Raw genomic sequence first — 57,671 nt, forward strand, 5'->3', positions numbered from 1 at the left:
TGCGATCGACGAGGCGCTGCCGATGGGGGCTGCACGCGTGACCGTGTTGCGCGCCAACCAGTCTCATGAGCGAACGGTCCTCGAGCCGTTGGGGAGCGCGGGTAACCCGATGACTGACCTCGACCTCGAAAACAAGCTCCGGACGCAGTGGGCAAACGCCGGGATCAAAGGCTCGCCGGACAGGCTCATCGACGCGCTCTGGAGCCTCGATACACGCGACGACGCGGCGGAGCTGACCCGGCTGATCGGGTAGCATCAGGAGGTCGGGGAGAGAAAGTCCGTCAAGGCCGCAATGATCGCATCGGGCGTCTGCATCGGCATGAAATGCCCGGATTCGATCTCCATGTATCGCGCACCGGGCACGGCGTCAGCAATCGGCTTCACGACCTGCGGCGGGCGATCGCCGTCGTGGATGCCGGCCATCACCAGCATCGGGTGCCGCAGTTCGGGAAGCCGTCGGGTCATGTCGAGGCGTGCCAGCATACGTAACAGGCCAGCGATCCCATACGGGTTCGCCGCCAGGCGTTGACGCCGGATGCGATCGAACCGCGCGCGGTCCCCTCTGAGCGCCTCGGGGTAAGACGATGCCATGCGTGCATCCTGGGTGGGGCGTAGCCCTTCGCCCTCGAACGCGTCAGCGCGCGCCAGCACGGCAGCCTTTTTCTCGGGGGGAACCTGAAGCGCCGGCGACATCGCCACCACTTTATGCACGCGCGCGGGATGATCGAGCGCCAGGCCGATGGCCACTGCCGCGCCAGCGGCGCAACCCGCCACCGACACCCGGCGCAGGTCATAGGCGTCGAGGATGCCCAGAAGGTCATTCACCAACAGCGGGAGCGTGATGGGCGCGACGTTGAATTCCGAGAGTCCACAGCCGCGCATGTCGTAGCGCACCACCCTATGGGTTCGGGCAAGAGCGGGCACAACAGCATCGTAGGATTCCAGCGTGCCGCCGATCTCGTGCACGAGAACAAGTGGGGGGCCCTCGCCTTCCACGGCCACGCGCAGAATAGTACCGTTGGTTTCGATCCAATCTGCCATCGTCAAGCCGCCGGTTGAACAGGGACGGGATGGAAGGTGAAGCGTCCGTCGGAGCGGCCGATGCGTGCTGCGTGCGGAAACGCGAAGTGGCAGGGCATCACGAGAGCGCCCGAGCCGGCGACGGCCTCAAGAAAGCGCTGCCGCGTCTCCCGCGCATCTTCGGGCCGCATGCAGAACATCGTGTTGAGCGTCGGTTGATGGATCTGGATCGGGCTGTGGAAGATATCAGCGCAGAAGATCCCGGTCTCGCCGTCTGAGCTGAGAGTGAGCCGATACATGCCCGGCGTGTGGCCTGGGGCGGGAATCATGGTCAGGCCGGCGATTTCGCCATCGCCTCCAACCATTGTCACCCGGCCCGCATCGACCACGGGCAAGACACTGTCGCCGAATGCGCCAGCGCCCACGCTCGTGTCGCCGCCGTCATAGATGGCACGGAAGTGATCGTAGTCGGCCTGTGGCATGAAATATCGCGCCTTGCGGAATGTCGGCACGTTGGCACCATCCTCGACTATCGTGTTCCAGCCCACATGGTCGCCGTGCAGATGCGTGTTGATGACGTGCGTTACTTGATCGCGACCCGCGCCGGCCGCCTCAAGCCACTCCATTACCCGGTTGTTGAGGTTGTCCATCCGCGGCGCAGCCGGCCGCGACTTGAAGTTGCCGCAGCCGGTATCGATGACGATCACATTACCCCGCCATCGCACCACCCATATCTGGATGGCGATGACGAAACGATTGAGCGCGGGCACATACTGGTAGGGCCACTGTGAGGCCGCGGACGTCCAATCACCCTCCAGGTCGGGAAACACCCGCGCAGGATCGTGCGTCGGCCCCACATATTCGACGATGTTGAAGATGTCGGCCGAGCCGATCCGGCGATGATACATCATCGTTGGTGTCTTCCTTACTTCTTGGGAAGATCGAGGATCGTCCGCGCGTCTGCGATCGATATCGGCTTGATGTCGAACTCGCCGAGAATGCGTACGATCTTCTGGACCTGTTCGGCGTTTGATTTGAACAAGACGCCCTCGCGCTCGAGAAGGTTGTCTTCCTGGCCGATGCGGATATTGGTGCCCATGAGCGCCCCATAGGTGGCCGCGCGCATGTTCTGAGGGCCTGTTCCGTGGATGAACAGGATCATATCCTTGCCGAACAGACGCTCCGCCGTCTGCTTCATGTGCAGCAGATGCTCGACGCCCGAAGGGATACCACCCAGGATGCCGGTGAGGAACTGGACGATAATCGGGCGCTTCAGGTTCGGTTTGCGATTGAGATGGTAATCAAGAATATAGATGTGTCCGATGTCGTAGCACTCGAATTCGATCGCGATGTCGGCATCGGTGAAGATGTCGATCATCCTGTCAATTTTCGCATAAGTGTTGGCAGTCACGAGATTGTAGCTGTCGGGGCCGAACTTCTCGCGCTCCCAATCATATTTGAAATTTTCGACGCCCTGATCGATCGCCTTCTTGAACGAACCGTAGTTCATCGAGCCGACGACGATGGTGGCAACATCCGGCCGCATCGCCAAGGACGCTTCAGTGCGATTCTCGGCCGTCGACCCCATCGACGCCGACATGTTGATGATCGCGTCCGTCTTCTCCCTGATGGGATCGATGATGTCCTTCCAGACGGCGATGTCGTTGGTCGGGCGACCGTCCCGGGGATCGCGCGCATGCAGATGGATGATCGCGGCGCCCGCCTCGGCGGCCTCTATCGACTCGCGAGCGATGTCCTCCGGCTTGTAGGGCAGATAGGGCGACATCGACGGCGTGAGGCCCGACCCGGTGGTCGCGCATGTGATCATGACAGATTTGATAGGGGCGTTCATGTTCTGCCTTCCCAGTTGGAATTGTCCGGCCTCGCGTCCGTTGTGAGACCGTCCGTGCGTGGATGGAGTTTCAGCGGCCGACGACGACGCGCCAGCCGGCCTTGAGGAACATCATGCGAGACGCCTTGATCCTGTTGCTGTTCGTTTATGGACGTCCGGGTCCGTAAAGACGGATCCATCGGCGGGCGCTGCGGCCTTGCAAGCGACCCGGCGTGGAGGGAACGGAGGTTCAATAGACATCTTCATAGGCGGTCGCGACCATTGACGGGCGGAAGCGGATGGTTTCGTACCAGGCGGTCAGCCCCGGCCGGCCGGTCCGCCATTCGTCCGCGCCGAAGCGAAAATCACAGTGGGCAAGCGCACAGGCGAGCGCGATATGGCCGATATGGATAGGGCCATCCTCCTGCGCGATCCGTGCGTCCGCATGATCGCAGACGGCGGCGATCTTCGTTCGCGCAGCGCCATGCACCGCGTCCCACTGCTTGCCCTCGGGCCGGATATTCTCGAAAAGACGGAGGGTGAGAAGCTCCATCATGCCATCAGCCAGCGCCTGCATTCTCAGCGATTGCCAACGGTTTTTATCGAGCGGAAAAAGCCTGGGCTCATCCGCGATGGAGTCGAGATAGGCGCAGATCACGCGTGAATCGAAGAGCGCCTCTCCCTCCCGCGTGACCAAGGTGGGGATCTTGTTCAGCGGATTGGCGGCCATCAGGTCGTCGTCCAGACGAACGATGCCAACGGCCACGCGCTGCGTCGCAATCTGGCTCGTCAGGCCAAGTTCGTGGGCTGTCACCATCACCTTGCGTACGAAGGGTGATCGCGACGACCAGAAAAGCCGCATCGTAGGCTTTTCTTCCGCGTCTCCCTGCTGCTGAGCCATATTCACATCCTCTCAACGCAAACCCCGACCGTTTGATCTGTGCTCGCGCTAGAAAACCAGCGCGTCCTCCGCGGCGAAGCTGAGCGAGACGGTCATTCCTTCGGCGAATTGCTGATCGCGGTGCTCGAAGACCAGGCATCGCCACGCGGCTGCCTCGATGACGTAGCGGGTCATCGAACCGAGGAACCCGACCGATTGAATTTTGCCGGCCAGCCGGTTGCCGTTACCGTTGATAGCGGCCCCGTCGCCGTGCACCGTGATCGCTTCGGGCCGCACCGCGATCCTCACGGTCCCGCTGTCCGCGATCGGCCTGTCCGTGCGGCAGGCGATTGTGACGCCGTCGCCAACGCGCACCAGGAGATCGCGCCCTTCGCGGCCCGCGACTTGACCCTCGAACCAGTTGGTGGACCCGACGAAATCGGCAACGAACATGGTCGCAGGCGCACGGTAGATCTCGCGCGGTGAAGCGCATTGGACGACCCGGCCCGCCTCCATCACCGCGATTTTGTCAGACATCTCCAGCGCTTCGGTCTGATCGTGCGTCACGTAAATCGTGGTGATCCCGGTCTCGCGTTGCAGTCGCCGCAGTTCCGTGCACATCTCGTCGCGCAGCGACGCGTCGAGATTGGACAAGGGCTCGTCAAGCAGCAGGAGTTTGGGCTGACGCACAATCGCGCGCGCCAGTGCCACACGCTGCTGCTGGCCGCCCGACAATTGGGTCGCGGGGCGCGAGCCATATCCGGAAAGACTGACGGTATTCAGTGCCCGCTCGACCATCTCCTTGACTTCAGTGCTCGAAAACTTGCGATCCTTGGCGACGCGCAGCGGAAATGCAACGTTCTCGAATACGCTCATATGTGGCCAGATGGCGTAGGACTGGAACACCATGCCGAAATTGCGATGGTTGGCCGGCACGAACGTATGGCTCGCGTCGTCGAACAGGATTCGACCGTCCACGGAGATACGCCCGGCGTCAGGCATCTCAAGGCCCGCAAGACACCGCAACGTCGTCGTCTTCCCGCATCCCGAAGGACCAAGCAGGGTAAAGAAGGTCCCGGCCGGGAGATCGACGTCGATGTCGTTCACGCCGCCCTTCGGCCCCGTTCCCGCGGAGGCGTAAATCTTCGTCAGGCCTTCGATCTTCAGGGACGGTTTCATGATTACTTTCCGAATGTGGCGGCCGAGGCTTGCCGTGTGAGGGCATAGAAGCTGGCTGAGAGAACCGTCATGGCGGCTGCCCAAATGAGGCCCAGCGCGGCAACCTCGCCGCTTTGACCACTCGTCCAGAGCTCGAACATGGCCACCGGGATCGTTTGCGACTGGGCACCCGCCAGAAGAAGCGGCATGGACATTTCCTTCGTCGCGATCAGGAAGACGAAGATCCATCCCGAAGCGAGCGCTGGCACGAGGAGGGGTGCGACGACCTTGAAGAGCATCTCCCGCGTGTTTGCGCCCGACACGGCCGCCGCCTGTTCCAATTCTGTGTGGATCTGCAACACACCGGAGAACGAATACCGCATGCCGTAGGGTACATATCGGATGATGAAGCCCAGAATGATGATCCAGAGCGTGCCGTAGATCGGCACCGGCGCGCGTAGCGCGAGCTGGAGCATCGCTATGCCGAGCACCAGACCCGGAAAAACGAGAGGAACCGTGACAAGCTGGTCGATAATCCGCGCGCCGCGCTTGCGGCGGGCGACGACCCAGCCGGTGAGGAAGGTCAACGCAACCACAAGGGTGGCAACCGTTCCCGCGACAATGAGAGTATTGCCTGCCAGGCCCCAATAATAGCTATCGGTGAGGACCCTCTGATAGTTCTCCCAGGTGATGGCACGGAAGGCGGACGGGCGTATCGGCTGGACAAACGGAAGCACCGACATCCAGAAGATCGCCCCGAGGGGCAGCACCAATACGATGAAGAAGTTGAAGAGGATAATCCCGCCGCCGAGCCAGCGCAGGCGGCCAAGGCGGAAAGGACGCGGCCGGAACCCTTTGCCGGTGATCGAGGCAAACCGCTCCGCACGGTCCGACAGCTTGCCATAGTAGTGAAGCAGGATTGCGATCACCGCGACCATCACCATCGCATAGGCGCTGACAAAGCCGATATCGGGCGGCATGTGCTTCATCCCGCGGTAGATTTCGGTGGTCAGGACGCTGACGTTGCCGGGAATGCCCACGAGCGCCGGCACTTCAAAGGCCTCGAGATTGCGGATGAACACGAACAGCGCGAGCGCCACGATCGCAGGCCGCGCCAGCTGGAACGAAACCCGCAGGATCGTGTCGGCCACGGATGCACCCGACATCCGTGCCGCTTCCTCCATCTCGGCATTGGCCGCGCGAAACGTCGCCGACAAGAGCAGGAAGACGAGGGGCGACCAGAGAAAGCCCTCGACCAGGACCATGCCGGCCAGCGAGTTGACCTCGAAAAGGTTGGCCGGCGAGCCCGTGAGTTCAAACCAGGTGCGATTGAGTGGTCCGGCTTTACCGAGCAGGAACAGCCAGCCGGTGACGTAGAGGATATAGGGCGTTCCCATCGACACGACGGAGGTGAGGAACGCCAACGGCTTAAATCGGACATCGGTACGTTCCACCAACCACGCGAGGATGCCGCCGAAGATGAGCGAAATGACCGTTGACAGGGCTGCGAATAACACCGAGTTCACGGTGCTTCTGAACAGGGTGTTGCTCTGGATGAGCCCCACGTAATGCTGGAATGTAAATCCGCCTTCGCGAAAGCCCGCGTGGAATTCCGTAAAGCTTATCCGCAACAGAACCAGTAGCGGCGGCAGCACGAGGAGCGCCAGGACGACGACGAGGACGAAGGCCAAGACGTTGCCCTGGCCCAGCGGCTGCCCCAGCCACAGGCGGGGCCATGCGGAAACGCTCGCGTTACGGGTTTGGATATGGGTCATCATTCATCCGGTTGTGAGGTTCGACAGGCACACGCGGCGCCCCTTCCGGACTTCGTCCTACTCAAACAGTTCCCGGTAGATTTTGACCCAGCGCGGTCCCTCGACCATCATGCGGTCAGGCGCGATCCCCGAAAATGTGTAGTTCCCCTCAGGCTTTAGCGAAGGATTCTCGGCCGGGACGGCGGGGTGGGCGGGAATATAGCCGGCTCGCGCCTGAATGGTCTCGCCCTCCTCCGACATGATGAAGTCGAGGAGCAGCCTGGCGGCGTTGGGATGCGGGGCGTTTTTGATGAGCGAGAACGTACCCAGGTGCCCGCTCAACGGCTCGATCTTGATCCACTTGATCGGCGCGCCTTTGGCTTGGCTGATCGGAATGTGGTAGTTATAGACCGACAGGACAAGCGGCACTTCGCCCGCGACGGCCTTGTCGAGCACGACGCGCTGGTTGGAGGGCACGTTGATGATGTCCTGCTTCGCGAGCTTGCGCAGGTACTCCATACCCTTCTCTTCGCCCATGTGATCCAGGATCATGCCGATGAAACCCGGAGGACCGCCCGCGCTGGTGCTCGTGGTCCATGCCATGCGGCCTTTCCATTTTGGATCGAGCAAATCTTCGTAGGTCTTCGGGTAGTCCTTCTCCTGCACGAGGTCTGTATTCACCGCGATACCCGTCGGCTGCAGCGAGTGAGCGGTCCACAAGCCCTTGGGATCCTTGTAGGCGGCGGGATAGTCTGCGGCGGACGGAATCAGATAGGGCTCGACGAAGCCTGCGGCGTAGACTTGTTCGAACGCCGGAGGACCATCAAAAATGTCGCCCTGGACCTTCCCCGTCTTGCCTTCATTGATCATGCGGAGAGCCTGCTCCTGCCAGAGCGCGGACACGAACTCCACCTTGATGCCGTATTTGGCCTGGAACGCTTCCGCGAGGGGCCGCACGACCTGATTGACTACAAGGGCCGTATACCAGACGACTTTACCTTCCTTTTTTGCCGCGTCGATCAGTTCCTGCGAAGCAGCCTGTGCTGTTCCGTTGCAAGTGACGGCGATCATCCCCGTAATAGCCGTGGCCGCGAGCAGCGTCTTTATTTTGCTAATCATTTCGTTCCTCCCATCTGCACCGCTTTCTGGTCTGCCGTCCTTCTCAGGACCGCCACCGGGGCGCTTTGCTATGATCTTATTGAAACGCGGCTATCTTTCGCGCGGGTCATCGGCGAGGCCTTCGCGCTGTTCGGTTTCGCTGCCGCCGTCGTTCGAAGGCTGTGTGTCCGCCGTCACGGCACCCATTTCGATCAGTACGGCGTTAGCGGTCTTGAATGCGTCGAGACCGGCGGGAATTCCGCAGTATATCGTCGCATGGATCAAGACCTCACGTATTTCCTCAGCCGTCACACCGTTGTTGATGGCGCCGCGCACGTGAAGACGAATTTCGGCCGAACGGTTGAGAGCCGTGAGCATCGCGATATTCAGCATGCTCCGCGTCTTCAGATCGAGGGTGTTGCGCCCCCATGCATAGCCCCAGCACCATTCGGTCGTTATGCGCTGAAAAGCCATCATAAAATCATTTGCGGAGGCAAGCGAGCCGTCAACGTATTCCTTACCGAGCACTTGGCGTCTGAGAGAAAGGCCGCGACTGAAAAGGCTATCGAGGCTTTCTGATGTTGGGCTCATGGCTTGTTCTTTCAACTGATTACGCAATCCTGAAGTCCTTCAGAAAGCAGCGCTGCCGGTGATTTTACCTTCCCCGCGCGCGGCCTGTCGAAGCGCGATGGTGAGGCCGAAAGGCAGGGCCCATGACCTGTATGGCGTCATCACGTTGCCCCTTGCCTGTACCGAATCGGCATGTCCGCGGGCCGCTTGCCAGTCTCCCGTTCCGCGTCGCCCCTGGGTCAGGCGCTCCACAGGCATGCGAGATCCCGAGTCAGATCAGACTTACAGATTGTATGATCGTCCGTCAATCCGATAATCGTTCATTCATGGAGCGGTGCGACGTCGATCCTAACGATGTCTCGGCAGGCTGGCGTCAAAGCCGGCCATCTGCGGAGCACATCTGGGTCGTGACCGGGTATGAGGAGACTTTCATCGAACCCGGCGAGTTGCTCGCACATCCGATGCCCCTCGAGCATGTCGCCAATGTGGAGCACGATCGGGAACGGCTCGCGTCGCAGCCTGTTTTGCGAGAAATGGAATGCATCGGACGCGAGGACGAGCGGCCCGCGCAGTGTCTCGACCCGCACGACCTGCAGTCCATCAGAGTGGCCGCCAATCCGGTGCAAGGTGATGCCTGGAAGCAGCGTCGCGTCCCCGTTGTGAAACCGCATGCGGCCGCCGTAGACAAGCCGCACAGCGGCGGTCACGTCGTCGACATCAAATGGGGCGCGGATATGCGCATGGCACACATATTTCCCCGTCGCGAATGACATCTCCCGCTCCTGAAGATGAAACGTGGCGGAAGGAAATGCGTCGAGACGGCCGGCGTGATCGTAATGCATATGGGTCAGCACGACGTCCTGAACCGTCTCCGCCTCGATCCCGGCAATACGAAGGAGGTCGACCGGATCGTGCAGAAGCTGTCGACCTCTCCGGGCAGCAGCTTCAACACCAAACCCTGTGTCAACAACGACGGTTCGGCCGGCGCCGCGGATTGCCCAGATATAGTAGTCCAATGGCATCGACATGTCGTGGAGATCAGCAGGCGGAGCGATGAAATTCTCGGCGCCGCGCCGTTGCGGGCCGGTGGTTGCGTAACGGAACGCGAAAACCTCGTAGTGAAGGGTCTCGGCCATCGAATCCATGCTCGCCCCTGCTTTGATCAACCACGTCCATATCACCGGCAGGAAGAGCCGGAAGATTGTCTGACTATCGTGTTGTATGTTAAAAAATAGCTTGCTACTAGTCGCATGTGCTTGTGCGAAGGGCTCGATCGAATCTTCCTGCGACATGACCCGCGTCGAACAAGCGCCTTCACCGTAAAGCTCATTTCGGGGCAACGACATGCAGGGTGCCAGGCGGCGACCGGCGCTTGAGAACGAGGATAAGAATTTGTCTGAGCAGACCCTCAAACCAACTGTCGGGTTTATTGGGCTTGGCGCTATGGGCTCCGCGATGGTGAAACGCATCGCAGAGGGCGGCTACAGGCTCAAAGTGCTGGATGTGGATACCGAGCGCGCAGGTCGTCTCGCGCGGGAGCTCGGCGCCTCTCTCGCGGCCACCCCCGCCGATCTGGCGCAGGATTGCGCCGTGGTCATCACCATGCTGCCGACAAGCGCGATCGTGGAAGACGTGCTGTTCGGAACAAACGGCGCAGGCGATGCCCTGCAGCCAGGCGCAATATTCATCGAAATGTCGAGCGGCGCACCCGCTCAGACTGTCGAGATGGCCACGCGCATCACCAAACGGGGCGCGACCTTGGCGGATGCGCCCGTATCTGGCGGCGTCGCGCGTGCGCGGGTCGGCGATCTCGCGATCATGTTCGGCGGCAGTGATGAAGCTTACGCCCAAGCTGAGCCCGTTCTCAGAACCATGGGGAGTTCGATCGTGCGGACCGGAGCTATCGGCTCGGCGCATGCTATGAAAGCTCTCAATAATCTGGTGAGCGCAGGGGGATTCTTGATTGGCGCCGAGGCCTTGCTCATCGGCACGCGGTTCGGTCTCGATGCGGAAACGATGGTCGACGTCTTGAATGCTTCCACGGGAATGAACAATTCAACCCAGAAGAAGTTCAAGCAATTCGTGCTTTCGCGAAAGTTCGATGCCGGTTTCGGACTCGACCTCATGGTCAAGGACATCGGAATTGCACTCGGAATTGCAGACAAGACGGAGACCGGCGCTCCTTTTGCAGCGTTGTGCCGTCAGTTGTGGAGCGGAGCCCAGAAGCACCTTGGCCCCGGTCATGATCACACGGAGATGGTGAAGTTCTCGGAGCTGCTTGCCGGCAGTCCAATAACCCCTGCGGCCGGAGGCAAATGAGACAGAAATACTGCTCGTTGTGAGCCACCCAGCTCGGTTTGCCCTGAAGGGTGCAAAGCTTTACGCAAGGCCTCGCCCCCCGCTCGCTTTGGTCTCCCATTCGACCGTTGCAACAAAACCTCAGGCGCCGATCGAACAGTCCTGAGAGATGATCTTGGCCCAGTCGACGAGGGTGTCGAGGTCGAGCGTTCCCGGCAATTCGATCCGACCACCTGTGACGGTGAGCGGGACAGCGAGCACCTGTTCCGTCATCATCATGTAGAAACTCTGTTCGGCTGGTGTCAGCGTGCGGGCGAGCCTGGTCGCGAAATGCAGGCTGATGAGCGATCCGAGCGCGCTCTCCGCATACATTCCCACGCAGACCTCGACATTGGCGGCCTGGGCCATCTCCGCGATCGCGATGGCCTCGGCGAACCCGATCCGGCCCGGCTTGATGCTGATGGCCGTCGCACCCCGGTTGATGAAAGCGGCGGCGTCCCGCGCCGTCACACAGGAGGAATCGACGAGGAGCGGCAGCGCACTATCCGCGACGAGCCGGGAAAAGGTCTCGTCGGGACGGAAAGGTATCGGGTCTTCTGCGATCGCCACTCCTTCGTCCGCGAGCAAGCTGAGATATTCGCGAACGTCATCCACCCCATAGGCGCCATTGGCGTCGACCGTCAGGGTCACCTCGTCGCCGACAGCGCGGCGCACGGCCCGCAGAACCGCGCGGTCGGTTTCGAAGCCCTGTCCGCCCTTCACCTTTAAGGTCGAGAAGCCGTGTCGCGCGGTCATCGCAGCCGCTTCTTCGGCCATGGCTGCGGGCGGCTGGCGGGTCACGCACCAGCTCACCTCGACGCCAGTCACTCCGCTTCCGGCCGGTTGCCACGGCCATTCTTCCCGACTTGCGGCGGCAAGAACCGCACAGGCGTTGACGACGAGCATCTTCGCCAGCTGGTTGTCGGGATAGATGGCGAGCGCTTCACGGACGGCGCCGAGATCGGAGACATCGACCGCGGCGAGCGAAGGAAGCAGGAGGTCTTCCACCAGGGCGATCAACGCACGCGATGAGAGACCGCCCCAGGTTGCCTTCACCGGCGCCTCGGCAACGCCGCGAGCTCCGCTCTCCCCAGTGATGCGAAGAAGGACGAATTCGCCCTCATCTTCGACGGAGTTGAACCACCTGACCGGACGCAGGTAAGGCAAGCGGTAGCGATGGAGTTCGTGAGCAACGATGCGCATGTGCGCCCCTCCTGGAGCAATTCCAGCGGAAGTGTGTAGCGGTTCCGCGTCCGGAATTGCGTAAAATCAAGGAGATAAAGCATTTTCAAGCGAAGTGGACACCGGTTCGCGTGAAGAAAATGCGTAGAAATAACGACCTGGAGCACATCTGGTGAACCGAAGTTCACCGAATATGCGCTAAGTCGTGGCGCGACGCCGAAGCCGCCCGCGCAGGTGCAGCAAGGCCGGGGCGGCAACTACGGCTATGCTGACGAACAACAGCGTCAGGCTGATCGGGCGATCGACAAAGGCCGTGAAATCGCCGCCAGAGAAGATCAGCGTGCGACGAAACTGAACTTCCATCATCGGCCCAAGGACATAGCCGAGTATAAGCGGCGCTGCCGGCAGCCCGAGGAGGCGCATGCAGTAGCCCAGAACTGCGAAGCCGGCCACTGTCCAGAGGTCGAAGACGGCATTGTTCACCGAGAATGCGCCGATGCAGACGAAGAACAGAATCGAGGGATAAAGCAGGCGATAGGGAATGGACAGCACCCGCACCCAAACCCCGATCAGCGGGATGTTGAGGATGAGCAAAAGGATATTGCCCACCCAGAAACTCATGACCAGTCCCCAGAACATGTCCGGGCGCTCGCTGAGCATGGTCGGACCGGGATTGACGCCGTGGATCAAAAGGATCCCCAGGATCAGGGCAAGCGCCGGGCTACCTGGAATCCCCAGCGTGAGCGTGGGGATGAAGGCGGTCTGATCCGCCGCGTTATTCGCCGCCTCGGGGGCGATGACGCCTTCCAGGGCGCCCTTGCCAAACCGTTCCGGCTCACGCGAGACGCGCCGCTCCACCGCGTAGGACATGAAGGAGGCGATCATGCTGCCCGTGCCGGGCAAGGCGCCGATGAAAGAGCCGATGCCGGCGCCACGCAGCGATGGCATCCAGAGCCTTGCGACATCGTCGCGCGTCGGCATCATCGTCTTCAAGGTGATCGACCGGCTGTCCACCGGTTCAGGCCGCGCGCCGCGTATGGTGGCAACGATCTCGGTCACCCCGAACACGCCCATGGCGATGCCGAGCAGTCCCAATCCGTCCCGCAGTTCGACGATGCCGAAGACGTAGCGGAGTTGCCCGGAATTCAGGTCAGTACCGACGAGGCCGAGCGCGATGCCGAAGAAAACCATCGCGACGCCCTTAAGCGGCGATCCGCCGGACACGGTCGAGGCCGCAAGCAGACCGAGCAGGATCAGCATGAAGTATTCGGCTGGTCCAAAATCCAGCGCGTGCTCTGCGATCACCGGGGCAAAGAACATCATGATGATGATGCCGACGCTCGCCCCGATGAAGCTCGACACTGCAGTCATCGACAGGGCCACCCCGGCCCGCCCCTGCTGGGCCATCGGATGGCCGTCGAGGCACGCGACCGCGTTGGCCGGGGTGCCAGGGACGTTGAGAAGGATTGACGAAATGGAGCCGCCATACGCGGTTCCGTAGTAAATTCCCCCCAGCATGATGATCGCCGCTGTCGCCGGTAGATGGAAGGTCACCGGAAACAGCATCGACATGGCGATGAGAACGCCGATACCCGGAAGCGCGCCGAGGAATGTGCCCAGCGTGACCCCGAGCGCACAGTAAGCAAGGTTCTCGAGGGTCAACGCCGTCGCGAGGCCGACGGCGAGATTGGACGAGAGTTCGCTGAAGAAGCTCGCGGGTTCCATCAGAGCGGCCACGCGAGAAGCTTGATGGGCAGGCCGAGCATCACGATAAAGATCGCCCATCCCATCACGGCGAGCCCGGCTGCCAGAGCGAGCATCTTCGGCAGCGGGAGTTCCCGGGAGGCGAAGGACGATACGAGGACGAGGCCCACGACGGCGGGAGCCATCCCGAACCGCCGCACCAAGAGCGCGAAGACGGCAATCGACAGGACGACGATCACAAGGGTTCGCCAATCCGCTCTTTCGGGCTCTGGGCCTTCGGAGGCGGCCGAACGCTGCCAGGTGCGAAGGACCGTCGTCAGGAGAAGGGCCGTGCCGAGGGCGACGACCGTCGCGCCGACAACCAGGGGGAACATGCCCGGCCCCATCTGCGCGAAGGACCCCAACTTGAAATTAGTCGCCGCGTAGCCGGCGAAGGACGCCCCGAAAACGACGAGGGCCCCGCCTGCGACGAGATCTCGTCCGTGTTGGGTTTGCATGCAAAGTCTCCAGCTGACAAATCGCGCAGTGGATCCGCACCGTCGCCCGGCACGGACAACGGATCGCAGCCAATCCGCCCGCAAGGTCGAAGAAATGACAATCGATAGTCAGTGCCGGCTTGGCCCGCGTCACTTTCCAAGGCGTGCTTTCCAAACGGCAGCCTGCTCCATGACATCCTTGGTCGATCCCTCAGGACCGAGGTTCCTGGCCGTCACGAAGATGCTTTCGCCGTATTTCCGCACGGCGTCGGAGTTCACGGCATTGTCGATGGCCTTGGCCAGCGTCGCCTTGACGTCGGCGGGCAGCCCTTTCGGCGCGTTGAAGAGAAAATAGTTCCGCAGCGGCAGGACGGCGCCCTGCTCGTCGACGGTCTTCGCGTTGGCCGCGTAACTGCCCCGCTCATCCATGAAATGCGCCAGCACTTTCATCCGGCCGTCGAGCACGAAGGGAACGTGGACCCCCCCGGAGATCGTGAAGTCCGCGTGCCGTCCGGCGACGAGCTGGAGCGATTCGCCGGAGCCGGACGTCTGAGCCGCGACGAACTTGATTCCGATCTCCTTGGCGAGTTGCTCCATGGCCAGCGTCAACTGAGCCGAGGTCGATGAAAACTTCGCGGGACCCTTTGCCTTGGAGTATTCGGCCAGTCCTTTCAAGTCGTCGAACGGTGCCTTGCTTCCCGCTACGATCGCATAGGGAATGACGCTCAGCGTGCCCATGAAATCGACACTGTCCGGCTGCAACTCGCCCGAAGCGTCCGGCATGAATGGCTCGACTGCAAACATCGAGGTTGACGAGAGGCCGAGCGTCTGCCCGTCGGGCTTGGCGTTGGCGACCGCGATCTGCCCGATAAGGCCGCCGGCACCCGGCCGGTTTTCCACCAGGACAGTCCATCCGGTCTGCTTCTGCATCTCCGTCGCGAAGACGCGCCCGAAGATATCCGTCGAGCCGCCGGCCCCGAAGGGTACGATGATGGTGATCGGGCCGGAAGGCTGCCAATCCGCCCTCGACGCCCCGGACAGTGTTGCCGCCATCGTTACGGCAGCCGCGAACAGCATCGCCCTGAAGGTCATGGTCATTCCTCCCCTGTTGTTTTGAATTATCAGTCGGCCCGGTCCCCGACCGGGCTCCTGGATCGAACGAAACTAACACAGATATGAACCGGTTCAATAATGCAAGGAGGAAAAATTTCGCCTCTCGAACATGCGGCGGCTAACCGGTGAAGCCGGCCACCGAGCTTCGGAAATTTATCTTCCCTTCGCAGCGGATCACCACCGGCTCTTCCCTGGAGCCTTCGATGCGGGCCATGAGGCGATCCCAGGCGATGCGCCCAATCTCGCGCGTCGGCTGCTCGACGGCGGAGATCTGCGGATTCGTCAGGAGCGCCCATTCCGGCTCTTCAAGGATCATCACGGACAGGTCGTCGGGACACCGCATGCCGAGCCGGTGCATGGCCATCACGATCCAGCGGCCGATGGTGCTGTTCGATGCGATCATCACGCTCGGCGCGTCGCGGCGGCGCACATGACCGGCGAAGATATCGATGAAGCGCTCCTGATCGTGCCCGGTCTCCAGCATGCTCCAACTCGCGCTGCCGCCTGCGTCGGCCGCGGCTCTGGCCAGTGCGTCTGCACGCTGGCGGGTGACCGACAAGGTCGGGTATTGGATAGCGAGCGAAATTCTCTTGTGCCCCCAAGCATAGAGTTGGCGACTCGCATTATAGATCGACTTCTGGTGATCGATCGTAACCTGGTCGAAGCGCTTCTCGTCCGGCACCTGGCGGTTGATGATGACGGTCGGCAGCTTGGCCGCATGCAGATGATCGAGTACCCGCTTCGGATCGAGCGCGGGGACGATGATGATGCCCGCGACGCGATAGGCGATCAGTCGCTTGATGCGCGCCAGTTCCCGGGCCTCATCGTATCGGCTCAGCGCCTGGACGAGTTCGTAGTCCGCCGCTACAGCCCTTTCATCAAGCGTGTCGGCAAGCGCTGCCAAATTGGCAAAGGTCGTGTGGGGCACGCACAGGCCGACGAGCGGATTGCTTTGCGCCCTCATGCCCTTGGCGAGAATGCTGCCGCTGAAGCCGAGCGTCTCGATCGCTTTCAAAACCCGCTCGCGCCGGGCTGCTGATACCGTAAAACGTTGGTTGATGACGTTGGAGACCGTCCCCACCGAAACTCCGGCCATTTCCGCGACGTCATTGATCGTCGGCGGCTTGGCCCGGCCGTCAATTCTTGGCTTTGGCGCGGAGTCGTTGTCTCGCAAGGGTCTCGATCTCTCGGCGTCCGCAAACTCGGACCTTCGGTCTGTAGTGCTATGAACCCTTTCATGTCAATAACTGCGCGGTGTTGGGGCGGTTGGCCGAGGCGAATGCAGCCAGCGCACCCGCGCAACCGAACCGGAATTAACCGTCCGGTCGACGGCCGTCGCTTTGGTATTCCCACGCGCGCGAACAGCAAGAAAAAATTATGAACCGCTTCATTGACACCGTGCGGCGATCGAATATGGTTCTGCCCCATCGAAGGAACGTCGCCTCGATTGCATGACGCCCCAACGGGTGGAATTCCAATCATTGGAGTGACGACTGGATGTGCACGATTACCGGGCCCACTCCTCTGGTCGGGTCGTGAACGCCATCATCAAGACTGACCGCCCAAAAATTCAGTTGAAACTTGCAACAATAATGAACCGGTTCATAAAGAGAGGAACGCAATCGTGAGAATGGGGCTTTTCAGCAAGGCCGTCATGCTGTTGACGGCCCTCGCAAGCGCGCCATCGGCATTCGCGCAGCCCAAGGAACTGCTCATCGGCGCGCTGCTGCCTTTGACGGGGCCAGCGGCGCCGATCGGCATCGAGGAACGAAACGGCGTTCAGTTCGCGGTCGACGAGGTGAATGCGGCGGGTGGCGCGGCGGGCGTTCCCGTGCGGGTGATTTTCGACGACAGCCAGGGCAAACCCGACCAGGCGGTCCTGTCGTTCAATCGCATGCTGGACCTGCATAGTGTCCCGGTTATCATCACGGCCTATTCATCAATTTCTCTCGCGATCGCGCCGCTCGCCACCCGCCGCGAGGTCCTGGTGGTGAACCCCGCCGCCCAGACCAACAAGCTCGAAAAGGCCTCCCCGTTCCTCATCAACACCATACCTCTGGTCAACGCCGAAGCCCGCGTTCTCGCGCGATACGCGGTCGATAAGATCGGCAAGAAGGCCGCGATCATCTATGAGAACGCTGCGGCGGGCATCGATGGGGCGACAGATTTCCGCAAGTATTTCGAGGCCGTCGGCGGGCAAATCATCGCCGAAGAGCCTGTCGAGTTCGGCCAGACGAACTATCGCGCCACACTCCTCAAGATCGCCGCAGCCAAGCCCGATTTCGTCTATATCGCGATAACGCAGAGCCAGGCGGCGATGGCTGACCAGATCGGCCAGGTTGCGAATTTTCCTGTGGGCATCGGCAATACGTTTTCGAGCCCTTTCTTCGGGTTCAAGTCAACGGAGGGATGGTACCAGACGGGCATCCAGTCGGGTCAGCTCGAACCGGCCAAGGTCTCTTCCTTCAAGGAGAAGCTCAAGGTCGAGGAGATGGGCTTTTTCGCCCGTGAATATTATAACGCGACGAAGATCATTCTGAAGGCCGCCGAGGCGCTGATCGCATCAGGCCGCCCGGTTACCGGCGCCGCACTGCGCGACAAGATCCAGGAGATCAAGACGTTCAGTTCCCCTGTCGCGACGATCACGTTCGAGGACAACAACGCGTCCCGTCCCGTCGAAATTCTCCAGTATCGGGGCGACAAGCGCGTTTTGCTTGAAGCCGTGAACCCTACGCGATAGTCGGCGCTGGATCCTACGATGCTCTACCTTCAGCTTTTCGTCGACGGCGTCGTCAGTGGCTGCGCCATTGGGCTCGTATCCATCAGTTTTTCTTACTTCTACAGTGTCACCGGCACATTTCACGTCGCGCATGCCGGTATCTATACGTTATGTGGCTACGTGGCGTGGGCCCTCGTCGCCGCTGGCGCTCCCTTCATCGCCGCCCTGATGTTGGCAGTGCTGGCGGGAGCGTTGTCCGGTTACGCCACGCAGCACGTCCTTTACCAAAGGCTGGCGGACCGGCAGGCGTCCCCCCTGGTGATGATGATCGCCTCGATCGGACTGCTGACGGTCCTGCAGAACATCGTGGCGATCGTTTTTTCACCGAACATCGTCCAGTTCGACATGCCATGGCGGGTCGGACATCTGGACATCGCTGGGGTGACGTTGAGCCATCCACAAGCCCTGATCGCCTTGGTGAGCATCGTGATCTTCGTTGGTCTCACGGTATTTTCCGCCAGAACGGATCTCGGCAAGCGTATCCGCGCCATCGCTTCCAATGCAGAACTCGCCGAGATCACGCGGCTCGATCCGAAGCGGGTCTTCGCCTACGTGCTCGCTATCAGCTCGGCGATCGTGGCGGTCCCTGCTGTGCTGGTGGGCGTCGACCAGGCTATGCAGCCCTATACGTCGCTCATCGTGCTATTGACCGCGGTCGTCGCGATGATAGCAGGCGGCATCGGCAGCCTCCCCGGCGCGTTCGGGATGTCAATCGTGCTTGCCGTCATTCAGTCCCTGTCGGTGGCCCTTATTCCCGGACGCTGGAGCATTGCCGCCGTCTTCGGCATCTTCATTTTGTTTATCCTGCTCAAGCCGGAAGGTCTCTTCCGGCGACGGTTCAGCCGGGCGCTGTGAGGGGGATGGTATGAACTTCTTCCTCAGCTTCGTCATTCTCGCCGAGATATTCTCCATCGCGGCGCTGTCCACCAACCTGCTGATGGGAATCATCGGCATCTTCTCGGTCGCCCAGGCCGCTATCATGGGCATCGGTGCCTATACTGTCGCCTTGCTCATGATGAGCGGCGTGCCGTTCTTCGTCGCGTTGCTTGCGGCGATCGTGCTCTGCGCCGCGGTCAACGTCATCTCGTCGCTGCCGTCGCTCCGTCTCGCGGGTGATTATTTCATCATCACATCCTTCGGAACGCAGCTCGTCGCGACAGCGGTCTTCATCAACTGGCAGGGGCTCACCGGCGGCGCGTCCGGCCTGTTCGACATTCCCCTCGCCACAATCGGGGGCTGGACTTTTGCCACCGCACGACAGTTCGTGCTGCTGTCGACGCTGTGTCTGGTAGCTGTGGCCGGCAGTTTCTGGCTCCTCATGCGCTCGCCCTACGGGCGATTGCTGCATGCCATCCGGCAGGACGAGATCGCGGCGGTCGCAGCAGGACGTCGGGTTCTGCGTGCCAAAGTGGGCGTGGCCGCGGTGTCGGGCGCCTATGCGGGTATCGCGGGGGGGCTCTACGCAACCTACATCAGCTTCATCGACCCCACATCCTTCGATATCCACGTCTCCGTTCTGGTCGTCACCATGCTCGTCGTTGGTGGCGCCCGGACCTTATCCGGCTCGATCATCGGGCCATTCCTGCTGATCGCGGTGCCCCAGCTGCTCGCCATGATCGACCTGCCCTCGACGCTGCTCGGCCCTATGCGCCAGCTCGTCTACGGCCTGATCCTGATCGCCTTCATGGTGTGGCGCCCCCAGGGCATTGCAGGAAGGCGGCTTTGATGACCTATCTTGCTGTTTCGCATGTCACCAAGACGTTTGGCGGCCTGGTGGCGCTCGACGATTGCAGTTTCGTCATCGCGCCCGGGCGGATCAGCTGCGTGGTCGGCCCGAACGGCGCCGGCAAGACATCGATCTTCAACGTCGTGACCGGCTTCATCAAGGCCGACACCGGGACCGTCGTGTTCAAAGACAAGGATGTCACGAGCCTGTCACGGCATGACCGGGTACGCCTTGGCATCGCCCGCACATTCCAGAACCTGCGCCTGTTCGAGGAACTCTCGGCCCTCGACAACGTGCTTGTCTGCCTCGCCGATGAAGCGGGAAACGGCCCGCTGGCGGCGATGTTCCGGCCGTTTCACACCGAGGCGGTCTTGAAGCGCAAGAAGGCGGAGGCCGCCGCGCTGCTCGATGAGGTCGGGCTCGGCCATAAGATCGAGGTCCCCGCCGCGAGCCTCAGCTACGGGCAGAAAAAACTGCTTTGCATCGCCCGGGTGCTGGCGACGCGCGCCGAGTTGATCCTGTTGGACGAACCCACCTCGGGCCTCGCGGCCGGAGCCCTCGACGCCATGGTCACGATGATCCACACGTTGAAGGCGCGAGGCCGAACATTGCTCGTGGTGGAGCATAACACGCGCATCGTGCAGCGCATCGCCGATGACGTCCTGTTTTTCCATCGCGGCCGGTTGCTTGCGCAGGGATCGCCGGACGAGATCACCTCGAACGAGGAACTGGGGCGCATCTATTTCGGCAGAGGAGACGAGCATTGACCCTGGAGGCACGCAAACTCGTCGCGGGCTATGGCGACAAATCGATTCTCGAGGAGGTGTCGTTCACCTTGGAGGACGGCGAAATCCTCGCCTTCTTCGGCCATAACGGAGCCGGCAAATCAACGACGCTGAAGGCGGTGATCGGCCTCATCGAGACGCGGGGCGGCGAGATACTGCTCGATGGAGAGCGGATCGACCAGTTGCCGATCGGGCAACGGCTGGAACGCGGGTTGCGGCTCCTGCCGGAGAGGCGCGGCGTGTTTCCAGACCTGTCGGTGGAGGAGAGCATCGATGTCGTGGCCCAGCGCAACTGCTCCAGGGACGGCTGCAAGATCACCCGCAGCGACGTCTATGATCTTCTGCCCGTGCTCAGGGAACGACGCAAGGTGATCGCCGGCGAAATGAGCGGGGGTCAACAGCAGATGCTCGCCTTTGCGCTGGCGCTTCTTGGCTCGCCACGGTGCATCCTGCTGGAAGAGCCATCAGTGGGCCTCCAGCCCGATCTGGTCGAGGAACTCTTCGCGAAAATACGCGAAATATGCGGCAGGCTATCCATTTCTGCCATCCTGATCGAGCACAAGATCGCGTCAGCTATGAAGATCGCCAATCATGTCATCATCATCAACAGTGGCCGCCTGGTATTTAGCGGGCCGAAAACCGAGGCGGAAAAGATCAATCTCTGGAATTACTTCTGACACGTAACGGGAACGTCCAAGATGTCCCGGCGGCAGGATAAGGAAGCCATGAAAAAGCTGATAAACGATCCGCGGCATGTCGTGCGGGAGATGCTCGAGGGCTACGTTGCCGCGAACCCTGCGCTGGCGATGATGGATGAATTCCACGTCGTGCTGCGCTCCGACTTGCCGGAGGAACCCGCTCAGCGGCCAGTCGCGGTCATCTCGGGCGGTGGCAGCGGCCACGAGCCGGCCCATGCCGGCTATGTCGGCGAAGGCATGCTGAGCGCCGCTGTGGTCGGCGATGTCTTCACCTCGCCGAGCGTGGACGCGGTCCTCGCCGCGATCCTTGCAACGGCCGGTCCCGCCGGTGCCGTCCTCATCGTGAAGAACTACACGGGCGATCGTCTCAACTTCGGGCTCACGGCCGAGCTGGCGTCGCAACAGGGTATTCCGACGGCCATCATCGTGGTCGCCGACGACGTCGCATTGCGCGATACGGTCGCCCGCGACAGGCGACGCGGTATAGCCGGCACGGTGCTCGTGCATAAGATGGCCGGGGCCGCCGCCGCACGGGGCGACCCGCTGGATCGCGTCGCGGAGATCGCCCGGAGCGCGGCTTCGCATGTCGTCACCATGGGCGTCGGGCTGGGCTCCTGCACCGTGCCGGCGGCGGGTCGGGCCGGCTTCGAACTGGGACCCGATGAAATCGAGCTCGGCCTCGGCATTCATGGCGAGAAAGGCGTCGCGCGCGGGCGGCTGCCGCCGGTCGACGAACTCGTGGACAGGATGCTGGAGCCGCTCCTGTCCGAGCTGGCTGTCTCGAGCCGGCAACCCGTTGCGCTGCTCGTCAACGGGCTTGGCGCGACGACGGCGATGGAGCTTGCCATCGTCACGCGGCGCGCCTTGGCGACCCTGACGGAGCGGGGTGTGACGGTCGAGCGCGTGTGGACCGGCAATTTCATGACGGCCCTGGAAATGCCGGGCTGTTCCCTGTCGCTTTTGCCGCTCGATGAAGAGCGGCAGGAGCTGCTCGACCATGCCACCACCGCACCCGCCTGGCCGGGCAACGGCAGGACCGGACAGGTCAAGCATGTCGTCGCGCCGCAACTGACGCCCACGGCGGCAGACGCCGCCGCCGAAGGGCCGTTGTCTCCGACGATGCGCGGGGTCGTTTCCCGGATCGCCGCCGCCCTCGATGCGGCCGAGCCGCGCCTGACCGCCCTGGACAGCCATGCCGGCGACGGAGATCTCGGCGCCAGCATGATGCGAGGTGCCGAGGCACTCCGGGCGTTGGCGGACGGAAGCTACGAGACGCCGCAACGGCTGCTGCGGGATATCGGCGAGAGCCTGCGTCGCTCGATTGCCGGAAGTTCGGGTCCGCTCTACGCGGCTGCGCTGCTGCGGGCGTCTCACATTCTCACCGGCATCGAGCGGCCGACGGATGCGCAATGGCTCGATGCTTTCGAGGGCGCGATCGCGGCCCTGCAGGATATCGGGGGCGCACGGCCCGGCGACCGCACCATGCTCGACGCCCTCGTGCCGGCATCCCTGGCATGGCGCCAGAACGGCTGGCTAGCCGGCGCCAGCGCGGCAGAGACTGCGGCCGCAGCCACTGCCTCGATGCGGCCGCGCATGGGGCGCGCCGCCTATCTGGGGGACCGCGCCATGGGCCAGCCCGACGGAGGCGCGGTCGCGGTCGCGATCTGGCTGAAGGCAATCGAGGAGGCGCTCGCATGACGACGAAGCCCATGACTCTGTTCTGGTCCTCTCGCTCTCCCTTCGTCCGCAAGGTGATGATCGTGGCGCACGAGGTCAACGTGGCCGACCGGATCGAGGCGATACGCGTCGCGGTCCATCCGGCCAATCCGAATGCTGAGGTGATGGCCTCCCACCCGCTCGGCAAGATCCCGACACTTGTCCTCGAGGACGGCACCGCGGTGTTCGATTCGCAGGTCATTTGCCAGTACCTCGACGAACGCTTCGGCAACGGCAGACTGATCCCTTCGACGGCGGAGAAATGGGCGGTCCGGAGCCGTCACGCCATGATCGACGCACTTCTCGAAACCGCGCTGGTCTGGCGGCTCGAGGCGGCGAGGCCCGAGGACCACCGACAGCCGAACGTCATGACCGCCAGCCGGCTCCGGATTCAGTCAGGCCTTAAGGCGCTTGAGGCGGATCGGAGTTTCGGCGTTTCGGCCGATTTCACGCTCGACCAGGTGGCCGCGGTCGCCGCTCTCGCCTATCTCGATTTCCGGCTCGGCGAAGTGGCGTGGCGCGAACACGCACCGCGACTATCGGAATGGTTCGATAGCGCTTCAAGACGACCTTCGGTCGTCGCCACGACCTATGTCGATGCTTCCTGAGCGCAATCATTCAACGCGGGCGGGTGAGACGTTGACGCCATCACGATCCGCAGATATCAAAATGAACCGGTTCAATAATGGGGATGGAAATGACGAACGCAGCGCGTTGGGCTGACGTGAACGGGGCAGCCCTGCGCTATCGTATCGATGGAGCGTCGGGTCCCTGGCTGGTGCTGATCCATGAAATGGGCGGCGTCATCGAGTCCTGGGACTTGGTCGTTCCGCAACTCGACAGGGAGTTCCGCATCCTGCGCTTCGACACGCGGGGCGCCGGAATGTCCGAGAAGATCCTCGGCGACACGATCAGCCTCGACGATTTGGAGGATGATCTCGCGGCGCTCCTAGACCATCTCCGGATCGATGAACCTGTCACCGTGGCGGGATGCGCGGTCGGCGCAGGGATAGCGCTGAACTTCGCCGCACGGCACGCGCGGCGCACCGCGGCCGCCATCATCATGAACCCTGCTATCGGCATCACCGACGCGAACAGGGGCGGACTTTTGGACCGTGCCGACGTCCTGGGACGGCTTGGGACGCGAGGTGTTGTCGAGCAGTCGCTGTCACTCGGTTACCCGGAAGCTTTCCGGACGGCCGACCCCGACCACTTCGCACTGTTCAAGGCGCGCTGGCTCGCGAACGATCCCGTAAGTCTTCGCGCGCTGTTCCGGATGCTCGCGCGGATGGACCTGTCCCCCCTGCTGCCTTCCATTCTTTGCCCGGTTCTCGGCATCAGCGGCCGGCATGACCCGCTCCGGCCAACGACCTATGTCCGCGATGTCCTGTCGAAAATGCGCGACGCGCGCCTCGTCGTGATCGAAGCCGGCCATCACATGGCCGACCAGGCGCCCCTGCCGGTGGCGCAGGCGATCCGGGATTTCATGGTTGAAATCAAGGTCTCGGGAGCCGTCGCATGATCCGTGAGCAGAAGATCGGCGATGTCCGCGTCGTCGCCATCACAGAATATGTCGGGCCTACGCACCAGCCCGAAGCAACCTTTCCCGAATTCGACCGCGCACTATTTGCGCGCCGGGAGGCCGAACTGCCGCCGGGCTTCTGGTATCCCCACATGGACCGCTTCGTCATCGGCATCCACATCTGGGTGGTCTTCGCGGGACCGAGCGTCATCTTGATCGATGCCGGCGTCGGCAATGGCAAACCGCGCCCGGCCGCGCGCGCCAACATGCTGAACACGCTGTTTCCGGCGTGGATGGAGGCCGCCGGCACCACGCCCGACCGTGTCACCCACGTGGTGATGACGCATCTGCATTCCGACCACATCGGCTGGAACACGCGGCTCGACCAGGGACGGTGGGTGCCGACTTTCCCCAATGCGCGCCATCTCATCCCGCGCCGGGATTTCGAGTTCTTTCGAGATCTCAGCGAAACCGGAAAGGCTGGAGATTCGTCGTTCCAGGATAGTCTTCTGCCGGTGGTCGAGGCTGATCTGGTCGATTTCGTCGAAGGCCCCGGCGAGGTAGCCGATTGCCTGCAGGCGGTGGAGGCCTTCGGCCATACGCCGGGGCAAATGAACTATTGGCTGCGCTCGCGGGGCGAGGTCGGCGTGTTCTGCGCCGACATCTTCCATCACCCGGTGCAGATCCTGAACCCGGGCCTCAACACCGCCTTCTGCATTCTGCCCGCCGAGGCCAAGGCGACACGCGCGAAGTTCCTCCTCGAGGCAAGCGCGGAGAAGGCCCTGATCATGCCCTGCCACTTCCCCTCGCCGCACTGCGGATACGTCCGTCGCAACGGCGAGCAATTCAGTTTCGAACCAGCCATCTGAACCCTATTCAGTGAGAACACCCATGGTAAAGAGCAAGACGATCGTCACGTGCGCAGTCACCGGTGCGTCGTTGACCCCCTCCATGTCGTCGGCGCTGCCGGTGACAGGCAAGGAGGTGGCGGAGCAATCGATCGGGGCCAACCGCGCCGGTGCGGCGATCATCCACCTTCATGCCCGCAATCCGGATGGCTCGCCCACCAACGCGATTGACGCGTGGAAGGAATTCGTGCCTGAGATCAGGGCTAAAACCGACGCCATCATCAATATGTCCGCGTCGCATGGAAGTACAGCCGAGGACAGATTGGAAGCGGTACTGGCGCTACGGCCGGATATTGCGACGGTCATCGTCGGCTCGATGAATTACGGCCTGTTCCGCAAAGCGGAAAACCAGGGCGTGAGCACGTTCAACACAGAGTGGGAACGCAAGGCTTTCGGCCCAGCCGCCTATGAGATCGTGACCTCGAACAGTTTCGCCAAGATCGACCGCATGATCGATATCCTGATCGATCAGGACATCGCGATGGAATTCGAATGCTATGATGTCGGCCATCTCTATATCCTGGAGCACCATCTCAACCGCAAGCAGGTGAAACGGCCGCTTATCGTGCAATTCCTCACCGGAATTCTGGGGGGAATATCCTCGGAAATTGACAATTTGCTATTCATGAAGCGGACGACCGAGAGGATGTTTGGCCCCGACGTCCAAATCTTCACGCACGGCACGGGCACCGGCAATATCAAGGCCGCCTCGCAGGGAGCGTTGATGGGGACCCATGTGCGCGTCGGCCAGGAAGACAACCTGTTCGAATTCCCCGGCAAACCCTTTGCGTCGAACGCCGCTCAGGTTGAGAAGATCGGACGCATCTTCGGGGAATTCGGTATCGAACTCGCAACGCCGGCCGAGGCGCGCGGGATTCTCGGATTGAGCAGCTGAACTGAACTATCGCGCCGCGAGGTGACCCTTCGCGGCGCGCGATGGCGCAGCACGGTCTCAAGTGGTTGTCAGGGGGTGCGTCTTGAAGATCGCCACGTTTCTACACAACGACGGGACGCCGAGGCTCGGGGCGGTCGACACCAGCCGTTCGACCATCACTGATCTTGCCCTGGCAGCGCAGATCCGCGCGCCGGAAGCAATGGGCTACATGCGCGACGCGCTGGCCCTGATCGACGGCGGCGAGGAAGCGCTGCAGATGGCGCGCGCGCTCGAAGATGCAGCACCGGAGGCGGCTATCACGCCCTTGGACGCGGTCCGCCTCCTCGCGCCGCTGCCGGTTCCCCGCTCGATCCGCGACTGCCTGGTGTTCGAGCAGCATCTGATAAACTACAATGCGCAACGGGCAAAGGAGACCGGCCAGGAGCCTGCGACCATTTCTCAGGACTGGTACAAGCGGCCATTCTACTACAAAGGCAACCGGTTCAGCGTGGTCGGACCGGGGGCCGACATCGTCTGGCCCGACTATTCCAACTCCATCGACTTCGAACTCGAGATCGCCTGCATCATCGGCCGAAAAGGCTCGGATATTCGGCCCGAGGACGCGCTCGCGCATATTTTCGGCTTCACCATCTTCAACGATTTCTCCGCCCGCGACACGCAGGCCGTGGAGAAACGGATGGGAATGGGCTCGTCGAAGGCGAAGGATTTCGACACCGGCAATGCGATCGGCCCCTGGATCGTCACCACGGACGAGATCGGCGACCCGCACCGGCTCCGCATGGAAGCGCGGATCAATGGCGAGCGGTGGGGCGGCGGCAATACGTCCGAGATGTATCACTCGTTCCGTGACATGATATCGTTCATCTCGCGGTCCGAGACGCTGCATCCAGGCGAACTCATCGGCAGCGGCACGGTCGGCACGGGATGCGGCATCGAGCTCGGCCGCTCGCTCAGTCCGGGCGACACGGTCGAACTCGAGATCGAGAAGATCGGCATCCTCCGCAACCGGATTACAAGGCGCCATTCCGGCAGCGGATCAGCCGCGCCTGGCACTCCTGAACCGCATCGCAATAGATAGCGTGCGTCTAGAGCATTTTCGCGTTTCTCCGAATCGCGAAAATGCTCCATGTCTTTGTTTTAGCGCATTTTCTTCACGCGCACCGGTGTCCACTTCGCTCGAAAATGCTCTAAATACTCGCGAGGAAGTCGAGGATCATTGCATTGAAGGCTTGGGGCTGCTCCCAGTAGGCTGAATGCCCGGCGCCGGCGATGAGACCGAGCCGCGCACCCGGGATCGCCAGCGCGATCCGCCGCATGACAGGCGGTGGCGCATACATGTCGGCGTCGGACGCGATGACCAGCGTCGGAACGCGCAAACCACCAAGCGCTGGCAGATCGAGAGCACTGAGAAAGTGTTGTGCGATCGCGATCGGTCGCCCTTCGGCCGTCAGAGCGAGCCAGGCGGCGAGCCCCTCCGGATTGGTTGCGCGATAACCCGGTCCCACCTCCCGGAACTCCCGCGGCAGGCTTTCAAAGGCGTGATCGCGCATGGCCATGGTGGCTGCCATGTAGTCGCGGTCCCTCACGGCGACGAGGCTTGTCGAAAGCGTGAGGGACCGGACGCGATCGGGGAAGGCTATCGCGAAATCCGCCGCGACGAAGCCACCGCCGGCCGTTCCGACGATGTGGGCAGACGGAATGTCGAGACGGTCGAGAAGCGCGGCGAGATCACCCGCGCCGGTGCCCGGATCATCCGGATCACCGGCGTCAGAACCAAAGTGCCCCCGACGCGAATATCCGATCACCCGATAGCCGGCCGCCGCGAGAACCGGTTGCTGGTGGAGCCACATCGCCCCGCTGCCGACGATGGCGTGAAGCAAAACGACAGGCTCGGCTGCTCCCCCTCCCGTGTCCCAGCACCACAGGCGCGCGGTTTCGATATCGACGAGCCGTTCCGCGGCCGGTATTTGCCTCGGAACGACAGGCGATTTCGACAGAAACGGATCGCCCTTGGCGACCGGATAGAGCCCCGACGCGTCTGAAGCTTCCATCATCTTACTTTCTTCTGGAGATGCCATTGTCATAATCAACCCACGCCCGGTAAAGCAACGCTCCGGAGTTGACAATTTGAACCGGTTCATTTAATCGCGACGGAAGATGGACGCAAGGTCCACAGGCAACCGAATGCACAGTCGAGTCGCCACGCTCCATGAGGAGGAAAGCACCATGAATCCCAAGAATGTGCAACGCGCGATGACATCGGCATTATCGATGGTCCTGCTCAGCCTCGGCGTCGCGCTCCTGCCGGTCCAGGCGGTGGCACAGGACTATCCGACTAAGCCCATCACCCTGATCGTTCCCTACGCCCCCGGCGGGGCCACCGACACGATCGGGCGGGTCGTCGCCGACAGCCTCGCCAAGCAGTTCGGGAAGCCGGTGATCGTCGAAAACAAGGGCGGCGCTGCGTCGAATATCGGCGCCAACTATGTCGCGCACCAGAAGCCGGATGGCTACACGTTGCTGGTGGCGACGGACCCGGCGCTGTTCCTCAACGAGTTTGTCTACAAGGAACTTCCCTTCAGCCCGGAGAAAGATTTCGATCCGGTCACCCATGTCATGAACGTGCATTCCATCCTGGTCGTAGCGCCTTCGCTTGGCGTGAAGACGCTGGAGGCATTCGTCGCCAAGATGAAAGCCGAAGGCGCAAAATATAACTATGGCTCACCGGGTGTCGGCGACGGCAGTCATCTCGGCATGGAATGGCTGAAGAACGAAGCCGGCGGCTTCGCGATGACCCATATTCCTTATAACGGCATGGGCCCTACGGTTCAGGGGATGCTGTCCGGCGACCACCAGGCACTGATCGTCTCCGTGGTCACCGCAAAGCCGTATATCGATGCGGGCAACATGATCCCGATCGCGGTGTCGGGCACCAGGCGCGCGCCAGGCCTGCCGGATGTGCCGACCTTCGCGGAGCTTGGCTATCCGACGATACGGCTCGGTTTTGCCCTGGGCTTGATGGCCCCGAAAGGCACGCCTATCGCGATACGCCGGAAAATCGCTGACGCGTTGCAGGAAGCGTTCAAAGATGAAACCTTTCAGGCAAAATACGTGACCGGCCTCGGCTACGAGGCGCTTGCCAGCAGTCCTGAGGAATTCCAGAAGTTCCTGGGCAGTGCGCGCCAGGACGCGGCGCGTGTCGTGAAGCTAGCGGGCGCCGAGAAGCAGCAGTAACTGCCGCAGGATGCGGTCTCCGTCGACGCGCGAAGACATCCGGCCGGGACGACATGCCTGGCGTAACGGGGGAGGATACGCTGAAACGCATGCTCGCGATGCCGGATATCGGGGCCGGTCTCTTTTTCATCGCTGCCGGAATGGCCGGCCTCTGGTTCGGCAGGGGCTATGCTCTCGGCTCGCTTGCCCAAATGGGGCCGGGCTTCTTTCCCAAGGTCATCAGCGCGGTGCTGATCGGCATTGGTGTCACCGTCGCTCTGCGGGCACGGCATAGCGAAGCAGCGGACCTGTTCGGAAACGGGCCGTGGCGGGCGCTGGTATTAATTCCCGCAGCTCTGATCCTTTTCGGCTTGTTCGTGCCGACTTTCGGGATCATTCCAGCGACGCTATCCCTCATTATTCTGTCAGGCTATGCGAGCCGCGAAGCGCGGTTTGGCGAACTGCTCGTGTTGGCCGTTGCGCTCACTGCCTTTTCGATCCTCGTTTTCGTCTATGGCCTGGGCCTGGGCTTCCGCATCCTCCCCTGGGATTGAGACCTTGGACCTCTTCGCAAATCTCGCCCTGGGCTTCAGCGTCGCACTGTCGCCCGAAAACCTGCTGCTCGGCTTCATCGGCTGCTTTCTGGGAACGGCGATCGGCGTCTTGCCCGGAATCGGGCCGATCTCGACGATCTCGCTCCTGCTGCCGCTGAGCTTCGTGCTGTCACCGATCGGTGGGCTGATCATGCTCGCCGGCATATACTACGGCTCGCAGTATGGCGGCTCCACCACGGCCGTCCTGGTCAACATGCCCGGCGAAACCTCGGCTGTTGTCACATGTATCGACGGTCATGAGATGGCGCGTCAGGGGCGAGCCGGCGCGGCCCTGACGATTGCGGCGCTGGGATCGTTCTTCGCGGGTTCGGTCGCGACCTTGATCATCGCCGTCGCAGCCGTGCCGTTGGCCAAGGTCGCCGTCAATTTCGGCCCCCCGGAATATGCGTCGCTCATGCTGCTTGGGCTGCTCGCCTCGATCGTCCTGGCGAACGGGCCCTTCTTCAAGGCGCTCGGCATGATCTTTCTCGGGTTGCTGCTGGGGACGATCGGCACGGACGTCAACACCGGGGCGGCCCGCTATACCTTCGGCTTCTTCGAACTGGCGGAAGGCCTCAATTTCATTCCGTTGAGCGTGGGGGTCTTCGGCATCACCGAGATCCTCGCCAATCTCGAGCGGCGGCGCCATGAGACAACAACGACAGAACGTCTTGGCCGCCTCTGGCTGACACGAGAGGATATGCGCAGGGCAGCCCCCGCCGTCGCACGCGGCACCGGCATCGGCTCCCTGCTCGGGCTGATCCCTGGCGGAGGCATCGTCCTGTCGACCTTCGCCGCGTACATGATCGAAAAGAAGCTGTCACGTAGGCCCGACGCGTTCGGCAAAGGAGCGATCGAAGGCGTGGCCGCGCCGGAATCGGCGAACAACGCGGCGAGCCAGATCTCCTTCATCCCCATGCTCACCCTCGGCATTCCGCCGACGGCGTCCCTCGCAATGATGATGTGGGCGATGACCGTCCATGGCATCCAACCCGGCCCCAGTGTCATGACCGCAAAGCCCGCCCTGTTCTGGGGGCTCATCGCATCAATGTGGATCGGGAACGTCATGCTCGTCATCCTCAACCTGCCGCTCATCGGGCTCTGGGTGAAGCTGCTGCGCGTTCCCTACCGCATGCTGTTCCCGACAATCCTTCTGTTCTGCGCCATCGGCCTCTACAGCGTGAACATGGCGTCATTCGATATCACGCTCGCGGTAATCCTCGGCCTGGTCGGTTATCTTCTGCGCCGGTTCGGGTGCGAGCCAGCGCCCTTTCTGCTCGGTTTCATCCTTGGCCCATTACTGGAGGAGAACCTGCGGCGCGCCATGCTGATCTCACGCGGCGATCCGATGATCTTTATTGAAAGGCCGGTCAGCGCCATTCTGCTGGCACTCGCCGCTGGCCTTGTCCTGCTCCTCGTGCTCCCGCGATTTCGGCGTTCGCGGCAAGAGGTATTCGTCGAGGAGCCGAGTTGATAGACCTCCGCTATAGCGAAACGAAGGTACTTTATTGGAAATGATCCGCGCTCCAGCCGGATCAGGCCAGATATAAATTCCGGCACCACCCGAATAGGGCGGCGACTAACGGAGAAAGCGGCGAAAGCGACGGAGCGCGAGGACAAACAACACCCCGCCGATCAGAGCCAAGGCCGCGAACTGCGGCCAGACGACCGCGAAACCCGCGCCCCGGAACAGGATCCCCTGGGCCAGCATGACGAAATGCGTGTTGGGCGCGGCCAGCATGATGGTCTGGATCACCTCGGGCATGCTTTCCCGCGGGGTCGTCCCACCCGACAACACCTGCAACGGCAGAAGCACGAGCATCAGGAGGAGGCCGAATTGCGGCATCGAGCCCGCGACGGTCGCCAGAAAGATCCCCATCGACGTCGTGGCAAACAGTTGCAGCGCGGTGCCAGCCATGAAAAGGGCGATGGAGCCCTGAATGGGCACCGCCAATACACCCTGAACGACGGTAATGATGGAGACACCCGACGCGACCAGGACGACGAGCCCCATCGACCAGACCTTGCTCACCATGATCTCGGTCGGCGTCACCGGCATCACCAGGAGATGCTCGATCGTGCCATGCTCCCGCTCGCGGATCAGCGCCGCTCCCGTCAGGATGATGGAGAGCATCGTGATGGAAGAAATGATATTGTTGATGGCGCCGAACCACCCCTTGTCGAGCTGGGGGTTGAAGCGCACGCGTAGCGCGAGCGCCACGGGAACATCGGCTTCGCCGCGGTAGCGGTTGAGGAATTCCGTCACTTCGCCGGATACGATCGTCTGGATATAGCCGCCGCCTGTAAAAGCTTGCGACATCCGCGTTGCGTCAATGTTGAGCTGGATGGTCGGGGACCGGCCCGCGAGCAGATCGCGCTGGAAATTCGGCGGAATGTCGATCGCGAAAGTATCGAGGCCCGCATCCATGCGGGCGTCCATCTCATGGGGACTGATGACGCGCGGCACCACGAAGTACGGCGGGTAGAATGCGGTCAGGATCCGCGACGAAACCGGCGACTGGTCTTCGTCGACGACCGCGATCGCCGCACGATTGAGCGTCTCGGGCATGGCGGTTGCGCCCGTATAGACCGCGAGTGTGAACGAGTAGACGATGAGGAGCAGGAGCATCGGGTCGCGCGCCAGGCCCCAGAGCTCCTTCAGGCCGAGATTGACGATATTCGCGAGCCTCATGGTCAACGCGCCTGTTTCTTGAGGAGCAGCGTGCCGAGCCCGAACAGCACCGGCACCGCGATGACAAGAGGCACGAAGGACCCGGCGAGTTCGCTGAAATCGAGCCCCTTCGAAAAAGCGCCCCGCGAGATCGTCATGAAATAGCTTGTCGGATAGATCCGCCCGATGAAGGCACCGGCGCCCTCGAGCGACGAAACCGGATCGATCATGCCGGAATACTGCACAGCCGGAATGAGCGTGATGAGCGCCGTGCCGAAGATCGCCGCGATCTGGCTGTTCATGAATGTCGAGATCACGAGGCCCATCCCGGTCGTGAAGATGACATACAGAAAGGCCGCCGCCGTATAGGCGAGGAAGCTGCCGGTGAACGGCACCCGGAATACGAACACCGCGAAGGCCGTCAGCATGAGGAAGTTCGCCATCGCCAGCGCGATATAGGGAAGCTGCTTGCCGAGCAGGAACTCCATCTTGGTGACGGGCGTGACGTAGAAATTGATGATCGAGCCAAGCTCCTTTTCCCGCACCACGCTGAGCGCGGCGAGCATCGCGGGGATCATCAACAGGAGAAGCGGAATGACGGCGGGAACGATCGCGACGAGGCTCTGCACATCCGGATTGTAGCGATAGCGGATGGCGAGCTGGAAATTGCCGACGGTCGCCGCGTTGCCGTAGAGCTGGCGCGCCTTCTCGGTCAGCCAGGTCTGGTGCATGCCCTGCACGTAGCCGCGCACGGTCTCTGCGCGCTGCGGCATGGCGCCGTCGATCCAGGCGCCGACCGCAACGGCGCGCCCCCGGGCCACATCGCGGCCGAAACCGGGCGGGATCTCGATCGCCAGGCTGATGTCTCCGCTCGCCATGCGCCGGTCGAGATCCTGATAGTCGGTAATGGGCGGCTTCTCGATGAAGTAGCGCGAGCCGGAGATCTCTTGGATATAGTCGTGGCTGACCGTGGTGTCGTCGCGGTCGAGCACCGCGAAGGTCAGGTCCTCGACATCCATGTTGATGCCATACCCGATCACGAACATCAGCAGCACCGAGCCAAGAATGGCCAGTGTCGCGCGGATCGGATCGCGCCGCAGTTCCAGCGCCTCGCGCTGGCTATAGGCAAACATGCGCCGGGGATCGAAGAAGCGCCGCTGCGAAGCGGGCGTCCCGGCCTTGAGCTTTGTTGCGACGGGTGCCGGCTCTGCGGCGGGGCTCGCGGATGATGCCTCCGGTTTGGAGGATGCCTCGTCGATGGCATCTTCGAGATAGCCGACGAAAGCCTCTTCAAGGTTAGCCGCAGAGCGCTTCTCGACGATGGCTTTTGGCGTATCGCTGATCAGCACCTTGCCGGCATGCATCAGCGAGATGCGGTCGCACAACTCCGCTTCGTTCATGAAGTGGGTCGACACGAAGATCGTGACATTGTCCTTGCGCGACAGGTCCGACAGGATCTGCCAGAAACCGTCGCGGGCCACCGGGTCGACGCCGGAGGTCGGCTCGTCGAGGATCAGGATGTCGGGCGAATGGATCAGCGCCACCGCCAGCGACAGTCGCTGACGGATGCCGAGCGGCAAGGCATCGGGCAAGCTGTCGAGCAGCGCGCCCAGATCAAAACGCTCCGTCATCTCCGCAATGCGGGCGGGGATATCGGCCTCGGGCAGATGGAACAGGCGCGCGTGGAGTTCCAGATTCTGCCGGACCGTCAGCTCCGTATACAGCGAGAAGGCCTGCGACATGTAGCCGACGCGCTGGCGCACCTCGAGATCCCTGGGGTCGACCTCGCGGCCGAACAGGCGGGCGGTGCCGTCGCTCGCCGGCAAAAGCCCCGTCAGCACCTTCATGGTCGTGGTCTTGCCGCAGCCGTTCGAGCCGAGAAAACCGAAGATCTCGCCGCGCGGAATGCGAAAGCTCACGTTGTCGACGGCCGTGAAGTCGCCAAAGCGGACGGTGACATGCTCCGCCTCGATGGCGATGTCGGCATCCGTTCCGTCCGCGCGCGGCGGGATGACGACCGCGTGGTGATCCCGGCGGTCCTCCTCGGGCAGAAGCGCGATGAAGGCGGCGTCGAGATTGGTGGCCCCCGTCTGCTCGAGAAGCGCCGCGGGCGCACCGGTGGCCAGCACCTCGCCCGCGTTCATCGCGACGAGCCAGTCGAAGCGGGCCGCTTCCTCCATATAGGCGGTGGCGACAATGACGCTCATGCCGGGCCTGTCCCGGCGGATGTCGTCAATCAGTTCCCAGAACTGGCGGCGCGACAGGGGGTCGACACCCGTCGTCGGCTCGTCGAGGATCAGGAGATCGGGGTCGTGGATGAGCGAGCAGCACAGGCTCGTCTTCTGTTTCATGCCGCCGGAGAGCTTGCCCGCGGGGCGATCCGCAAATTTCGCCATGCCCGTACGCGCGAGAAGGTCGCCGACGCGCTGCTCGCGCTCCTGCCGGCCGTGACCGAAGAGCCGCCCGAAGAAATCGATGTTCTCGAAGACCGACAGCGTCGGATAGAGGTTCCCGCCGAGCCCCTGCGGCATATAGGCGATACGCGGGCAGGTCTTCAGCCTATGGTCGCTGTCCGCGATGCTGCCCCCGAGAACATGCACCTCCCCCTGCTGCACGACGCGCGCACCGGCAATAAGGGACAGCAGGCTCGACTTTCCCACCCCGTCGGGGCCGATCAGCCCGATCATGCAGCCGGCGGGCAGATCGAGCGTGACGCCCTTGAGCGCCCGCGTCTTGCCATAAACATGGCTGACCGACTTGAGGCTGACGACAGGATCCGTTGCGGGCAGGGCTTGGTCCGCGGCAAGGCCTGTCATTGGACCAGCGGTCCCGACAGCCGTTCGGGCCATACAGCGTCCGGATCGAGCCTGATATAGGCCATGCCCGGCAGCCCGGTTTTTACATACTGGATGTATTTCTTGAGGAGTTCCGGCGGAATGCGGGCCTTGACGCGGAACATGAGCTTCTGGCGCTCCTCCTCGGTCTCGACGGTTTTCGGCGTGAACTGCGCCACGTCGGACACGAAGGTCGCCTTGGCGGGGATGACATATTGCGGGGCCGCGTCAAGAACGAGGCGCACATCCGTGCCGATGGCCACGCGGCCGGCCTGCGCGGTCGGCAGGAAGAAGGTCATATAGACCTCGCTGAGATCGACGAGATTGAGCACCCGCCCCCCCGCCGAAAGAACTTCGCCCGGCTGCGCCACCCTGTACTGCACACGCCCGTCGCGCGGCGACTTGAGGACCGCATCATTGATGTCCGTCGTGATGCTCTCGATCTGTGCCTTCGCCGCGTCGACCGCCGCCTCGGCATCGATGACCATGGCCTTGGCCGCGCCGATCGCCGCCTCCGAGGCGGCGACCTGAGCCTTCGCTGCGCTGATTGCGGCCCGTGCCCCTTGCGCGGCCGCCCTGTCATCGTCCAGCGTCTGCTGCGAGGTCGCGTTCGTCTTGATCAACTGTTCGGAACGCGCCAGCTTGCGGTCCGCCGAATCGAGCTCTGCCTCGCGCTGGGCCACGACCGCTGCCGCCGCGGCCCGTTCCGCCTCGCGCTGGGTGACAAGGCTACGCGCGGTATCGATGCTGACCGCGGCGCGACGCAACTGAGCCTCGGCCTGGCGGCGCTGGGCTTCGAGCTGTTCGGTATCCATGCGCGCCAGAACCTGGCCAGCCGCGACGAAATCGCCCTCATCGGCCAGGATCTCGCGTATCCGTCCGGGAATCTTCGTCGAGATGTCGATTTCCACCGCCTCGACCCGGCCGTTACCTGACGCAATGCCGGCGGGCAGATCGCTCCCTCTGAGCTTGTGCCAGCCATAGTATGCTGCCCCGAGGATGATCACTGCCAAGACAGCGAACAGCCAGGGTCTTTTACGCCAGGTCATGACATCGGCTCCCTATGACTCTATCAACCAGAAGTGCTGCCGGAACGATCGGAGGAAGGGCCAATGCCATGTCGCCGTGCCATCTCGCTGTGCCATGGCGACGTGCCGTGTCGTGTCGGCGGATGATCAGGCTTGCGGCGGCTTACCGGACAAGGATGCGGCCTTCTGGCCCGCCTCGAAGCAGGCTTCCAGCACATGACATGCATAGGCGTTGCTGCATGTAAGAACATCAGCCGGATTCTTGCAGGCTGCGAGGCTCCTGACATAGTCGGCCTGAGCCTGCAGCCCGTCCGCGACGACGTCTAGCGCCCGCCGGGCAAAACCCGCGTAGACGTCGAATGGGGCATCGAAGGGATAGGCCAGCCGGGCCTTGTCCATCGCCGCCGTGAACGGCTCACCCGCAGTGGTTCTCGGATAGACCATGATCAACTCCCTCGCGCGCCGGAAATAGAGGCCGTATGAACCAACCTAGCGAACAGTCACGAAACCACTTTGACGCATGTCAACGGTCGTCAACAATCGTTGACCGCACCCATAGATAGGACTAGCCTGCGCAAAGAGCAATCGTTCCGGAGCGCCGGCAGCCGGGTGGCTTCCCCAACTGCAGAAAAATCCTTCGGATCAACAACAGGAGCGCGTTCCAGGAAAGCCGCGGCCATCGTCGAATCGGGGCCGACACAAGGCTTTCGCGGCGCGGGCTTCACGACCTGTGGACAACCAGGATCCCCATGGCAACAGCAGACGCCAACCTGTCATCGCCCCCGTCCACCCGCACGCGCATCCTTGACGCCGCGATCAGACGTTTCGCGCGCTTCTCCTATGAGGAGACGGGATTGCGCGACATTGCCGACGACGTCGGCGTCGACGTCGCCTATGTGCATCGCAGCTTCGGCTCCAAGGAACGGCTCTTCGCCGAAGCCGTGCGCGCCACGGCTCAGGCCGGGCGCATCACTGCACTGGATGGCGCCAATTTCGCATCCGATCTCGCGCGCGATTTCCTGGCAGAGGATTGCGTAACCGAACACGGTGTCCGGCCGCTCGACATCTCCGTTCGCTCCCTGTCGAGCGCGTCCGCCGCATCGGTGCTGCGCGAGTTCATTCTCAACGACGTGATCATTCCGCTGAGTGAAAAGCTCGAGCCGCCGGACGAGCGACGCGCAGCCTTGGTCGCGGCGCTGCTTGTGGGCCTTGGAATCATGAAGGACGTGCTCAAGATCGACATGCTCGTCAGCAACGACCCCGGCGATCTCGAGGCGCTGATCCGCGACGCTGTCGCCGCCATCATCACGGCGCCAAGCGCAGGATAGGCGCCGAACCGATCGCCGCGCGCCGGCACTCAGACGACGAGCGGTTCGCCCCCGGTGTCGAAGCGAATGGTTCGCAAAAGGCCATGCCTCTGTCCCCGCGCGTTCCCGCCACGCTCCCTGCCAGAGCTGACCTGCCAGAGTTGACCCGCCGTTGACGCCTCTCACCATCATGCAGGCTCCGTGTCCATGCCGTGCCGGCCAATCCAGGAAGGATTGCGGCTTGGGGCAAATCCGGCTTGCATGGCCTCGTCTGATACCACCGAAGCCGTTGAATCTGCTTGTCAATTTTTGCGCTGAGCCAGTCCGCAACAGACGGACTTGCTCTCGCACACGATGGCCCGGGAGGAAAGCGTCTCGTGGTGCGGCCGGTTCAGGCTTGCGAGAGAGGCGTCCTGAGATAGGCTCCGTGGGCGCGCAGGTCCTCCTGCAACGCCTTGACGTTGATTTGGCGCGGCGAAACGTCCTCGCGGATTGCGAGCTTGGCGGCACGCCCCGCGGCCTCGCCCATCGCCATGCAGGTGGCCATCACCCGGATCGCCCCCATCGCCTCGTGGGTCGTCGAGATGGCCCGGCCGGCGACGATGAGCTGCTCGACCTTCTTCGGCAACAGGGAGCGATAGGGAATGTCGTAGCAGTCGCCGCACCAGATCAGGGTGCAGCCGTCGTCGCCGGGGCGGTGGATATCGATCGGGTAGCTCGCGACGGCGATCGCCTCGTTGAAATAGCGGCAGGACAGGACGTCGTCTTGATTCATCACATAGTCGCCGACGATTCGCCGCGTCTCGCGAATACCGAGGAACGGCGCGGTCTTGGTGAAATAGGCGTTCTCGAAGCCGGGAACATAGGCCTTGAGATAGGTGAAGATGTCGTCGATCTGGTGCCGCGCTTCGATCTCGCCCATGCTGAGGCTGCGCGAATCCGTCCCGTCGACGCCCTTCACGCGCGTCATGTTGATCCATACCTCGCCGGACCGCAGCCCCGTGATGATGATGGTGCGCTCGTTCGGGATCTCGAGCCCGCGCTCCTCGCGCGCCTTGGCGATCAATTCGCGCAGGCCGACCACGATGAACTGGTGGTTCTGCCCGAAATACTCGGCCGGGATGAAATCCGTCAGATAGGTGCGCGGCTGGACGGCAATGCTGTTGCGCAGCTTGTCCGTATCCACGCCGGCGATACAGAACATCAAGGTCGGCGGCTGCATGCCGCCATGCTCGTCGCCTTTCTCACAAGGGACACCCGCCCGGTAGGCGACATCCGCATCGCCGGTGCAATCGATGACGATCTTCGCCAGGATGGCGGAACGCCCATCCTTGCCCTCGGTGATGATGCCGCGGATGGTGTCGCCAGCCTCGTTCATCACGACACCGACGCAGGCGGTATAGAATGTCACGTCGACACCGGCCTCGAGCAGCATGTCGAGCGCGACCGTCTTCACCGCTTCCGGCTCCACGAGCGTGATGCCCATATGCAGCGGGCATGGCCGGTGCTCGCTCGCCCCGCCGCGCGCCTTCAGGCGATCGATGAACTTCTGCGGCAGACCTTCGATGATCTGGTTGCCCTTCTGGCCGAGAAAGCCGAGCACCGGCAAGCCGATGGTCATGTTGCCACCGACGAAGCTCCTGTTCTCGACGAGGCCGACGCGCAGGCCGTCCTCGGCGGCAGCCAAGGCGGACGTGAGGCCGGCAGGACCGCCACCGACGACCAGGACATCGTATTCCGCGCGCACCGGGGTCGAGCGAGCTGGTTCATGGATCGCATCGTGTTGCATCGTTAGGCCTTCATCTTATCCGGTTTCGCGCATCAGGCATCGGTTTGCGGGACGGAGGCCCGCCGGGGAGAATGTCCGCCGGGCGAAGAACCCGTCCGGCGGACTTAAGGGAATCACGACGGCAACAGCGGCCGCACGCGGGTTGCAATGTCGGCGACGGCCGCCTTCACCGGCTTGCGACCGAGCACGGCGAGCTGCACCTCCTCGAGGAAGATGGTCTGGGCGCGCGCTGCCTCCGGGAAGGGCGGGAAGGCCCCGCGTGCATTCTTGAGCACGGCGGCCTCGACCGCGGCGACCGGATTGGCCGCCGCAAAAGCCTTGTCCGCATAGGTCGAGACACGCACCGGCCCGTTGCCGTTGATGGCCATGCCGAGCGTCACGCGCTTGCTTGCCACCTCGCGCAGGAAGCTCCAGGCAAGATCCTTGTCGCCTGCATTATTGGGGATCACCATGCCCCAGGATTCAACGACCGAGGCCATCGGTGTCTTGCCCTTGAGGCCTGCGGAAATCGGGAATTCCACCGCCTTGATCTTGCCGGGGAAGCCCGACTGGTCCTTGTTGTTGAGCTGGGCATTGCGCGCGAACGGCAGCACCGTATAGGCGGCCCGCCCCTGCTGCAGCCAGGTGACCTGGTCATCGTTGCGGGTGGTGGCGTAGCTGCGCGGCAGGGCGCCGGCGTCGAACAGCGCCTTCAAAACCGTAAGCCCCTTTTCCATCGCCTCGGGATCGGGGAGAAGCTTGAAGTCGCTGGTAATGAAATCGCCGCCGTAGGCGCGGGCGAACATCACGGGGAAGACCGCGAGGTCGCTCGCCAGCACCAGCCCGACCACGGGCGTGCCGGATTTGGCGGTGAAGGTCAGTTGCTTGGCCTGATCGACGAGTTCTTCGAGGGTCGTGGCCGGAGCCTTGATGCCTTTTTCTTCCAGCAAAGCTTCGTTGTAGAAGAGGCCCTGGGTCGCATGGCGCACCGGAATGCCGATCAGCTTGCCGCCGACGGTCATCGCCTGCACGAGGCCGGGGGCGATGTCGGAATAATCCTCGATCGGCGCCTTCGCCTGGTATGCGTCGAGCGGCGTGAACAACTTGGCGATATCGGCCGTCGGGCGGTTGTCGATGATATAGCCCACGCCGAAGTCGGTCTTGGGCAGGCTCGCCTCGCGAAACAGCCTGTCCTGCAGGGGATTGGAATCGAAGGTCACCCAGGCAAGATCGGCGTCATTGGCCTTGCGCCAGTTTTCCGTAAGGTCGCCGGTCGCCGGGCCGTTGAGAACCGTCTGATGCACCTTGTGGCTCAGAATATTCAAGGTCTTCGCCGCGGCAAAAGCCGGGCGGCCGGCGAGCATGCCGGCGCCCGCAAGTGTTGTGCCGAGCATCTGCCGGCGTGTCATCGTGAATTTCTGCGTCTTGGTCATTGTGTCCTCCCTTGAAATCGCTGGTCAGTCCCAGTCATTGCGGCCATTCCAGGCCGCTTGTTTTTCAAGACTTTCACCCCTTGGTGGCGCCCGCCGAAAGCCCGGCGACGAGATAGCGATGCATGAAGCCGACGAACAGCAGCACCGGCAGGAGCTGGACGGTCGCCGCCGCGAACAGGATCCCCCAATCCACACCGTCGATGGAGCCGATCATCTCCGAGATGACGAGCGGCGCCGTCTTCGCGCGCGTCGCGGTGAAGACGAAGGCGAACAGAAACTCGTTCCACGCGAAGACCACCACGAACACCGACACGGCGAGGATGCCCGGCGCGACGATGGGCAGGATGATGCTGCGCAGGATGGTGAAGCGCGAGGCGCCGTCGATGAGGGCCGCCTCGTCAAGCTCGCGCGGCACCTGGTCGATGAAGGTGCGCATCAGGAGCGTGCCGAGCGACACGAAGAAGGTCGCATAGAGCAGGATCAGGACGAGATGCGTATCGTTGAGACGGAGCCAGTTGACCACCGGGAACAGCGGCAGCGTGATGGCGATCGGCGGGATCAGGCGCACGACGATGAGAAAGACGGCGCTTGCGCTGAGAAACCGGCCGCTGTGACGGGAATAGATATAGCCCGCTGCGACGCTCGCCACGACGGCCAGCAAGGTTGCCCCGACCGTCACGATGAGGCTGTTCAGGAGCCCGTCGAAGAACACGCCCCATTTGGCGATGAGATCGAGGTAATGGCGAATGGTCGGCTCGAAGACGAACTTGGGCGGCGCGGCGAAAATATCCTTCGCCGGCTTCACCGATGACATCAGGACGAAGGCGATCGGAAACAGCGACCAGATCAGGATCAGGGCCACCGCGACCAGCCGGCCGCCATTGGCGAGGAGGCGTTCAATGCGCATGGGCACCTCCCTGACGGCGCAGGATGAGCACATAGCCGGCTGCGAGCAGGAGCGAGATCAGCACCATGATCCAGGCGGTCGCCGCCGCTGTGCCGAAGGCGTTGAAGCGGAAGGCCTCCTGGTAGAGATAGACCGCGACCACCTCGGTGGAACGGGCGGGCCCGCCTTGCGTCATCAGCCACACCTCCGAGAACAGCCGGAAGGCGAAGATGTAGCGGAAGAGCAAGGCGATCAGCATGGCCGGGCCGAGGAGCGGCAGCGTCACGCGGCGGAAGCTCTGCAGCGTTGTCGCGCCGTCGACCTTCGCCGCCTCATAGAGTTCGCCTGGAATAGCGAGGCGCGCGGCAAACAGAATGACGAAGGTAAAAGGTAGATGCAGCCAGATCGTCAGCAACGCGATGATGATCAGGCCGTGAGAGGGCACATAGGACCATTCGAGGACGGGTAGGTGGAGCGCCCTCAGCGCCATCGTCACCGGCCCGATGTCCGGATCGAACAGAAAGCGCCACATGGCGACAGCGGTCACCTCACTGATCGCATAGGGCGCGAGCACTGCGACCAGCAGGAACCGTCGCCCCGGCAGCCCGCCGGCAAACAGGAGTGCCATGCCGAGCGCCAGTGCTAGTTCGAGATGCACCGCGACGACGACGATGATGCCCGTGTTGATGAGCGCTTCGCGGAATGCGGGATCCGTGAGCACCTTCACATAGTTGGCGAGGCCCACATAGACCGGCGCCTGACCGAAGCTCGACGTATTGAGGCTGAGCCAGCCGACATAGAACGCCGGGATGACGATAATGCTCAGGAGGAGAACATGCACCGGCGCGAGAAACGGGAAGAAGCCGAGGGCGTTCCTGACGCGGTCGCGCAGGCCCGCGAGCCGGGCGGGCGTCTCGCCCGGTTGGGGCTGCGACCTGTTCGCCGCCCGCTCTCTCTCAGTGATGGGATTGGCGTGGATCGCGCTCACGGATGGGGGGCCTCCGCCAGGGCGCGCAACCTGTGCATGCCGTCCTTGAGGGTGGGGTAGAGCGAACGGTAAACCGCGAAGGACGCGTCATAGGCATGGCGTTCCGACGCGCGCGGTTCGGCGCTCACGGTGAGCGTCACCCATCCGTCGGCCGCCTGCTGCGGGCTGACGAGCCCGGCGCCGAGCGCCGCGAGAAGGGCTGCCCCCATGGCGGCCTCCACATTCTCGGCGATGGTCAGCACGCGCCGACCGGTGATGTCGGCAATGATCTGCAGCCATAGTTCGGATTGGGCGGCGCCGCCGACGACGATCAGGTCATCATCGAGGGAGGCGGTATCGCTCGCCTCGATGTTGTGGCGCAGCGCGAAGGCCACGCCCTCGAGGACGGCGCGATAGGCATGGGCGCGGGTATGGTAGAGGCTGAGGCCGACAAAGGCGCCGCTGGCCCGCCCATCCCAGATCGGGCTGCGCTCGCCCATGAGATAGGGCAGGAAGATCAACCCATCGGCGCCCGCCGGCAGCGGGCGGGCAGCCCCATCCAGAACCGCATGCACGTCCTGATCGCTGCGCAGGGCTTCCTCCGCGTCGGCCTTGCAGAACTGTTCGCGGAACCAGGTCTCGGACGCGCCCGCCGCGATCGCACCGCCGAAGACATAGGCGTCGCGGTCGCCATTGAACACGTGGGGCATGCTGACGAGCTTGCTCGCGGGCTCGACCGTCGGCGTGATGTGCCCCCAGCACATGCTGGTGCCGATCATCGCCACATGCTGGCCCCGCCGTGTGGCCCCCGCCGCGAAGGTCGCAACCGCGGCATCGACACCGCCCGCGACCACCGGCGTGCCCGCGGCAAGTCCGAGCTCCGCCGCGACATCAGCCTTGAGGCCGCCGACAACGTCATGGGAATGGACCAGCCGTTCGGGCATCATCGCCGAGGGAATGCCGAGCGACGACAGCATCGCCTCGGACCAGCAGCGCCGGGCGAGATCATAGACCCCACCGATATTGCCGGCCGAGGAATGATCGACGGCGATCTCGCCCGTCAGCGCATGGATGACGAAAGCGTTCGGCGGCAGGAAATATTTGGTGCGTGCCCAGACATCCGGCCTGTTGGCCTTCAGCCACAGGATCTTCGTATAGCCGTAGTAGCTGTCGACATGGTTGCCGGTGATCTCGGCCATCGCGTCCACATCGATCGATTGCCGGACCCAGGCGACCTCGGCTTCGGCCCGCCGATCCATCCAGATCAGGCAGGGATGCAGCGGGTTGATGTCGCCATCGACCGGAATGCCGGAACCGCCATAAAGGCTCGAGATGCAGATGGACCGGATGTCCGCCGCTGCGAGGCCGGGAACTGCCGCCCGCGCACGTTCGACGCTGCCCGCTATGCAGGCGCGCGTCGCCGCGAGCCATATCCCGGCATCCTGCTCCGCCCATAGCGGCCGTGGCGTATCGGGATGATAGCCCTTGCTCATCTGCGCCACGATATGCCCGTTCGCGTCGCAGACGAGCGCCTTGGTGCTCTGGGTGCCGATGTCGATTCCGATGACATAATTCATGGCAGCGTCCGTCCGTTCTCGGGCTGCATCAGCACCTTGATCGAATCGAGCGAGTTCGCGACCCTGATCGCCTCGTCCCATGCCTCAAGCCCGTAGCGGTGGGTCACGATGCCTTGCGAGGTCACGAGCCCACGCGCCAGGAGATCGATGGCGATGGGGTAGCAATAGGGACCGAGATGCGCGCCGCGCACGTCGAGCTCCTTCCGGTCGCCGATGATCGACCAGTCGACGGTCGCCGGCGCACCGAACACGGAGAATTCCACGAAGCGTCCGAGCTTGCGGATCAGCGTCAGCCCTTGCTCGACGCCGCTCGGCGAGCCCGTGGCCTCGATATAGGCGTCGCAGCCATAGCCCCCCGTCAGCCCGCTGACGATCGGCCAGGCGTCCTCCTCGCGCGGGTTGATGACCACGTCCGCGCCGAACCGGCGCGCGAGTTCCAGCCGCTCCGGCACCATGTCGATGACGACGAGCTTTTTCGGCGTCTTCAGCCGGGCGACCTGCACCATCATCAACCCGATCGGCCCGGCACCGGCGATGACCAGCACATCGTCGAGCTGCACATCCGCGCGATTGACGGTGTGGATGGCGCAAGCGAGCGGCTCGATGATGGCCGCGTCGTCGAGCGAGATGCCGTCCGGTATCCTGTGAACGCGGGCTGTCGCCGGAATGCGCATGAATTCCGCCATGCCGCCCTCGGCCACCTCGCGCTGGAAGCCGAAGATGTTATGGACCTCGCACATCCAGTAGTGGCCGGACCGGCAGTAGCGGCAGCGCTCGCACGGCACGATCTGTTCCGCGATGACGCGATCACCCATGGCAACGCCGAAGTGCTCGGCGGCGCCCGCTCCGAGTTCATCGACATAGCCGAAGAATTCGTGTCCCGGAACAACCGGCGCCTTCACCCAGGGATTTTCGCCGCCCCAGAACATCTTGGCGCCGGACCAGCATTTGCAGTCGCTGGCGCAGACCCCGCAGGCGCCGATGCGGATGATCATCTCCCGGTCGCCGGGTCGCGGCCGGGACACATCCTCGACGCGATAATCCTCCGGGCCATGGCAGACGATCGCCCTCATCGTGGTCCGCGCGCGGCTGGAGGTCTCGGCGCGCGCGTGTGCATGCGTAAAAGCCATCGATCGATGCCTCTATCCTGTATCAGTCTGCGGGTGACCTTCCGGCGGCCCTATCACCACCCCGGGTCGACCCCTTCCGCTGGTCGCTCCGCCGCCGTTCAGCCGAGCGCGCCGGAGCGCGCCGGCCTTTGGGGAGCAGGCCCGTCGATAAACCGCGTCGCGTTGTGGCGGTGCAGGCGCCGGAACACGGAGGGCGCCATGCCGCGCAACGCGATGAAATGCCGGTTGAAATTGGACAGATTGTTGAAGCCCACCTCGAAGCAGATGTCGGCCACGCTCTGGTCGCTGCTGCGCAGCAATTCGCAACCGCGATCGATCCGCAGGCGATTGATGTAGCGGACGAAGGTCAGCCCGGTATGCTGCTTGAAGGCCCGCGAGAAGGCCGACGGCGTGAAGCCGCTGAGCTCGGCCAGTTCCGCCTGGCGCAGGTCGCTGCAGAGATTGCGCGCGATATGGTCGAGCACGTGGTTGAGCGGCTCGGCCACATAACTTTCCGGCCGCGCCTGGTAGCTCGCGCTCGCCAGCCGGCGAAACGGCGAGCCGTGCAGCAGGGCAAGCAGGTGAAAGAACTGGCTGATGCGCTCCGGCCCGCTCGCGGCCAGAAGGCTCTCGATGATCGGCCGGGCCGACGCGCCCACGCCCTCCGCGAACTCGATGCCCGACGCGGACGCTGCGAGCATCGGCTCCAGCGAGCGCAATTCCGGCATGGTGACGATGCAGGACTGGATGAACTCATGGGTGAATTGCACCACGAGCCCACGGCGCGCGACAACCTGGCCCTTTTCGATATCGCTGATCCAGTTATGCGGCAGGTTAGGCCCGGTCATCACAAGATTTCCCGGTTCGAACTCACCGATATAGTCGCCGATGAACGAGCGTCCGCAGGTCTCCGTCACAAGATGAATTTCGTATTCAGGATGAAAATGCCAGCGCACTGTGCGGAAGGGATAGCCATGCGCCCAGGCCTTGAATGAGCTCTCCCGCGGCACGTCGACAACCTCGAGATCCGGCGAAGCCACCAATCCAGCCCAATTCTTTCCAGCAGAGTCCTGGCGCGCGGACGGAGCCCGGGCATCGCAGGCACAGGCATCCCCATTGGCTAAAGCATACCCACTCCCGCGCGAGGACTTGTGGTCGCCGGAAGACTTGTTGCCGTGCGAAGACTTGCGCTGCATGCCCGAGCGCAGGGCTCCGTCGAAGTCCAGCGGCACATGGGCGTCCCTCGCGCCGTCGGCACGCCATGCATATTTTTTTGCAGGCAGGCTGCCTCCGCAATTTTCGCACAGGGAAACAACGCGATAGTGGCCGTGTGGATACACGCCAAATCCTCCCGAGCCGTGCATTCTCTTCTTATGCCGTGATTCATCGCATGGGCGGACCAAGGCCCGCAACCACGTTTCGGAAGCGCCGCTGATACTTTTTTGCACGCGCGACGGGCACCGCGCAGGGCGTGCCCGGCTTCAGCTTGGCCAAGCGTATTCCGCGGGAAGGCCAAGGCCGGCGGCGATGAGAGGACGGGCGTCAGCCGCCAGCGTCTCATCGCATCATCACTGGACTGCGGCGAAACGATCGATACGAAAGGCGTCCAGAGGAATGTCGGTGCGGCCGTCGAGGACGAGCTCGGCGAGGATCGACCCGACAGCCGGCCCCAGTTGGAACCCGTGCCCGGAAAAGCCGAAGGCGTGGAACAGGTTGGGTGTCGTCCGGCTCGGGCCGATCACGGGAATATGGTCCGGCATTTCGCCGTCGATGCCCGTCCAGGAGCGGATCACCGTGGCCGAGGCCAGCGCCGGCACGAGCGCGATGGCGAGCCCCATGATAACCCGGCTGGCCTCCGGCAGGGGCCGCGACCAGGGAACTGACGGGTCAGAGATGCCGAAGCCGCCACCGAAGACGATATTGCCGCGCCGGGTCTGGCGCAGATAGACATTGCCACCGACCACGCCGAGATTGGGCACGATGAAATAGGGCATCGGCTCCGAGACAAGCATGTTCGGGTTGAAAGGGGCGATCGGCGCCGACTCGCCGAAGCGTTCCGCGATCGCGCCGCCCCAGAAGCCAGCCGTATTGATCATCACGGGCGCGCGGAAGGCTTCGCCACCCGCTTCGGCCAGAAATTGGTGGCCGTCGTGGTGGATCGCGTCCACCTTCATGAATTCGCGGATGGTCGCGCCGGCGGAGCGGGCCGCATGGGCGATCCCGGGCACGAGCAGACGCGGATTGGCGACCCCGTCCTCGGGCGCGAAGGAGCCCGCGACCACGGTCGGCCCGAGAAACGGATAGGTCTCATGGATTTCGTTGTTGCCCATGAATTGAAGCGGTAGCCCGTGGTCCCGCGCCACATCGAGATAGGCGACGAGGTCCGCCTCCTCCGCGGCATTGCGCGCCAACTTGAGGTGGCCCGTGTTCTCGAATTCCGCGTCGCTGCCGATGAGTTCCGGCAGCCGTCCCCAGATCTCCCGGGAGCGCCGGGCGATCGGCAATTCCGCCGGATGCCGCCCCTGCTGGCGGACACCGCCGTAGTTCACGCCGGAGGCCTGGCCGCCGATCTGGCCGCGCTCGAGCAGGATCACCCTGGTCCCACGCAGCGCCAGGTGAAGCGCCGCCGAGGTGCCGGCGCCGCCGCCGCCGACGATCAGCACATCGGTTTCATGGGGTGCGGCGGATACGCTCATGATGCCTTTGCCTCGGGAACCAGCGCCGCATCGGCGCGTATCGGAATGGGCTTCACGGGTGCCTGGCCGCGCAGGCGGCCCACCTCCGGCAAGGGAGAGCCGAGCGCCGCCGCGAGGATCTCTGCCGCCGCGGGTCCGCAGACGCGGCCCTGGCAGCGGCCCATGCCGACGCGCGTGAAGGCCTTGGCGCGGTTGACCTCCGGGGCCGCCAACCGGACCTCTTCGCGGGCGGCGGCGCGAAGCTCCCCGGCGGTGATCCGCTCGCAGCGGCAGAGCACGGTCTCGTCGGCGATGCCGGCCGCAAGCGCGACCGGGAACGGGCCGGCCCGCTCCACAGCCCGCCGGAAGCGGTCTTCGCGCGCCAGGGCGCGGTCGATGCGGGCGATCTCAGTCTTGTCGACGGCGATGCCGATATCTTCGACGAGCGACCAGGCCGCGCGCGCGCCGGCCAGTTCCGCCACGTCGGCGCCGCCGATGCGGACACCGTCGCCGGCCATGTAGACCGTTCCGAGCGGTGTGCGGCCGGCGGCATCCACCTCCGGCAGCCAGCCGCGCTGGCGCTCGCTATAGGCGAAAGGCACGCCGGCGAGATCGGCAAGCTGGGTCTCCGGCTTGAGCCCCCAGCCGAGGGCGACGGCGTCGCAGGCCGTCGCCCGGTCGGCGCCGCTCGCATCGCGCCACGTGAGCGCGGTCACGCCGCCCTCTCCATTGATGGTACGCGGCATCGCGCCTTCAACCAGGCGGACGCCGTGGCTCTTCAGCCAGCCGTAGTAGTAAATGCCCTTGGCGAATGTCTTTGGCGCGTTCATCAGGCCGAGCGTCGCCGACGCCTTGTCGGCGAAGGTGGCCGTATCGAGGACGAGCGCAACCGTCGCGCCGGCCTTGGCATATTGATAGGCGACAAGGAAGAGCAGCGGCCCGGTGCCGACGAAGGCCACGCGCTGGCCGATGCCAACGCCTTGCGCCTTGAGCGCCACCTGCGCGCCGCCGAGCGTCGTGACACCCGGAAGCGTCCAGCCGGGTAGCGGAATGACCCGGTCCATGGCGCCGGTCGCAAGGATCAGGCGGTCATAGGCCAGCCGGTCGTAGTCACCGTCGCGCATGAGATCGAGCGCGCCCTGCCCGATGTTCCACACGAGGGCCCCGGGCCGGTAGTCGATAGCCCCGGCAAGGCGGTCGAAGGCGCCATGCACGGCCCGCGCCTTCTTCGCCTCGAAGCCGTACAGCATCTCCGGGGAGCGGGAGAAACCAGGGGGCTGGCGCTGGTAGATGCGCCCCCCATTGGCGGCGGCCTCGTCGATCACCACGGGCCGCAGTCCGGCGGCAACGAGAACCTCCGCGGCGCGCGTGCCGGCCGGCCCTGCGCCGACGATGGCGATCCGCGGCTTGTCGCTATCCCCGCTCATGTGCGGATCACCTTCATGCCGTCCTCAACCGGCGTGGAGCAGGCGCGCAGGCGCCCCCTGCCCTCAACGGTGACCCAGCAGTCCTGGCATGCGCCCATCCAGCAGAAGCCGGCGCGTGGGCCATCGCCGAATTCACTCGTCCGGACGAAGCCGTCCGCGGCGAGGATCGCCACGAGGAGCGTGTCGCCGGCGAGCGCCTCGGCCTTCAAACCGTCCAGCGTGAAGGTGACCGGCGGGCGGCCGGTCTCGGCCAGGCGGACGATCCGCATGGCCTTGCCGTTCCCGCCGCCACCGGCCGTCTTCAGCGCCGCGCTCTCAACCATAGAGAGCCTCCGCCGCCTCGGCCGAGATGGTGCCGTCCGCCACGTCGCGGGCAACAGCTTCGCGCGCGCGCTCCGCCGCCGGACCGTAGCCGCCGCCGCCCGGCGTCTGGATGGTGACGATCTGTCCGCGGTCGAGCGCACCCTGCCCCAGAACGAGAGGCTTCGCGTCCGCGCCGAGGTCGAGCTGCGAACCGGTCGCCTTTTCACCGCCGAAGAGCCCCCAGGGCTGTGACCGGATGCGCGAGGTATCGAACTCGAACCGGCAATCGGCCTCGGCGCGGTAGACGCGGCGCAGCCCGAGGCCGCCGCGATAGCGTCCGGCACCGCCCGACCCTTCCGCGAGTTCATAGCGCAGCACTGTCAGCGGATATTCCACCTCCAGCGCCTCGACGGGCAGGTTCGATGTATTGGTCATGTGGACATGGACGCCGTCGAGCCCGTCCTTGTTGGGCCGCGCACCGAAGCCGCCGCCGATGGTCTCGATATAGATCCACGGATCGCCGCTCGTGGGCTGCACGCCGCTGAAACAGGCCATCATCACGGTGCCGCAGCTGGCGGCCGTCACCCGTTCCGGCACGGCCTTGGCGAGAGCCCCATGCACGAGATCGACGACGCGCTGGCTCGGCCCGATGCGGTTGAACACTGCGGCCGGTGCCCTGGCATTGACAACCGTACCGGCCGGCGCCGTCACCGTCAGCGCGCGCGCAAGGCCGGCGTTCGGCAGGATGGTCGGGTCAACGACGGTCTTCACGGCGTAATAGACCGTGGACAGAAGCGCCGTATAGGTCATGTTGAAGCCGGCACGCATCTGCGGCGGGGCCTCGAAATGGAGACGCATCGCGTCGCCTTCGACAGTCACCGAAATCGAGAGTGGCACTTCACCATCGAATTCGGGATTGTCATAGACATCTGCGAAAGTATAGGTGCCGTCCGGAATGGTCACGATACCCGCGCGCATCTTGCGCTCTGCATAGTCCATCAGGGCGTTGCCTGCCGACAGCACGACATCCCGGCCGTATTTCGCGCAGAGCGCCTGCATGCGCTGCACGCCGAGGCGGTTGGCCGCCATCTGCGCGCGCAGGTCCGACAGTCGCTCGCGCGGCACCTGGCAGTTGAGCAGGATGAGATCCTGCACATCCTTCTGCAGCTCACCGGCGCGATAGAGCCGGATGGGCGGGATGCGGATACCCTCCTGGTAGATATGCGCGTGGCCGCGGTCCGCGAAGTCGGAATGGTGGGCGGTGTTGATGGCCCAGGCCACGATCTCCGTCTCGAAGAAGATCGGCTCGGCCAGCACGATATCCGGCAGATGGGTGCCGCCGCCCTCATAGGCGTCGTTGCCGATGAAGACGTCGCCCGGCGCAATCTCCGCCGCGGGAAACCGCTTGGTGATCAGCGGGATCATCGCGAGGAACGAGCCGAGATGCATCGGGATATGCTCGGCCTGGCACAAGGTCTCGCCGGTGGTCGTAAAGAGCGCCGTCGAGCAGTCGCGGCGCTCCTTGATGTTGGTGGAATAGCTGGCGCGGACGAGCGCCTCGCCCATTTCTTCGACGATGGAGGAGAGCGCGCTGCCGATGACCTCGACGGAGATCGGATCGACCGTCACGGGCGGGCGGGGAGCGAGCTGGTTCATGCGTCTTCCAGGATCAGGTTGAGATAAGCGTCCACATGGGCGGTCATGCCGGGCAGGATGACGGTGGTCGTGTCCATCTGCTCGACGATGGCCGGCCCCGCGATGCGGTTGCCCGTGGCGAGCGCTTCGCGGGAATAGACCGGGCACGAGACGAAGCCGCCCGCCTCCGGCATCCACACCTCGCGTGCGCCGATGCGCGCCGAGGACGCATCCGCGCCCTGGTCGGTCATCGGCTCGAAGCGGGCCTTGCGCACCAGCCCGGCGGCCTCGACGCGGAAGGTGACGAGCTGAACGGTCTCGCCTTCCGCGATGAAGCCGTACATGCGCTTGTGCGCCGCCTCGAAACCGGCGACCAGCGCATCAAGCGTCGCCTTGGTGACCGGCCCGTCCGGCAGCGGGACCGAGAGCTCGTAGTTCTGGCCCTGGTAGCGCATGTCGACGGTGCGCGTGAGGCGCCGCGAGGCCGGCAGAATGCCTTCATTGTCGAGCCAGCGGCCGGCGTCCCTGATGAGGCCGGCGAAAGCCTCCTCGATGGCAGGCAGGATATCCGCCTTCATCACCATGAGGCGCGTCGTCGCGAAATCGGCGCGCAGATCCGTGAGAAGCAGCCCCATCGCACAGAGGATGCCGGGATAACGGGGCACGAGAATGCGCTGCATGTCGAGTTCGCGGGCGAGCCGCGCGGCATGCAACGGCCCCGCGCCACCGAAGGCCGCGAGCGCATAGTCGCGGGGGTCGTGGCCACGCTGCACGGAGATGACGCGGATGGCGCGCGCCATATTCGCCGTCACCACCGCGATGATGCCTTGCGCGGTGGCCATGACATCGAGGCCGAGCTTCTCGGCCAGACGCCCGATCGCCGCCTTCGACAGATCCTGGCGGATGGCCATGCGGCCGGCCAGCAAATGCGTCGGGTTCAGGGTTTGCAGGACGACATTGGCATCCGTCACCGCAGGCTCCGTCGAGCCCTTGTCGTAACAGACCGGGCCTGGGAAAGCCCCGCAGCTCTGCGGGCCGACCTTGAGGAGCCCGCCGCTATCGATATGGGCGATCGAGCCCCCGCCGGCGCCGACCGTGTGAATATCGAGCATCGGCGCCTTGATGGGATAGCCGTGGACGATCGCCTCGCTGGTCAGGCGACACTGGCCGTCGTGCAGCAGGGCGACATCGCTCGAGGTGCCGCCCATGTCGAAGGTGATGATACGGTCCATGCCCGTCATCTGGCCGATGGCCTGGGCGGCGACCACGCCCGTGGACGGCCCGGAGAGAACCGTGCGCACGGGCAACCGGGCCGCCTGCTCGAAGCCGATGACGCCGCCGTTCGACTGCGTCAGCTGCGGCGCGACCTTCAGGCCGAGTGCTTTCAGCCGGCCCGCCAGACGATGAATGTAGGTCTCCATGACCGGGCCGAGATAGGCATTCACCACGGCGGTCGACATGCGCTCGTATTCGCGGAATTCCGGCGCGACTTCATGGCCGGCGGTCAGGAATACATCCGGCAATTCTTCCCTAAGGATCTCCAGAACACGCTTCTCGTGCTCGGGGCGCACAAAGCCGTAGAGAAAGGAGACGGCGACCGCCGCAACGCCTGTTTCCTTCAGGGCCCGGGCAGCCTCGCGGACGGCCGTCTCGTCGAGCGCCGTCTCGATCCGTCCGTCATGGCGGACGCGCTCGGGAACCTCGAGGCGTAGCGAGCGCGCGACCAGGACTTCCGGCTTGTCGGCCTGAAGGTCATAAAGATCCGGCCGCTTCTGGCGCCCGATCTCGAGAAGGTCGCGAAAGCCCTCGGTCGTCACCAAGCCGGTCTTCACGCCTTTGTGCTGGATCAGCGCATTGGTGCCAACCGTCGTGCCATGACCAAGATAGGCAATGTCGCCCGCGGCGATCCCGATGTTCTCGATACCCTGCTGCACACCCTCGGCGATGCCGCGGGAGGGGTCGTCCGGCGTGGATGACACCTTCCAGACCACGACCTCGCCACTGGCGTCCTCGAACATGCAGACGTCGGTGAATGTCCCGCCTGAATCGACGCCAATTCTCCAGACCATGGCCTTGTTACTCCTGGGATAAAAACCTCGGCAGCGCCGTGCGGCCTGCGCCTTGGACAGAAGCGGGACGATGCACCGGCGTGCAACGCAGAGGACGGCCGCCGTCTGATGTCGGCGGATGTATTGCGAGCGCCTCCGCTTCGCCGTTGGCGGTCATAGGCCTACAGCATGGTCTCATAGCGACAGTTGACCAGTAATTCGGCGACGGCCGCCGTATTCGGGAGCGTGACGACCGTTCCGACAAGCCGAGCGAGATCCTCCACCTGGATCATGTCGTCCTGGCCGACGGACGGCACATCCGCGGTCATCTCCGTGCGGACATAGCCGGGACACAGAGCGACAGCGCGAATGCCATGCTCCCAGCCGGCGCGGCAAATGGCATGGCTCAGGGCCATCACCGCATGTTTCGACATCTGATAGCCGACGTTGAGCCCCATCACACGCTTGCCGGACAGGGAGGCAACCGTGACGACGCGGCCCCGGCCGCTCGCCTTCAAAGCCGGGAAGGCCGCGCGCGCGAGGCGGAACGGCGCCTTCACATTAATAGCGAGAAGCGCATCGAGCATGGCGTCCTCGGCCGCCTCGTCCTCAGCCTCGAGGCCCACATGGCCGAGGATCCCGGCGTTAAGAACGAGTGCGTCGAGACCGCCGAACCGCGCGACGACGGCATCGACAAGGGCGTTCTCCCCGCCTTTCTCAGCATCATAAGCGAAGACGGCCGTGTCTTCGCCGACGAGGTCCTCGGGCACGCGGGATGGATCGCGCAGGGCGAGGGCAAGAGAGAAGCCGTGCCGGCGCAGTTCGAGCGCGATAGCGCGGCCGATCCCACGGGAAGCCCCCGTGATCAGGGCAATACTCACGTCACATCCTCTCGGGAGTTTCCAGAAAGAGACCAGAGAGCGCCAGGACCGTCAAGATGATTTCAATTATCAGAACTTGACCGCACATATTATTCCGATTATCGGAAGATATGGCCGACAAGACAATCTCTGAAACCGTCGAGAAAGCGTTGATCCTCCTGTCGCATCTCGCGGAGGGTGGCCACGACGGCTTGAGCCTGGGCGAGGCGGCCGAGCGGGCCGGCATCAGCAAGCCCACGGCCCACCGCCTGCTCAACACCCTCGTGCAGCAAGCCTTCGCCGAGCGTCCCCCCTATTCCCGCAACTATCGGCTGGGGCCTGCCATCAGTGCACTCGCGCGGGTCGGCATAGCAACCGATCTCCATGGCGAACGCTGGCGCACATGCCTTGCCGAGATTTCCGCCGCGACCGAGGCGGCGGCCTTTCTGTTCGTGCGGGCGGGCGACGAGGCGCTGTGCGTCGAGGCGGATTTCGGTGCCTTCCTGCTGCCGACCCTCTCCTCCGGCATCGGCGGCCGTGTGCCGCTCGGCCTCGGGCCTGGGAGCCTCGCCATCCTCGCCGGCCTCGCCGAGAGCGAGGCGGACGCGATCCTCGCCCGCAACGCCCCGCGTCTGCGCCTCACTGAAACCCGCACGCTCGAGACCCTGTCCGCCCAAGTCCGCGCGGCCCGCTGCAATGGCTATGCCTTCGACCCCGGCGAGATCCTGGCGGAGGTGCGCGGCGTGGCCATCGGCGTTGTCCACCACGGCAATCCCCTGCCGATGGCGGTCTCGACGGCGAGCCTTGCCTCCCGTCTGCCGGAGGAGCGCGTTGCCGACACGTGCAAGCTGATGCGCAAGGCCGTCGCAAAAGCACTCGGTGCACCGTCGCAGCCACTCTAGCGGTTTGTTTCGACGCTTGAACCCTGGGCGATATGCGGCGACCTGCGCATCACCCCGCGCGCCGCTCTGCTTCCTTGGCGCGCCATGACCGTGGCCGCGCATTTTGGGCTCGGCGATGGCTCCACCCCCACGCGGGCTGGCGGGCGAGACATCCCGCCATAACGCAGGCGATTGATAACTAACTGTTTTAAAATATATTTTCTGTCGCCAGCGCGAAGCGATCGGTGGCCGCCATGGCGGAACGGCCCTCCCCCCTGTGGGCCCATTTGCTACTCTGCCACACGAAAGAGCAGGGCCGGCGTCATTTTAAGCTCAAAACAAATGAAATTTCATGCATAATCCAGATCGACGGGATTTGCCCCCATAGGCAAGCCGGCGGAAAGAGGCGATGATCGCCCGCCAGAGGGGATAGAAGGGAGCGTGGATCGACATGATCAGGTTTCGGCAGAAACAGCGCAGCTTTACATTCGAGCGCGGCTTTAGGTTGGAGCGCGGCCTGGCGTTGGCATTCGCCATCGCGGCGTCGACGGCGGGGCTCACGGCGGCCAGCGCGCAGACCATTCCGACCATTCGCGTCGGCTGGACCGTTCCGGCGGAGGACGCGAAATACTGGATGATGAAGCGCCCGCAGGAATTTCCCAATCTCGGCAAGAAGTATAACGTCGAATGGGTGCAGTTCCAGGGTACGGCGCAGATGGTGCAGGCCATGGCCGCCGGCGCGCTCGACTGCTCGACCCAGGGCGTGCTGTCGCTGGCGCAGGGGGCCGCTTCGGCGGGCCTGCAGACCTATATCGTCGCCCAGCATGTCGGCGAGAAAGCACCCGAAAGCTTTTCCGTGTATTGGGCCGTGAAAGACGACAGCCCGATCAAATCCGTGAAGGATTTCAAGGGCAAGACCATCGGCCTCAATGTCCTCGGCACGGGCATCTGGGGACCGCTCGCCATCGCGCTGAAGAAGAACGGCATCGATCCGGACAAGGACGTCAAGCTGGTGGAGGCGGCCTTCCCGACCCAGGAGGATGCCATCCGGACCGGCCGTCTCGACGTCGGCGTTCTCAACCAGCCCTTCGCCGCGCGCGCGGAAGCCAAGGGCGGGCTGCGCAAGGTCTTTGCCATCTCCGAGGAAATCCCGGACATCGTCCATATTCTCGAGGCCTGCAGCAAGACATTCGTGGACAAGAATCCCGAGCTCGCGGCCCTCTACGTGCAGGATCTCACCGCGGGCATGGGTAAGGCGCTCGCCAACCGTGACGAGACCTTGAAGATCGTCACGGAAATCTTCAAGGCGCCGGTCGCGGTCTTCGATCCCTTCTACTTCAAGACGCGTGCGTCGAGCGATGCACCGCTCGGTTCGGCTGACTTCGCACGGGATCCTGGAGCCGCGGCGAACTACGATGGCATCCAGAAGATGTTCAAGCTTTACTATGATGTCGGCATGCTGCCGAAACAGCTCGACGTGAAGGATTTCAAACACGCGAAGATTTTTGCCCCTCTCAAACCATGAGCCAGGCAGAACTCACGTCACCACGGATCGCGGCCGAGGAACGAAACGCGTTGCGTCAATCCAGCATGATTTCCATCGAGCGCGTATCGAAATACTTCGATACGCGCCGCGACAAGCGTCATCTTGCCCTGAGCGAGATCACGCTGCCGGTCACCCGCGGCGAATTCGTTTCGATCCTCGGGCCATCGGGCTGTGGCAAATCCACGCTTCTTTATATCGTCGGCGGCTTCGTGCAGCCGTCGTCGGGCCAGGTGCTGGTCAACGACCGTCCCGTCGAGGGACCAGGACCGGATCGCGGCCCGGTTTTCCAGGAGTTCGCGCTCTTCCCCTGGAAGACGGTTCTCGGCAATGTGACCTATGGGCTCGACCAGCGCGGCGTGCCCAAGGCGGAAGCGGTCGCACGGGCGCGGGCGCTGCTCGCCATGGTCAGCCTGTCCGGTTACGAGAACTTCTACCCCAAGGAATTGTCGGGCGGCATGAAGCAGCGCGTGGCGATCGCGCGCACGCTCGCCTACAAGCCCAATATCCTGCTCATGGACGAGCCTTTCGGCGCGCTCGATGCGCAGACACGGACCCGTCTGCAGAACGACCTTCTGAAGATCTGGGACGAGGACCGCAAGACGGTGCTGTTCGTGACCCACAGCGTCGAGGAGGCCGTCTTTTTGTCGGACCGTGTCGTGATGATGTCGCGGTCTCCGGGCCGCATCCAGGATATCATCGACATCGATCTGCCGCGGCCCCGCGATCGCGCCTCGCTGCTCCTCGACCGGCGCTACCAG

52 protein-coding genes (2 of these 52 running past the window's edge) are annotated in these 57,671 nt (G+C 63.5%); 20 read left to right on the plus strand and 32 right to left on the minus strand.

Going from position 1 to position 57,671, the window contains the following annotated elements; all coding sequences use genetic code 11:
* Positions 1-253, plus strand: partial view of an MmgE/PrpD family protein gene (locus C7450_RS26145; RefSeq protein WP_110377407.1) — the end only. The gene continues 1,088 nt to the left of window position 1, outside the view; only the last 253 of its 1,341 coding nucleotides appear in the window; its start codon lies off the left edge, out of view; it ends in the stop codon at positions 251-253.
* Positions 254-255: 2 nt separating this feature from the next.
* Here the strand turns inward: C7450_RS26145 and C7450_RS26150 are convergent, their stop codons facing one another.
* The 9 genes from C7450_RS26150 to C7450_RS26190 all read right to left on the minus strand — a co-directional run bounded on the left by C7450_RS26150 (position 256) and on the right by C7450_RS26190 (position 9,447).
* Entirely contained in the window at positions 256-1,041 is a 786-nt protein-coding gene (locus tag C7450_RS26150) for an alpha/beta fold hydrolase (RefSeq protein ID WP_110377408.1), read from the minus strand.
* A gap of 2 nt (positions 1,042-1,043) precedes the next feature.
* Positions 1,044-1,931, minus strand: coding sequence for an MBL fold metallo-hydrolase (locus C7450_RS26155; protein WP_110377409.1), 888 nt, complete (start codon positions 1,929-1,931; stop codon positions 1,044-1,046).
* A 14-nt stretch (positions 1,932-1,945) separates the two neighbouring features.
* Positions 1,946-2,872 carry a beta-keto acid cleavage family enzyme gene (locus C7450_RS26160; RefSeq protein ID WP_110377410.1) on the minus strand — a complete coding sequence of 309 codons (927 nt, stop codon included), beginning with the start codon at positions 2,870-2,872 and terminating at the stop codon, positions 1,946-1,948.
* 229 nt (positions 2,873-3,101) lie between these two features.
* Entirely contained in the window at positions 3,102-3,752 is a 651-nt protein-coding gene (locus C7450_RS26165) for a glutathione S-transferase family protein (RefSeq protein ID WP_110377411.1), read from the minus strand.
* 48 nt (positions 3,753-3,800) lie between these two features.
* On the minus strand, positions 3,801-4,910 hold the full coding sequence (locus C7450_RS26170) for an ABC transporter ATP-binding protein (RefSeq protein WP_110377412.1): 1,110 nt from the start codon (positions 4,908-4,910) through the stop codon (positions 3,801-3,803).
* A 2-nt stretch (positions 4,911-4,912) separates the two neighbouring features.
* Positions 4,913-6,664, minus strand: coding sequence for an ABC transporter permease (locus C7450_RS26175; protein WP_110377481.1), 1,752 nt, complete (start codon positions 6,662-6,664; stop codon positions 4,913-4,915).
* A 57-nt stretch (positions 6,665-6,721) separates the two neighbouring features.
* Positions 6,722-7,762 carry an ABC transporter substrate-binding protein gene (locus C7450_RS26180; RefSeq protein WP_110377413.1) on the minus strand — a complete coding sequence of 347 codons (1,041 nt, stop codon included), beginning with the start codon at positions 7,760-7,762 and terminating at the stop codon, positions 6,722-6,724.
* Between the two features lie 90 nt (positions 7,763-7,852).
* Positions 7,853-8,332 carry a carboxymuconolactone decarboxylase family protein gene (locus C7450_RS26185; RefSeq protein ID WP_110377414.1) on the minus strand — a complete coding sequence of 160 codons (480 nt, stop codon included), beginning with the start codon at positions 8,330-8,332 and terminating at the stop codon, positions 7,853-7,855.
* A gap of 299 nt (positions 8,333-8,631) precedes the next feature.
* The gene (locus C7450_RS26190; RefSeq protein ID WP_110377482.1) at positions 8,632-9,447 is read right to left on the minus strand and encodes an N-acyl homoserine lactonase family protein; all 816 of its coding nucleotides are present in this window, start codon (positions 9,445-9,447) and stop codon (positions 8,632-8,634) included.
* Between the two features lie 208 nt (positions 9,448-9,655).
* On the opposite strand from C7450_RS26190, the gene C7450_RS26195 reads away from it, so the two are divergent.
* The gene (locus C7450_RS26195) at positions 9,656-10,630 is read left to right on the plus strand and encodes an NAD(P)-binding domain-containing protein (protein WP_110377415.1); all 975 of its coding nucleotides are present in this window, start codon (positions 9,656-9,658) and stop codon (positions 10,628-10,630) included.
* 120 nt (positions 10,631-10,750) lie between these two features.
* On the opposite strand, the gene C7450_RS26200 is transcribed toward C7450_RS26195, so the two are convergent.
* From C7450_RS26200 to C7450_RS26220, 5 genes are all read right to left on the minus strand, one after another.
* Complete coding sequence (locus C7450_RS26200) at positions 10,751-11,851, minus strand: mandelate racemase/muconate lactonizing enzyme family protein (protein ID WP_110377416.1); 1,101 nt, start codon at positions 11,849-11,851, stop codon at positions 10,751-10,753.
* 177 nt (positions 11,852-12,028) lie between these two features.
* Positions 12,029-13,555 (minus strand): tripartite tricarboxylate transporter permease, encoded by a 1,527-nt coding sequence (locus C7450_RS26205; protein ID WP_110377417.1) that lies wholly within the window; start codon positions 13,553-13,555, stop codon positions 12,029-12,031.
* Entirely contained in the window at positions 13,555-14,031 is a 477-nt protein-coding gene (locus C7450_RS26210; protein WP_110377418.1) for a tripartite tricarboxylate transporter TctB family protein, read from the minus strand. The genes C7450_RS26205 and C7450_RS26210 overlap by 1 nt, the downstream gene beginning before the upstream one ends.
* A gap of 129 nt (positions 14,032-14,160) precedes the next feature.
* On the minus strand, positions 14,161-15,102 hold the full coding sequence (locus C7450_RS26215; protein WP_170147443.1) for a Bug family tripartite tricarboxylate transporter substrate binding protein: 942 nt from the start codon (positions 15,100-15,102) through the stop codon (positions 14,161-14,163).
* Positions 15,103-15,241: 139 nt separating this feature from the next.
* Entirely contained in the window at positions 15,242-16,297 is a 1,056-nt protein-coding gene (locus C7450_RS26220) for a LacI family DNA-binding transcriptional regulator (RefSeq protein ID WP_110377420.1), read from the minus strand.
* Positions 16,298-16,753: 456 nt separating this feature from the next.
* Between C7450_RS26220 and C7450_RS26225 the strand changes: the two genes are divergently transcribed.
* The 11 genes from C7450_RS26225 (at position 16,754) to C7450_RS26275 (ending at position 27,230) form a co-directional block, all read left to right on the plus strand.
* Positions 16,754-17,863 (plus strand): ABC transporter substrate-binding protein, encoded by a 1,110-nt coding sequence (locus C7450_RS26225; RefSeq protein WP_110377421.1) that lies wholly within the window; start codon positions 16,754-16,756, stop codon positions 17,861-17,863.
* Positions 17,864-17,881: 18 nt separating this feature from the next.
* The gene (locus C7450_RS26230) at positions 17,882-18,757 is read left to right on the plus strand and encodes a branched-chain amino acid ABC transporter permease (protein ID WP_110377422.1); all 876 of its coding nucleotides are present in this window, start codon (positions 17,882-17,884) and stop codon (positions 18,755-18,757) included.
* A gap of 10 nt (positions 18,758-18,767) precedes the next feature.
* The gene (locus C7450_RS26235) at positions 18,768-19,628 is read left to right on the plus strand and encodes a branched-chain amino acid ABC transporter permease (protein ID WP_110377423.1); all 861 of its coding nucleotides are present in this window, start codon (positions 18,768-18,770) and stop codon (positions 19,626-19,628) included.
* Entirely contained in the window at positions 19,628-20,395 is a 768-nt protein-coding gene (locus C7450_RS26240; protein WP_110377424.1) for an ABC transporter ATP-binding protein, read from the plus strand. Before C7450_RS26235 ends, C7450_RS26240 begins: the two co-directional genes overlap by 1 nt.
* Positions 20,392-21,090, plus strand: a complete 699-nt coding sequence (locus tag C7450_RS26245; protein WP_170147444.1) for an ATP-binding cassette domain-containing protein — start codon at positions 20,392-20,394, stop codon at positions 21,088-21,090. Before C7450_RS26240 ends, C7450_RS26245 begins: the two co-directional genes overlap by 4 nt.
* Before the next feature lie 48 nt (positions 21,091-21,138).
* A complete protein-coding gene (locus C7450_RS26250) occupies positions 21,139-22,809 on the plus strand; it encodes a dihydroxyacetone kinase family protein (protein ID WP_110377483.1) in 1,671 nt (556 codons plus the stop codon).
* Positions 22,806-23,435, plus strand: a complete 630-nt coding sequence (locus tag C7450_RS26255; protein WP_110377426.1) for a glutathione S-transferase family protein — start codon at positions 22,806-22,808, stop codon at positions 23,433-23,435. The genes C7450_RS26250 and C7450_RS26255 overlap by 4 nt, the downstream gene beginning before the upstream one ends.
* 89 nt (positions 23,436-23,524) lie before the next feature.
* A complete protein-coding gene (locus C7450_RS26260) occupies positions 23,525-24,349 on the plus strand; it encodes an alpha/beta fold hydrolase (protein WP_170147445.1) in 825 nt (274 codons plus the stop codon).
* Positions 24,346-25,218 carry an MBL fold metallo-hydrolase gene (locus C7450_RS26265; protein ID WP_110377428.1) on the plus strand — a complete coding sequence of 291 codons (873 nt, stop codon included), beginning with the start codon at positions 24,346-24,348 and terminating at the stop codon, positions 25,216-25,218. Before C7450_RS26260 ends, C7450_RS26265 begins: the two co-directional genes overlap by 4 nt.
* Before the next feature lie 22 nt (positions 25,219-25,240).
* Entirely contained in the window at positions 25,241-26,152 is a 912-nt protein-coding gene (locus tag C7450_RS26270) for a beta-keto acid cleavage family enzyme (protein ID WP_110377429.1), read from the plus strand.
* Positions 26,153-26,234: 82 nt separating this feature from the next.
* On the plus strand, positions 26,235-27,230 hold the full coding sequence (locus C7450_RS26275) for a fumarylacetoacetate hydrolase family protein (RefSeq protein WP_110377430.1): 996 nt from the start codon (positions 26,235-26,237) through the stop codon (positions 27,228-27,230).
* A gap of 109 nt (positions 27,231-27,339) precedes the next feature.
* Here the strand turns inward: C7450_RS26275 and C7450_RS26280 are convergent, their stop codons facing one another.
* The gene (locus tag C7450_RS26280; RefSeq protein ID WP_170147446.1) at positions 27,340-28,206 is read right to left on the minus strand and encodes an alpha/beta fold hydrolase; all 867 of its coding nucleotides are present in this window, start codon (positions 28,204-28,206) and stop codon (positions 27,340-27,342) included.
* 172 nt (positions 28,207-28,378) lie between these two features.
* On the opposite strand from C7450_RS26280, the gene C7450_RS26285 reads away from it, so the two are divergent.
* From C7450_RS26285 to C7450_RS26295, 3 genes are read left to right on the plus strand one after another with little or no spacing between them, the layout of a single operon-like run.
* Complete coding sequence (locus tag C7450_RS26285; RefSeq protein WP_170147447.1) at positions 28,379-29,386, plus strand: Bug family tripartite tricarboxylate transporter substrate binding protein; 1,008 nt, start codon at positions 28,379-28,381, stop codon at positions 29,384-29,386.
* Positions 29,387-29,439: 53 nt separating this feature from the next.
* Positions 29,440-29,919, plus strand: coding sequence for a tripartite tricarboxylate transporter TctB family protein (locus C7450_RS26290; RefSeq protein WP_110377433.1), 480 nt, complete (start codon positions 29,440-29,442; stop codon positions 29,917-29,919).
* Between the two features lie 4 nt (positions 29,920-29,923).
* Positions 29,924-31,432 (plus strand): tripartite tricarboxylate transporter permease, encoded by a 1,509-nt coding sequence (locus tag C7450_RS26295; protein WP_110377434.1) that lies wholly within the window; start codon positions 29,924-29,926, stop codon positions 31,430-31,432.
* 105 nt (positions 31,433-31,537) lie between these two features.
* Here the strand turns inward: C7450_RS26295 and C7450_RS26300 are convergent, their stop codons facing one another.
* The 4 genes from C7450_RS26300 to C7450_RS26315 all read right to left on the minus strand — a co-directional run bounded on the left by C7450_RS26300 (position 31,538) and on the right by C7450_RS26315 (position 36,935).
* On the minus strand, positions 31,538-32,650 hold the full coding sequence (locus tag C7450_RS26300; protein WP_110377435.1) for an ABC transporter permease: 1,113 nt from the start codon (positions 32,648-32,650) through the stop codon (positions 31,538-31,540).
* Between the two features lie 2 nt (positions 32,651-32,652).
* Positions 32,653-35,445, minus strand: a complete 2,793-nt coding sequence (gene rbbA, locus C7450_RS26305) for a ribosome-associated ATPase/putative transporter RbbA (protein ID WP_110377436.1) — start codon at positions 35,443-35,445, stop codon at positions 32,653-32,655.
* Positions 35,442-36,512 carry an HlyD family secretion protein gene (locus tag C7450_RS26310; RefSeq protein WP_110377437.1) on the minus strand — a complete coding sequence of 357 codons (1,071 nt, stop codon included), beginning with the start codon at positions 36,510-36,512 and terminating at the stop codon, positions 35,442-35,444. The genes rbbA and C7450_RS26310 overlap by 4 nt, the downstream gene beginning before the upstream one ends.
* Positions 36,513-36,638: 126 nt before the next feature.
* Entirely contained in the window at positions 36,639-36,935 is a 297-nt protein-coding gene (locus C7450_RS26315) for a phasin family protein (RefSeq protein ID WP_110377438.1), read from the minus strand.
* 305 nt (positions 36,936-37,240) lie between these two features.
* Here C7450_RS26315 and C7450_RS26320 point away from each other — a divergent pair, with 305 nt between their 5' ends.
* Positions 37,241-37,819, plus strand: coding sequence for a TetR/AcrR family transcriptional regulator (locus C7450_RS26320; protein ID WP_110377439.1), 579 nt, complete (start codon positions 37,241-37,243; stop codon positions 37,817-37,819).
* Positions 37,820-38,189: 370 nt separating this feature from the next.
* On the opposite strand, the gene C7450_RS26325 is transcribed toward C7450_RS26320, so the two are convergent.
* From C7450_RS26325 to C7450_RS26385, 13 genes are all read right to left on the minus strand, one after another.
* Positions 38,190-39,587 carry an FAD-dependent oxidoreductase gene (locus C7450_RS26325; RefSeq protein ID WP_110377440.1) on the minus strand — a complete coding sequence of 466 codons (1,398 nt, stop codon included), beginning with the start codon at positions 39,585-39,587 and terminating at the stop codon, positions 38,190-38,192.
* Positions 39,588-39,700: 113 nt separating this feature from the next.
* On the minus strand, positions 39,701-40,999 hold the full coding sequence (locus C7450_RS26330; RefSeq protein WP_110377441.1) for an ABC transporter substrate-binding protein: 1,299 nt from the start codon (positions 40,997-40,999) through the stop codon (positions 39,701-39,703).
* 73 nt (positions 41,000-41,072) lie between these two features.
* Positions 41,073-41,906, minus strand: a complete 834-nt coding sequence (locus tag C7450_RS26335) for a carbohydrate ABC transporter permease (protein ID WP_110377442.1) — start codon at positions 41,904-41,906, stop codon at positions 41,073-41,075.
* Positions 41,896-42,873 carry a carbohydrate ABC transporter permease gene (locus C7450_RS26340; protein ID WP_245450123.1) on the minus strand — a complete coding sequence of 326 codons (978 nt, stop codon included), beginning with the start codon at positions 42,871-42,873 and terminating at the stop codon, positions 41,896-41,898. The genes C7450_RS26335 and C7450_RS26340 overlap by 11 nt, the downstream gene beginning before the upstream one ends.
* Complete coding sequence (locus tag C7450_RS26345) at positions 42,870-44,429, minus strand: FGGY-family carbohydrate kinase (RefSeq protein ID WP_110377443.1); 1,560 nt, start codon at positions 44,427-44,429, stop codon at positions 42,870-42,872. The genes C7450_RS26340 and C7450_RS26345 overlap by 4 nt, the downstream gene beginning before the upstream one ends.
* Entirely contained in the window at positions 44,426-45,559 is a 1,134-nt protein-coding gene (locus tag C7450_RS26350) for an alcohol dehydrogenase catalytic domain-containing protein (protein WP_110377444.1), read from the minus strand. The genes C7450_RS26345 and C7450_RS26350 overlap by 4 nt, the downstream gene beginning before the upstream one ends.
* Before the next feature lie 98 nt (positions 45,560-45,657).
* Complete coding sequence (locus C7450_RS26355) at positions 45,658-46,578, minus strand: AraC family transcriptional regulator (protein ID WP_170147448.1); 921 nt, start codon at positions 46,576-46,578, stop codon at positions 45,658-45,660.
* A gap of 528 nt (positions 46,579-47,106) precedes the next feature.
* Positions 47,107-48,234, minus strand: coding sequence for an NAD(P)/FAD-dependent oxidoreductase (locus tag C7450_RS26360; protein ID WP_110377446.1), 1,128 nt, complete (start codon positions 48,232-48,234; stop codon positions 47,107-47,109).
* Complete coding sequence (locus C7450_RS26365) at positions 48,231-49,640, minus strand: FAD/NAD(P)-dependent oxidoreductase (RefSeq protein WP_110377447.1); 1,410 nt, start codon at positions 49,638-49,640, stop codon at positions 48,231-48,233. Before C7450_RS26365 ends, C7450_RS26360 begins: the two co-directional genes overlap by 4 nt.
* Positions 49,637-49,963 carry a (2Fe-2S)-binding protein gene (locus C7450_RS26370; protein WP_425351261.1) on the minus strand — a complete coding sequence of 109 codons (327 nt, stop codon included), beginning with the start codon at positions 49,961-49,963 and terminating at the stop codon, positions 49,637-49,639. Before C7450_RS26370 ends, C7450_RS26365 begins: the two co-directional genes overlap by 4 nt.
* On the minus strand, positions 49,956-51,599 hold the full coding sequence (locus C7450_RS26375) for a hydantoinase B/oxoprolinase family protein (protein ID WP_110377448.1): 1,644 nt from the start codon (positions 51,597-51,599) through the stop codon (positions 49,956-49,958). The genes C7450_RS26370 and C7450_RS26375 overlap by 8 nt, the downstream gene beginning before the upstream one ends.
* Entirely contained in the window at positions 51,596-53,647 is a 2,052-nt protein-coding gene (locus tag C7450_RS26380; protein WP_110377449.1) for a hydantoinase/oxoprolinase family protein, read from the minus strand. Before C7450_RS26380 ends, C7450_RS26375 begins: the two co-directional genes overlap by 4 nt.
* A 161-nt stretch (positions 53,648-53,808) precedes the next feature.
* Complete coding sequence (locus C7450_RS26385; protein ID WP_245450124.1) at positions 53,809-54,507, minus strand: SDR family NAD(P)-dependent oxidoreductase; 699 nt, start codon at positions 54,505-54,507, stop codon at positions 53,809-53,811.
* Between the two features lie 110 nt (positions 54,508-54,617).
* Here C7450_RS26385 and C7450_RS26390 point away from each other — a divergent pair, with 110 nt between their 5' ends.
* The 3 genes from C7450_RS26390 to C7450_RS26400 all read left to right on the plus strand — a co-directional run.
* Positions 54,618-55,388: an IclR family transcriptional regulator gene (locus tag C7450_RS26390; protein WP_110377450.1), complete on the plus strand. Its 771-nt coding sequence runs from the start codon at positions 54,618-54,620 to the stop codon at positions 55,386-55,388.
* A gap of 430 nt (positions 55,389-55,818) precedes the next feature.
* Positions 55,819-56,892 (plus strand): ABC transporter substrate-binding protein, encoded by a 1,074-nt coding sequence (locus tag C7450_RS26395; RefSeq protein ID WP_110377451.1) that lies wholly within the window; start codon positions 55,819-55,821, stop codon positions 56,890-56,892.
* 65 nt (positions 56,893-56,957) lie between these two features.
* On the plus strand, positions 56,958-57,671 hold the 5' portion of the coding sequence (locus tag C7450_RS26400; protein WP_170147449.1) for an ABC transporter ATP-binding protein. It continues 57 nt past the right edge of the window; 714 of the gene's 771 nt are visible here — the first part of the coding sequence; it begins with the start codon at positions 56,958-56,960; its stop codon lies beyond the right edge, outside the window.

This window comes from Chelatococcus asaccharovorans, from assembly GCF_003201475.1.
GTDB lineage: Bacteria > Pseudomonadota > Alphaproteobacteria > Rhizobiales > Beijerinckiaceae > Chelatococcus > Chelatococcus asaccharovorans.

Bases quoted from the DNA above. Each gene is read 5' to 3' on its own strand.
- C7450_RS26150 (WP_110377408.1), bottom strand. From the start codon at position 1,041: ATGGCAGATTGGATCGAAACCAACGGTACTATTCTGCGCGTGGCCGTG.
- C7450_RS26155 (WP_110377409.1), bottom strand. From the start codon at position 1,931: ATGATGTATCATCGCCGGATCGGCTCGGCCGACATCTTCAACATCGTC.
- C7450_RS26160 (WP_110377410.1), bottom strand. From the start codon at position 2,872: ATGAACGCCCCTATCAAATCTGTCATGATCACATGCGCGACCACCGGG.
- C7450_RS26165 (WP_110377411.1), bottom strand. From the start codon at position 3,752: ATGGCTCAGCAGCAGGGAGACGCGGAAGAAAAGCCTACGATGCGGCTT.
- C7450_RS26170 (WP_110377412.1), bottom strand. From the start codon at position 4,910: ATGAAACCGTCCCTGAAGATCGAAGGCCTGACGAAGATTTACGCCTCC.
- C7450_RS26175 (WP_110377481.1), bottom strand. From the start codon at position 6,664: ATGACCCATATCCAAACCCGTAACGCGAGCGTTTCCGCATGGCCCCGC.
- C7450_RS26180 (WP_110377413.1), bottom strand. From the start codon at position 7,762: ATGATTAGCAAAATAAAGACGCTGCTCGCGGCCACGGCTATTACGGGG.
- C7450_RS26185 (WP_110377414.1), bottom strand. From the start codon at position 8,332: ATGAGCCCAACATCAGAAAGCCTCGATAGCCTTTTCAGTCGCGGCCTT.
- C7450_RS26190 (WP_110377482.1), bottom strand. From the start codon at position 9,447: ATGGCCGAGACCCTTCACTACGAGGTTTTCGCGTTCCGTTACGCAACC.
- C7450_RS26195 (WP_110377415.1), top strand. From the start codon at position 9,656: ATGCAGGGTGCCAGGCGGCGACCGGCGCTTGAGAACGAGGATAAGAAT.
- C7450_RS26200 (WP_110377416.1), bottom strand. From the start codon at position 11,851: ATGCGCATCGTTGCTCACGAACTCCATCGCTACCGCTTGCCTTACCTG.
- C7450_RS26205 (WP_110377417.1), bottom strand. From the start codon at position 13,555: ATGGAACCCGCGAGCTTCTTCAGCGAACTCTCGTCCAATCTCGCCGTC.
- C7450_RS26210 (WP_110377418.1), bottom strand. From the start codon at position 14,031: ATGCAAACCCAACACGGACGAGATCTCGTCGCAGGCGGGGCCCTCGTC.
- C7450_RS26215 (WP_170147443.1), bottom strand. From the start codon at position 15,102: ATGACCTTCAGGGCGATGCTGTTCGCGGCTGCCGTAACGATGGCGGCA.
- C7450_RS26225 (WP_110377421.1), top strand. From the start codon at position 16,754: ATGGGGCTTTTCAGCAAGGCCGTCATGCTGTTGACGGCCCTCGCAAGC.
- C7450_RS26230 (WP_110377422.1), top strand. From the start codon at position 17,882: ATGCTCTACCTTCAGCTTTTCGTCGACGGCGTCGTCAGTGGCTGCGCC.
- C7450_RS26235 (WP_110377423.1), top strand. From the start codon at position 18,768: ATGAACTTCTTCCTCAGCTTCGTCATTCTCGCCGAGATATTCTCCATC.
- C7450_RS26240 (WP_110377424.1), top strand. From the start codon at position 19,628: ATGACCTATCTTGCTGTTTCGCATGTCACCAAGACGTTTGGCGGCCTG.
- C7450_RS26250 (WP_110377483.1), top strand. From the start codon at position 21,139: ATGAAAAAGCTGATAAACGATCCGCGGCATGTCGTGCGGGAGATGCTC.
- C7450_RS26255 (WP_110377426.1), top strand. From the start codon at position 22,806: ATGACGACGAAGCCCATGACTCTGTTCTGGTCCTCTCGCTCTCCCTTC.
- C7450_RS26260 (WP_170147445.1), top strand. From the start codon at position 23,525: ATGACGAACGCAGCGCGTTGGGCTGACGTGAACGGGGCAGCCCTGCGC.
- C7450_RS26265 (WP_110377428.1), top strand. From the start codon at position 24,346: ATGATCCGTGAGCAGAAGATCGGCGATGTCCGCGTCGTCGCCATCACA.
- C7450_RS26270 (WP_110377429.1), top strand. From the start codon at position 25,241: ATGGTAAAGAGCAAGACGATCGTCACGTGCGCAGTCACCGGTGCGTCG.
- C7450_RS26280 (WP_170147446.1), bottom strand. From the start codon at position 28,206: ATGATGGAAGCTTCAGACGCGTCGGGGCTCTATCCGGTCGCCAAGGGC.
- C7450_RS26285 (WP_170147447.1), top strand. From the start codon at position 28,379: ATGAATCCCAAGAATGTGCAACGCGCGATGACATCGGCATTATCGATG.
- C7450_RS26290 (WP_110377433.1), top strand. From the start codon at position 29,440: ATGCCTGGCGTAACGGGGGAGGATACGCTGAAACGCATGCTCGCGATG.
- C7450_RS26300 (WP_110377435.1), bottom strand. From the start codon at position 32,650: ATGAGGCTCGCGAATATCGTCAATCTCGGCCTGAAGGAGCTCTGGGGC.
- rbbA (WP_110377436.1), bottom strand. From the start codon at position 35,445: ATGACAGGCCTTGCCGCGGACCAAGCCCTGCCCGCAACGGATCCTGTC.
- C7450_RS26310 (WP_110377437.1), bottom strand. From the start codon at position 36,512: ATGACCTGGCGTAAAAGACCCTGGCTGTTCGCTGTCTTGGCAGTGATC.
- C7450_RS26315 (WP_110377438.1), bottom strand. From the start codon at position 36,935: ATGGTCTATCCGAGAACCACTGCGGGTGAGCCGTTCACGGCGGCGATG.
- C7450_RS26320 (WP_110377439.1), top strand. From the start codon at position 37,241: ATGGCAACAGCAGACGCCAACCTGTCATCGCCCCCGTCCACCCGCACG.
- C7450_RS26325 (WP_110377440.1), bottom strand. From the start codon at position 39,587: ATGCAACACGATGCGATCCATGAACCAGCTCGCTCGACCCCGGTGCGC.
- C7450_RS26330 (WP_110377441.1), bottom strand. From the start codon at position 40,999: ATGACCAAGACGCAGAAATTCACGATGACACGCCGGCAGATGCTCGGC.
- C7450_RS26335 (WP_110377442.1), bottom strand. From the start codon at position 41,906: ATGCGCATTGAACGCCTCCTCGCCAATGGCGGCCGGCTGGTCGCGGTG.
- C7450_RS26345 (WP_110377443.1), bottom strand. From the start codon at position 44,429: ATGAATTATGTCATCGGAATCGACATCGGCACCCAGAGCACCAAGGCG.
- C7450_RS26350 (WP_110377444.1), bottom strand. From the start codon at position 45,559: ATGGCTTTTACGCATGCACACGCGCGCGCCGAGACCTCCAGCCGCGCG.
- C7450_RS26360 (WP_110377446.1), bottom strand. From the start codon at position 48,234: ATGAGCGTATCCGCCGCACCCCATGAAACCGATGTGCTGATCGTCGGC.
- C7450_RS26365 (WP_110377447.1), bottom strand. From the start codon at position 49,640: ATGAGCGGGGATAGCGACAAGCCGCGGATCGCCATCGTCGGCGCAGGG.
- C7450_RS26370 (WP_425351261.1), bottom strand. From the start codon at position 49,963: ATGGTTGAGAGCGCGGCGCTGAAGACGGCCGGTGGCGGCGGGAACGGC.
- C7450_RS26375 (WP_110377448.1), bottom strand. From the start codon at position 51,599: ATGAACCAGCTCGCTCCCCGCCCGCCCGTGACGGTCGATCCGATCTCC.
- C7450_RS26380 (WP_110377449.1), bottom strand. From the start codon at position 53,647: ATGGTCTGGAGAATTGGCGTCGATTCAGGCGGGACATTCACCGACGTC.
- C7450_RS26390 (WP_110377450.1), top strand. From the start codon at position 54,618: ATGGCCGACAAGACAATCTCTGAAACCGTCGAGAAAGCGTTGATCCTC.
- C7450_RS26395 (WP_110377451.1), top strand. From the start codon at position 55,819: ATGATCAGGTTTCGGCAGAAACAGCGCAGCTTTACATTCGAGCGCGGC.